Source organism: Vibrio sp. V38_P2S17PM301 (assembly GCF_009904845.1).
Taxonomy (GTDB): Bacteria; Pseudomonadota; Gammaproteobacteria; order Enterobacterales; family Vibrionaceae; genus Vibrio; species Vibrio proteolyticus.
The window spans coordinates 1-57671 of sequence record NZ_WXWO01000087.1; the positions used below are offsets into that span (position 1 = coordinate 1).

General features: G+C 52.1%; 47 protein-coding genes. 25 read left to right on the forward strand and 22 right to left on the reverse strand.

The window, feature by feature from the left end:
* Both CAG64_RS18460 and CAG64_RS18465 read left to right on the forward strand, forming a co-directional pair.
* Nucleotides 1–7991, forward strand: a 7991-nt coding sequence (locus tag CAG64_RS18460; protein ID WP_237668436.1) for a T1SS-143 repeat domain-containing protein, incomplete at its 5' end; no start/stop codon positions are given.
* Nucleotides 7992–8104: 113 nt separating this feature from the next.
* Nucleotides 8105–8938, forward strand: coding sequence for a DUF6279 family lipoprotein (locus CAG64_RS18465; protein WP_161488360.1), 834 nt, complete (start codon nt 8105–8107; stop codon nt 8936–8938).
* Nucleotides 8939–8968: 30 nt separating this feature from the next.
* Here the strand turns inward: CAG64_RS18465 and nfsA are convergent, their stop codons facing one another.
* Nucleotides 8969–9691, reverse strand: a complete 723-nt coding sequence (gene nfsA / locus CAG64_RS18470) for an oxygen-insensitive NADPH nitroreductase (RefSeq protein WP_161453449.1) — start codon at nt 9689–9691, stop codon at nt 8969–8971.
* Between the two features lie 134 nt (nt 9692–9825).
* Here nfsA and CAG64_RS18475 point away from each other — a divergent pair, with 134 nt between their 5' ends.
* The 3 genes from CAG64_RS18475 to CAG64_RS18485 all read left to right on the forward strand — a co-directional run bounded on the left by CAG64_RS18475 (nt 9826) and on the right by CAG64_RS18485 (nt 13293).
* Nucleotides 9826–10509, forward strand: a complete 684-nt coding sequence (locus CAG64_RS18475; protein ID WP_161453448.1) for an MOSC domain-containing protein — start codon at nt 9826–9828, stop codon at nt 10507–10509.
* 132 nt (nt 10510–10641) lie between these two features.
* Nucleotides 10642–11409: a sulfite exporter TauE/SafE family protein gene (locus CAG64_RS18480; protein ID WP_021706563.1), complete on the forward strand. Its 768-nt coding sequence runs from the start codon at nt 10642–10644 to the stop codon at nt 11407–11409.
* Between the two features lie 147 nt (nt 11410–11556).
* Complete coding sequence (locus CAG64_RS18485) at nt 11557–13293, forward strand: methyl-accepting chemotaxis protein (protein ID WP_161453447.1); 1737 nt, start codon at nt 11557–11559, stop codon at nt 13291–13293.
* Between the two features lie 53 nt (nt 13294–13346).
* Here CAG64_RS18485 and CAG64_RS18490 read toward each other — a convergent pair whose 3' ends face one another.
* From CAG64_RS18490 to CAG64_RS18505, 4 genes are all read right to left on the reverse strand, one after another.
* Nucleotides 13347–14321 carry a TAXI family TRAP transporter solute-binding subunit gene (locus tag CAG64_RS18490; protein ID WP_161488361.1) on the reverse strand — a complete coding sequence of 325 codons (975 nt, stop codon included), beginning with the start codon at nt 14319–14321 and terminating at the stop codon, nt 13347–13349.
* Nucleotides 14322–14362: 41 nt separating this feature from the next.
* Nucleotides 14363–15184: a 3-keto-5-aminohexanoate cleavage protein gene (locus tag CAG64_RS18495; protein WP_161488362.1), complete on the reverse strand. Its 822-nt coding sequence runs from the start codon at nt 15182–15184 to the stop codon at nt 14363–14365.
* Nucleotides 15181–16521, reverse strand: a complete 1341-nt coding sequence (locus CAG64_RS18500; RefSeq protein WP_161488363.1) for an aspartate aminotransferase family protein — start codon at nt 16519–16521, stop codon at nt 15181–15183. Before CAG64_RS18500 ends, CAG64_RS18495 begins: the two co-directional genes overlap by 4 nt.
* Nucleotides 16522–16646: 125 nt before the next feature.
* Entirely contained in the window at nt 16647–17831 is a 1185-nt protein-coding gene (locus CAG64_RS18505) for an MFS transporter (protein WP_161488364.1), read from the reverse strand.
* Nucleotides 17832–17982: 151 nt separating this feature from the next.
* Between CAG64_RS18505 and CAG64_RS18510 the strand changes: the two genes are divergently transcribed.
* Complete coding sequence (locus CAG64_RS18510; protein WP_161488365.1) at nt 17983–18864, forward strand: LysR family transcriptional regulator; 882 nt, start codon at nt 17983–17985, stop codon at nt 18862–18864.
* On the opposite strand, the gene CAG64_RS18515 is transcribed toward CAG64_RS18510, so the two are convergent.
* The gene (locus CAG64_RS18515; RefSeq protein ID WP_161488366.1) at nt 18839–19957 is read right to left on the reverse strand and encodes a GNAT family N-acetyltransferase/peptidase C39 family protein; all 1119 of its coding nucleotides are present in this window, start codon (nt 19955–19957) and stop codon (nt 18839–18841) included. The two genes, CAG64_RS18510 and CAG64_RS18515, sit on opposite strands and share 26 nt — an antisense overlap.
* 72 nt (nt 19958–20029) lie before the next feature.
* Between CAG64_RS18515 and CAG64_RS18520 the strand changes: the two genes are divergently transcribed.
* Together CAG64_RS18520 and CAG64_RS18525 are read left to right on the forward strand one after the other, a co-directional pair.
* The gene (locus tag CAG64_RS18520; RefSeq protein WP_161453440.1) at nt 20030–21481 is read left to right on the forward strand and encodes a RimK family protein; all 1452 of its coding nucleotides are present in this window, start codon (nt 20030–20032) and stop codon (nt 21479–21481) included.
* A 226-nt stretch (nt 21482–21707) separates the two neighbouring features.
* Nucleotides 21708–21899: a hypothetical protein gene (locus CAG64_RS18525; RefSeq protein ID WP_021706554.1), complete on the forward strand. Its 192-nt coding sequence runs from the start codon at nt 21708–21710 to the stop codon at nt 21897–21899.
* A 29-nt stretch (nt 21900–21928) separates the two neighbouring features.
* Here the strand turns inward: CAG64_RS18525 and exaC are convergent, their stop codons facing one another.
* The gene (gene exaC, locus CAG64_RS18530; protein ID WP_161488367.1) at nt 21929–23449 is read right to left on the reverse strand and encodes an acetaldehyde dehydrogenase ExaC; all 1521 of its coding nucleotides are present in this window, start codon (nt 23447–23449) and stop codon (nt 21929–21931) included.
* A 248-nt stretch (nt 23450–23697) separates the two neighbouring features.
* Here exaC and CAG64_RS18535 point away from each other — a divergent pair, with 248 nt between their 5' ends.
* Nucleotides 23698–25464, forward strand: coding sequence for a sigma-54-dependent Fis family transcriptional regulator (locus tag CAG64_RS18535; protein WP_161488368.1), 1767 nt, complete (start codon nt 23698–23700; stop codon nt 25462–25464).
* 142 nt (nt 25465–25606) lie between these two features.
* The gene (locus tag CAG64_RS18540; RefSeq protein ID WP_161488369.1) at nt 25607–26239 is read left to right on the forward strand and encodes an outer membrane beta-barrel protein; all 633 of its coding nucleotides are present in this window, start codon (nt 25607–25609) and stop codon (nt 26237–26239) included.
* Nucleotides 26240–26291: 52 nt separating this feature from the next.
* Here CAG64_RS18540 and CAG64_RS23705 read toward each other — a convergent pair whose 3' ends face one another.
* The 4 genes from CAG64_RS23705 to zwf all read right to left on the reverse strand — a co-directional run bounded on the left by CAG64_RS23705 (nt 26292) and on the right by zwf (nt 30299).
* Nucleotides 26292–26429, reverse strand: coding sequence for a hypothetical protein (locus tag CAG64_RS23705; RefSeq protein ID WP_021706550.1), 138 nt, complete (start codon nt 26427–26429; stop codon nt 26292–26294).
* 167 nt (nt 26430–26596) lie between these two features.
* The gene (gene gnd, locus CAG64_RS18545; protein WP_021706549.1) at nt 26597–28045 is read right to left on the reverse strand and encodes a decarboxylating NADP(+)-dependent phosphogluconate dehydrogenase; all 1449 of its coding nucleotides are present in this window, start codon (nt 28043–28045) and stop codon (nt 26597–26599) included.
* Between the two features lie 38 nt (nt 28046–28083).
* On the reverse strand, nt 28084–28800 hold the full coding sequence (gene pgl, locus CAG64_RS18550) for a 6-phosphogluconolactonase (protein ID WP_161488370.1): 717 nt from the start codon (nt 28798–28800) through the stop codon (nt 28084–28086).
* Complete coding sequence (gene zwf / locus CAG64_RS18555; protein WP_021706547.1) at nt 28797–30299, reverse strand: glucose-6-phosphate dehydrogenase; 1503 nt, start codon at nt 30297–30299, stop codon at nt 28797–28799. The genes pgl and zwf overlap by 4 nt, the downstream gene beginning before the upstream one ends.
* Nucleotides 30300–30598: 299 nt before the next feature.
* Between zwf and CAG64_RS18560 the strand changes: the two genes are divergently transcribed.
* The 3 genes from CAG64_RS18560 to CAG64_RS18570 all read left to right on the forward strand — a co-directional run bounded on the left by CAG64_RS18560 (nt 30599) and on the right by CAG64_RS18570 (nt 34400).
* Nucleotides 30599–31135, forward strand: coding sequence for a glutathione peroxidase (locus CAG64_RS18560; protein ID WP_161488371.1), 537 nt, complete (start codon nt 30599–30601; stop codon nt 31133–31135).
* An 87-nt stretch (nt 31136–31222) separates the two neighbouring features.
* The gene (locus tag CAG64_RS18565; RefSeq protein ID WP_161488372.1) at nt 31223–32143 is read left to right on the forward strand and encodes an AraC family transcriptional regulator; all 921 of its coding nucleotides are present in this window, start codon (nt 31223–31225) and stop codon (nt 32141–32143) included.
* 124 nt (nt 32144–32267) lie between these two features.
* Complete coding sequence (locus CAG64_RS18570) at nt 32268–34400, forward strand: TonB-dependent siderophore receptor (RefSeq protein WP_161488373.1); 2133 nt, start codon at nt 32268–32270, stop codon at nt 34398–34400.
* A gap of 49 nt (nt 34401–34449) precedes the next feature.
* On the opposite strand, the gene CAG64_RS18575 is transcribed toward CAG64_RS18570, so the two are convergent.
* The 3 genes from CAG64_RS18575 to ehuR all read right to left on the reverse strand — a co-directional run bounded on the left by CAG64_RS18575 (nt 34450) and on the right by ehuR (nt 37820).
* On the reverse strand, nt 34450–35727 hold the full coding sequence (locus tag CAG64_RS18575; protein WP_021706543.1) for a TRAP transporter large permease: 1278 nt from the start codon (nt 35725–35727) through the stop codon (nt 34450–34452).
* A complete protein-coding gene (locus tag CAG64_RS18580; RefSeq protein WP_161488374.1) occupies nt 35724–36278 on the reverse strand; it encodes a TRAP transporter small permease in 555 nt (184 codons plus the stop codon). Before CAG64_RS18580 ends, CAG64_RS18575 begins: the two co-directional genes overlap by 4 nt.
* 132 nt (nt 36279–36410) lie before the next feature.
* Nucleotides 36411–37820 carry a MocR-like ectoine utilization transcription factor EhuR gene (gene ehuR / locus CAG64_RS18585; RefSeq protein WP_202600962.1) on the reverse strand — a complete coding sequence of 470 codons (1410 nt, stop codon included), beginning with the start codon at nt 37818–37820 and terminating at the stop codon, nt 36411–36413.
* 304 nt (nt 37821–38124) lie between these two features.
* On the opposite strand from ehuR, the gene doeA reads away from it, so the two are divergent.
* The 10 genes from doeA to CAG64_RS18630 all read left to right on the forward strand — a co-directional run bounded on the left by doeA (nt 38125) and on the right by CAG64_RS18630 (nt 47698).
* Nucleotides 38125–39312, forward strand: a complete 1188-nt coding sequence (doeA, locus tag CAG64_RS18590; protein WP_021706540.1) for an ectoine hydrolase DoeA — start codon at nt 38125–38127, stop codon at nt 39310–39312.
* A gap of 9 nt (nt 39313–39321) precedes the next feature.
* Nucleotides 39322–40329, forward strand: coding sequence for a N(2)-acetyl-L-2,4-diaminobutanoate deacetylase DoeB (doeB, locus tag CAG64_RS18595; RefSeq protein ID WP_161488375.1), 1008 nt, complete (start codon nt 39322–39324; stop codon nt 40327–40329).
* A 97-nt stretch (nt 40330–40426) separates the two neighbouring features.
* Entirely contained in the window at nt 40427–40858 is a 432-nt protein-coding gene (gene dctP / locus CAG64_RS23995; protein ID WP_237668468.1) for a TRAP transporter substrate-binding protein DctP, read from the forward strand.
* Nucleotides 40776–41447 (forward strand): TRAP transporter substrate-binding protein DctP, encoded by a 672-nt coding sequence (dctP, locus tag CAG64_RS18600; RefSeq protein ID WP_237668467.1) that lies wholly within the window; start codon nt 40776–40778, stop codon nt 41445–41447. Before dctP (CAG64_RS23995) ends, dctP (CAG64_RS18600) begins: the two co-directional genes overlap by 83 nt.
* Nucleotides 41448–41506: 59 nt before the next feature.
* A complete protein-coding gene (locus CAG64_RS18605; RefSeq protein ID WP_161488376.1) occupies nt 41507–41986 on the forward strand; it encodes an Lrp/AsnC family transcriptional regulator in 480 nt (159 codons plus the stop codon).
* Nucleotides 41987–42141: 155 nt separating this feature from the next.
* Complete coding sequence (locus CAG64_RS18610; RefSeq protein WP_161453648.1) at nt 42142–43662, forward strand: NAD-dependent succinate-semialdehyde dehydrogenase; 1521 nt, start codon at nt 42142–42144, stop codon at nt 43660–43662.
* A gap of 41 nt (nt 43663–43703) precedes the next feature.
* Nucleotides 43704–45110: an aspartate aminotransferase family protein gene (locus tag CAG64_RS18615; RefSeq protein WP_161488377.1), complete on the forward strand. Its 1407-nt coding sequence runs from the start codon at nt 43704–43706 to the stop codon at nt 45108–45110.
* Between the two features lie 55 nt (nt 45111–45165).
* Entirely contained in the window at nt 45166–46137 is a 972-nt protein-coding gene (gene eutB, locus CAG64_RS18620) for a hydroxyectoine utilization dehydratase EutB (protein WP_161488378.1), read from the forward strand.
* Nucleotides 46138–46151: 14 nt separating this feature from the next.
* Entirely contained in the window at nt 46152–47108 is a 957-nt protein-coding gene (locus CAG64_RS18625) for a cyclodeaminase (protein ID WP_161488379.1), read from the forward strand.
* Nucleotides 47109–47257: 149 nt separating this feature from the next.
* Nucleotides 47258–47698 carry an SRPBCC family protein gene (locus tag CAG64_RS18630; RefSeq protein ID WP_161453644.1) on the forward strand — a complete coding sequence of 147 codons (441 nt, stop codon included), beginning with the start codon at nt 47258–47260 and terminating at the stop codon, nt 47696–47698.
* Between the two features lie 35 nt (nt 47699–47733).
* On the opposite strand, the gene CAG64_RS18635 is transcribed toward CAG64_RS18630, so the two are convergent.
* The 3 genes from CAG64_RS18635 to CAG64_RS18645 form a co-directional block, all read right to left on the reverse strand.
* The gene (locus tag CAG64_RS18635) at nt 47734–49065 is read right to left on the reverse strand and encodes an MATE family efflux transporter (protein WP_021706531.1); all 1332 of its coding nucleotides are present in this window, start codon (nt 49063–49065) and stop codon (nt 47734–47736) included.
* Nucleotides 49066–49135: 70 nt separating this feature from the next.
* Nucleotides 49136–51064, reverse strand: a complete 1929-nt coding sequence (locus tag CAG64_RS18640) for a monovalent cation:proton antiporter-2 (CPA2) family protein (protein ID WP_161488380.1) — start codon at nt 51062–51064, stop codon at nt 49136–49138.
* A complete protein-coding gene (locus CAG64_RS18645) occupies nt 51061–51675 on the reverse strand; it encodes an NAD(P)H-dependent oxidoreductase (protein WP_040902999.1) in 615 nt (204 codons plus the stop codon). Before CAG64_RS18645 ends, CAG64_RS18640 begins: the two co-directional genes overlap by 4 nt.
* A gap of 269 nt (nt 51676–51944) precedes the next feature.
* Here CAG64_RS18645 and CAG64_RS18650 point away from each other — a divergent pair, with 269 nt between their 5' ends.
* Nucleotides 51945–52169, forward strand: a complete 225-nt coding sequence (locus tag CAG64_RS18650; protein ID WP_161488381.1) for a redoxin domain-containing protein — start codon at nt 51945–51947, stop codon at nt 52167–52169.
* On the opposite strand, the gene CAG64_RS18655 is transcribed toward CAG64_RS18650, so the two are convergent.
* The 3 genes from CAG64_RS18655 to norR form a co-directional block, all read right to left on the reverse strand.
* Nucleotides 52163–52786, reverse strand: coding sequence for an HAD family hydrolase (locus CAG64_RS18655; protein WP_161453640.1), 624 nt, complete (start codon nt 52784–52786; stop codon nt 52163–52165). The genes CAG64_RS18650 and CAG64_RS18655 overlap by 7 nt on opposite strands.
* Nucleotides 52787–52920: 134 nt before the next feature.
* Nucleotides 52921–53280 carry a glutaredoxin family protein gene (locus CAG64_RS18660; RefSeq protein ID WP_161453639.1) on the reverse strand — a complete coding sequence of 120 codons (360 nt, stop codon included), beginning with the start codon at nt 53278–53280 and terminating at the stop codon, nt 52921–52923.
* Between the two features lie 77 nt (nt 53281–53357).
* On the reverse strand, nt 53358–54941 hold the full coding sequence (norR, locus tag CAG64_RS18665) for a nitric oxide reductase transcriptional regulator NorR (RefSeq protein WP_161453638.1): 1584 nt from the start codon (nt 54939–54941) through the stop codon (nt 53358–53360).
* 271 nt (nt 54942–55212) lie between these two features.
* Between norR and hmpA the strand changes: the two genes are divergently transcribed.
* On the forward strand, nt 55213–56388 hold the full coding sequence (gene hmpA, locus CAG64_RS18670) for an NO-inducible flavohemoprotein (RefSeq protein WP_161457913.1): 1176 nt from the start codon (nt 55213–55215) through the stop codon (nt 56386–56388).
* A gap of 55 nt (nt 56389–56443) precedes the next feature.
* On the opposite strand, the gene CAG64_RS18675 is transcribed toward hmpA, so the two are convergent.
* Both CAG64_RS18675 and CAG64_RS18680 read right to left on the reverse strand, forming a co-directional pair.
* A complete protein-coding gene (locus CAG64_RS18675; protein ID WP_161448639.1) occupies nt 56444–56989 on the reverse strand; it encodes a hypothetical protein in 546 nt (181 codons plus the stop codon).
* Nucleotides 56986–57522 carry a YaeQ family protein gene (locus tag CAG64_RS18680; RefSeq protein WP_161448637.1) on the reverse strand — a complete coding sequence of 179 codons (537 nt, stop codon included), beginning with the start codon at nt 57520–57522 and terminating at the stop codon, nt 56986–56988. The genes CAG64_RS18675 and CAG64_RS18680 overlap by 4 nt, the downstream gene beginning before the upstream one ends.
* Nucleotides 57523–57671: the final 149 nt, after the last annotated feature.

The following is a 57671-nucleotide window of genomic DNA, read 5'->3' on the forward strand; positions in this document are numbered from 1 at the left end:
CCGCGACCGCCAATGGCGAGGCGGTGTTCACTCTGGTGATGCGCCCGGACGGCACTTACACCTTTACCCTGGAAGGGCCGATTGACCATGCGCCGGGCAGTGACAGCCTGACGCTGGACTTCCCGATCGTCGTGACGGATTTCGATGGCGACAGCGATACCATGACGTTACCTGTGACTATTGCGGACGATAAACCGTCGATTAATGCAATTGAATCGGGATCTGTGGATGAAGACGATTTGGTGGGTGGTTCTGACGGTAGCGATCCGACCAAAATTGGTGGCGCGTTTGATGTGACGGCCGGTGCGGATGGTGTCGACAGCTATCAGGTGGCTGATCTGTCTGAAGCGGTCAAAGATTTGCAATCGAATGGCCAGGACGTTGAGCTGATTGAAGTGAGCAGCAGCAATGGCGTAACGGTCTACCATGCGGTGACAACGGGTAGCAATGAGGTTGTGTTTGAGCTGGTCTTCGATGCCAACACCAATCGTTATGAGTTTGAGTTGTTGCAACCGATTGATCACCCTGATGCCAATGGTGAAAACGAATGGGTACTGACCATTCCGGTTACAGCAACAGATAAAGACGGCGATGTCTCCGATCCGGCAGAGTTGAAGATCACCATTGTGGATGATGTGCCATCGAACATTACGTCGAAGCCACTGGAAGTAGACGAAGACGATTTGCCAGGCGGCTCTGAGCTCAACAAAGACTCATTGGTTGCCAGTGGTGAGTTTACGACCGAAGAAGGTGCCGATACGGTGGTTTCTTACCAGATTGATCTGACTCAGGACGTACTCAATGGCATGACGTCGGGCGGTGAGTTGCTGGAGTTGAAACAAGTCAGCTCGACGGGTAATAACTTTGTTTATGACGCGGTGAAACCCGATGGTACGGTGATCTTTACCCTCAAACTCAATGCGGACGGCAGCTACTCACTCGAACTGAAAGGTCCGGTGGACCACTCAGCACAAGGTGAAGACAAGTTGCTGGTGGAACTGCCGATCATTGCCACTGACCGGGATGGCGACACCACTACAGGTCAGTTGGATATGACCATCGTTGATGATGTACCAACGCTGTACGACAACTCGATTTCCCGAGTGGAAGGCCAGGGTGGGAAAACAGTTCAAATGTTTAAAGATCCGGTTGAAGGGGATCTGGACTACGGCTCAGACGGCAGTGAAATCACCTCCTTCACGGCCGCGGAAGCCGATGTGTACTTTGTTGATGGCAATGGCGTGAAGCACGATGTTGTTGAGCTAAACGGCAGCAACGTTACCGTCGACGTCTACAAAACCGTTAATGGTGTTGAAACACAGGTCGGCACCTTGGTGGTGCGTACGGACGGTCGTATTACCTTCAATCCGGTTGAGAATCTGGATCACTCGCAGACTGACTCGATCGATTTTACGGTACAGGTTACCGCAACCGATGGCGATCAGGACACCACCACCGCAGATCTGGATATCAGTATTAAAGATCAGAATGCGACCATTGAATCGTCTTCGGTGAGCACGTTCGAAGATTCAGGACGTGATGGCACGATTGGGGCTCTTGATTCGGCCAACATTCAGGACAACCTGGATACTCTGGATCAGTCGCCAGCGAAAGTGAACTTGTCTGTTGATTTGCATGACCTCGACCGAGATGAATCTATCGGTCAGATCACCATCAAGAATGCCGATCAGATCCATGGTACGTTCTACTACAAAGACGCCAGCGGCGTGCTGCACGAACTGACCAAAGTGGGCAACACCTATGTGCTCAATGCGGATGATGTTGAGCAGTCAATGAACGGCACGGTAGCCACACTCGATAATCTCTATTTTGTACCGGACCGCAACTACGCCTCGAACGAGGGTGGTTTTGATGTGAACTTGACGGTGCAGATTCTGAATGAAGGTCAGGCGGACCATAATGTCAACGGCAAGCTGCACATCGACGTACAGAGTGTGGCGGACATTGCGACCTGGACCAGCGACAGTGACTTCCACTATGAAGTGGACGAAGACGCAGACAATGTTGCGCTCAATATTCAGGCCGAAACTCAGGACACCAGTAATCCGGAAGCGATTGTCTACGAGCTGAAGTTTGTAGAAGGCGGCGACAACGCTACGCTGGTTTACTCGGATGGTTCACCGATCCCGCAGCAGGCCGACGGCACTTATTTGGTCGACGCCAGCCGTATCGGTCAGGTTCAGGTTGACCCGGCAGACAATTTCTCCGGTCAGATCAAGCTCGATGTTACGGCGATCACCACTGAAAGCGAAAATGCAGTCAGCGGTAAAGAGTTGGCACGGTCGGAGACGGAACAGATTGTGATTGATGTGGCGCCTGTTGCCGATAAAGGCAGCTTCAGTGTCAATCGCATCAGTATCTTTGAGGACAATGCATCGCATCAGGATGCGGTTGATCCAACCACGGAACACGATCCCTTGCTTCTTAGCGAAGTGATTACCATGACCGCGTCGCCGGATGGCGATGGCTCAGAAAGCATGTTTGTACGTATTTCGGATTTTACTCTTGATGGCGTTACCATGATTTGGCTGGGTGATCCGGCAGATAATCCGATTCAGGAAGTCTTTGATGATCAGGGCAACCTGCTGTACTACGAAGTACCGGAAGCGTACCTGGATCAGGTTGAAGTGCTGCCGCCGCTCAATAGTAACGAAGACTTTTCGTTCAAAGTGGAAGGTATTGTCAAAGACACGGCCGACCTCTCGACCGGTACGGTGGTGGATGAAACCTCGTTGGGCTCGAAAACCGTTAATGTTGCAGTCAAAGGTGTGGCGGACATGCCGGACGTCAACGTGTCTGATGACGGCCCGACGCAATGGGAATCCATTGATGTAGACGGCGTAAAAGGCGTTCAGACCACGATTGAAGAGAACTCCGAAGCGCACATCAATTTCACCTTCGTTTCTGGTGAAGCGGCCGATACACCGCAGGATCACTCCGAAACGCTGTCGGTTGTCCTGTCCAACATCCCGGCGGGGGTGGAGATTTACGACAGCAACGGTCAGAACGTCAACTTGACGTTTGTCGGGTACGATGCGAACGGCGAACCTATGTATGAAGCCAATATCACCGGAGCCAATTTTGATTCCGGCATTGTGGTGCGCCCGACGCATTCATCAACTGAGAACATCAACATCACCGCCACCGTGGTGGTTACCGAAAACGACGGTCACACGCGCGAAGTGGAGACTCAGGTGGTGATCAAAGTCAAGCCTGTGATTGATGCGCAGGACGGCTACGTGGTTGGCTCAGAAGGTGACGAAGACACGCGCATTAATATTGACTGGCAGCCGACGCAGACTCAGAGCCCGGACAGTGATGAGTTCTTCACGCATCTTGAGATCGATGGCTTCCCGGCAGGCAGTACCGTGTTTGTCGATGGGCAACCAGTGGCACTGACCGCCGACGGAAAATTGATCCTAGAACCAAATCCAGGGGAAAGTGAGCAGGATTTCTCTGCGCGCATTACTCAACATGGCTATATTCAGGTTCAGCTGGAAGAAGACTCCAGTAAGGACTTTACGCTCAACACCTCGGTTAACGTGAAAGAGATTGACCACGAATACGTGGACGCCGGAAATCCGGGTGAAGGCATTGTCGAAAAAACCATTAGTGGCAGCGTCAATGTGACCGTGAACCCGATTGTTGAGCCGGAAAATAACACGGGCAATGATGCGACTGATGAAAAACTGGTGTTGACCCAGCCAGACGGCACGGTGATTCACACTGTGCAATCTGACGACAAAGGCAGCATCAGCTTTACCATCAATGATTCTGATGGCGGTGAGGCCGGAGCCAATATCATCAAGTACCAGGAGTTTGATCTGTCTTCCGATGAAGTGGTCACACAACTGGTGGTGCAATTTGATATTACCGATCCTGATGTGCTCAGCCAGCTATTGATCACTGGTGCGGTAAACGAAGGCAATGGACGCTGGGTCATTACCGATGAAGCGAACTTCTCAATCAAGGCGCCAGCCGGACTGGATTTAACGCCAAATGATTCCAGTGACAATAACCCAACCAGCAAAATTGGTATCACGATCTCTGCCCAGGTAAAAGACAGGGGTGAAGACTCGGTGGAAAAAGATTCCACGGAGGTCCGTGAGATGCATGTTGAACTAGAGTTCCCGACTGAATTGACACCCGTGGACAGCATCGCGGCTGACATTGTCTATGACGGCAACGGTATCGTGTCCGGGAGTGAAGACAACGAAATCGATCTCGGGGCTCAGTTAGGGTCGATGATATCTGTCAGCAACCACGATGATGTGGTTGATGAGCTGACCATTGTGATTGATGCCGGCGATCTGCCAGCAGGTAGCTACATTAGTTCTACGGATGTCGACTTTATCAACGGTAAGTACGTGTTCAAAGCCGGGGTCGACGCTGATGGTAACATTACCGGCCTGGATGGCTTAGTACTGCATTTACCCGAAGATTACTCTGGTGACTTTAAACTGCCGGTTCAGTTTGTTACCACAGATCAAGAGTCCGGTGATGAGAAATACGTCGTCGAAGAGATTCCGGTGCAGGTTTATCCACTGGCGGATGTACCGGATGCTGGCGATCAGCCGCTGGATACTAGCCTGGTGCCTGATTTCAGCGTCAACATCAAAGGTACCCTGGGCCTGGATGGGAACAAACAACCGACAGACTTGGACAACGACACTCCGACCAATGATGGTGTGGGGTACGAAGATGGCATTATCCAACTGGACTTCTCGGCTGATTTTGCCGATCAATCGACCAGTCTGACGGATGGCGGTGTCGAGAAACTGACCGAGATCACACTGACCATTCCAGACAGTGCCATGGGTGAATTCGTTGATGCAGATGGTAATAGTCTGGGCACGACGTTGACCTTCAGCGAAGCCGAGATCGACGCTGGCGCTCTGGACAATGTATTGTTTAAACCCGGTCCGAACTATCCGACGGGCAATGGCCAGAATACCGTGACGATCGAGATCAGCGGTAAGATCACAGACAGTGTCACGTTCGACGACACCACAGGTGAGACGCACAGCGATACCAAAGAGTTTGACAGCAGTGTTTCATTTGAAGTCACGCCAGTGGTAGATGACATCATCATTTCTGGTATGGATCCTGATCAACCGTTCGAAGTAGTGGGCGACGAAGACAGCTGGATTTCGCTTAACGATGGGGCTTCTGGTCTGACGGTGACACTGACCGATACCGATGGTTCGGAAGAATTTGTGTCGATGAAGCTGACCGGTGTACCGACCGATTTTGTCATCCAGTCAAATTCTCCCGATTTTGTGGTGAAGAACAATGGCAATGGTGAGTGGAGCATCCAGCTTAAGAATCCGGATCAAACCTCGATTGACCTGAGTGCGATTGAGATCAAACCGCCGAAAAACTTCAGTGGTGAGGTTGAACTTGGCCTAACGGTGTTTACTCAGGAAGAGTTATTGGGTGTTCCGACTGAACATACGGGCAGCTTCAAAGTTACGGTGAATCCGATCGGTGACATTGTGGATGTGGAACCGGATACCAATGTGTCAGGCCGTGAAGGTGAGAATATCGAAATCGATATCAAAGCGTCGGTAACGGACAATCAGGACTCGATTGGCGACAGTGGTAATGTCACCGAAAACAATCCGGAAACGCTGCGTCTGGAGATTTCCGGAGTGCCGGATGGCGCCTCTATTTCGCTGCCGGATGGCACATTGGGTGTCAATATGGGCGGTGGCGTTTGGGTACTGGAAGTCGATGCGCAGAGCCTGGATAGCATTATTTTCAATTCCGGTGATGCGAACAGCAACAACTGGGCCGAGTCGCTGCATGTTAAAGTGCAGTCGGTTGATACCGGCCTGGATGGGTCACAGAACCTGGGGCCTGCACAGGAGTTCGATGTCAACGTGAAAGTCGATGCGGTCAACGATCAGCCAGTGTTTAACGACATTACGGATGTTGAGATGACGGAAGACTCGACCATCCTTCTCAAGGACTTCACGATTGCTGACGTGGATGCCGAGCTGGATGATCCGAATGCGGAGTACGTCTTAACACTGCATGTTGACAGCGGCATTCTCAATCTGGATCCGGCGTTCCTTGGGAATCTGACCGTTAACGGTGACGGCACAGCATCAATCGAAATTCGTGGTACGGTCGACGAGATCAACAGCGCGCTGACTGGCGGACTGGTGATCTTCCAGCCGGAGCCGGACTTCAATGGTGACGTGAATGTATCGATGACAGTGGATGACCAGGGCAATGAAGGTGTGGTTATTCCTGGTGATGATTCAACCTCAAGCACCAACAGCGGCGGTTTTGTGATTACGGTGACGGAAGTGAACGATGCGCCAGAAACGTCATTGGTGTCGTTACCGGATGCGCTGGAAGATGGTGGTCCGGTGGTGATTACTTCCGACCAGTTGCTGGCCAATGCTACGGATGTAGAGAATGACAACCTGACGGTCAGTAATGTTCAGGTGAGCGATCCGGCGATGGGCACCGTTGTGTTTGACGCGGCGAGTGGTCACTGGGTATTCACTCCAGCTCAGGACTTCTATGGGACGGTGAGCTTCACGTACGACATTACCGATGACGGCACCACCAACGGTGTTGCAGATCCGCAGACGGTAGCTGGCAGCGCACAGATTGACGTCCTGGCAACCAATGATGCGCCGGTGATCGATGGCAGCGCGGTAACCAGCTCGATCATGGAAGACAGCGCGCAGAAAATCAGCGGGATCAGTGTCAGCGATGTGGACTATGATGCGGCTCATGTCAACGACGTGATTACCGTGACGCTGAGTATCTCGGACGGCGATCTGGACGTAGTGTTGCCGGCCGGCAGTGGTGTGACTCAGGGCTCTGGTTTGCCTGGTCAGGTGATCCTGATGGGAACGCTGGATGACATCAATGCAGTGCTGTCTTCGAATGACCCGGACAGTGGTGTGTTTGTCGATGCCAGCGAAGTTGCTTCGGATCAGATTGCACTGACAGTCAGAGCGGACGACAACGGTGTTTATTCACAAGTCGGCGAAGGTGCGCTGAGCGATGAGCAGACCTTTGATATTGATGTGCAGCGCGTGGCCGATACGCCAATCCTGAACATTGATCCGAATTTCAACTACGTCAAGCAGATCACCGCCAGCCAGAGCGTTAGTGCTCAGGGACTGGCATTGGTCGGCATTATGGCGGCATTGACCGATTTGGATGAAGTGCTGACGTTACAACTGAGCAATGTCCCGGCAGATGCCACGATCTCGAGCGCGGCGATCAGTTCCGGTATCAGTTTCGACGGAACGCATTGGATCGTACCAGCTGACGAAATTGATTCGCTGACCATTACTGGTGCGGGTCAAGGGATACACGATATCAGCGTGACGGCAATTTCGACCGAGAGCAACAATGATACGGCGGAGTCGGCACCTATCCATATCCAGTTAGAGGTGACCGGGGATGGCACAGATATCGATAAATCCGCAGCAACCGAAGACAGTTGGTTGTCGGGGGATGACTCCGGTATTCATCTGACGGCGGGCGACGGCAACGATCTGATTGAAGGCGGAGCCGGTAACGATACTCTGGTGGGGGGGGACGGCGATGACGTTTTGATCGGTGGTTTGGGATCGGACATTCTGACTGGCGGTGCCGGCAGCGATATTTTCCGCTGGACCGAAGACAGTGTGGATGGCGGTGTGACCGATACCATCACGGATTTCAGCATTGCTGAAGGAGACAGTATCGACCTGCGCGATGTGATTTCCGATCTCAAGACGGTGCCGATGGATCAACTATTGTCTGCGCTGTCGGATCAGATCGATGCGAGCTGGGATCAGTCGACCAACAATGTGTCACTGGAGATCACAACGGATAATGATGTGACGCAGACGATTGTGGTTGAAGATCTGGGTTCTCAGCTGGACTTCTCCAACATGAGCTCGACACAGATAGTGGATACCTTGTTGCAGAACAACATCATCCAACACGATATGTAACCCCGCTAAACGCCGCTCTTCAGAGCGGCGTTTTTTTTGCCTGGCATGAGACTGCCGGCGGGCTGCTATAGTGTTAAGCAGCAGCTCAAGTACATTTCAGGTGAGGACTCAACATGAACCCCAGGCTTGGTGCGTTATTGGTATTGGTTCTGCTGGCCGGATGCGGAACGCAATTTGTGTACAACAACATGGATTGGTTTGTTATCGATTACGTGGAAGATTACGTTGACCTGACCGATGAGCAGGAGACAGTGATCATACAGCGCGTTGATTTGTGGAAGGACTGGCTCAAACAAGAAGAGCTGCCTACGTACAAGGTGCATTTGCAACGGCTGGAGACGATGGAGCCTAGTCAGTTCACTCTCGCACAGCTTGAACGAGAAGAGCAGAGCTTTCAGCAGCATACTCAACGTTTGATCTCCCGCGCAGCGCCGGATGTGTACGCGCTGACTCGTCAGCTCAGTGATGAACAAGTGAATGAATTTATAGACAATCTGACTGACAAACAGGAAGCCTTTCGTCGCAAGCGCGAATCGCGCAGCGACAAGCAGCACCGAGAGCACTATCAAGAGCGGATCACTGAGCGTCTAGAGCAGTGGCTTGGCAGATTAAATGATCAACAACATCAGTTGATCCGCCAGTGGGCAAATGAGGTGGAAATTACCAGCCCAGCGTGGATAGAGCATCAGCGTCAAATGCGCAGTGAACTGCACACTCTGCTTATCCGGCGTGATGATCTCACCTATTTTCAACCCAGATTTAATCGGCTGATGTTCAATTACGACAGTTATTATTCAGATGAGCTGACTCAGAAGATGGCGTTTAATCGCAATGTGGCGCGGAAAAAACTGGTAGCCATAGTGCGTTCGATGAACTCACGTCAGACTCGGTATTTTCGCGATGAACTGAGCGAGTGGCGAGCGGTGTTTGATAAACTGGATAAATGAGGCCGATAAAGACACCGACCTCGACCAAGACTAGCGTTTGGCCAGCCCTTTGCGATTAAGGTAAGGCAGAATGTGTGGCCGCGACTCTCCGGCCAGTTTACTGGTGACCTGTTCGGACCAGGTTTCTGATTTCTGATTGCTGGACCGTTTGCCGTAGTAGTCCAGCATGGTTTGGTCATACGCCTCAATATCGGCGTGATCAAGCGTCTGATACTGATTTTCATGCATGATGACTTTGGCTGGCAGGCGTGGTTTCAGTTCCGGGTTTTGATCCGGATGCCCAAGACACATACCAAACAGCACCGCGGTATGCGCTGGCATACCCAGCAGCTCGTCGACTTCGTTCACACAGTTTCTCAGACCACCGATGTAAACACCGCCAAGCCCCAGAGATTCGGCGGCCAGCAGGCAGTTCTGCGCCATAATCCCCGCATCAATCGCTCCGATCAGCATCAGCTCGGTAAAGTCCGGTTTGACGTCATTGTTCAGTTCAAAATGACGTTGGTAGTCGATACAGAACACCAAAAATTCGGCCGCATTCTCTACGTAGGCCTGATCGCCGGCGAGATGGGCTAATGCTTTACGCTTTTCACTGTCCGTTACCCGAATGACAGAAACGACCTGCAGCATACTCGAAGATGATGCCGCCAGTCCCGACTGAATAATGGTATCCAGATCTGCTTTGCTGATAGGCTCGCCTGTGTACTTGCGAATGGAACGGTGAGAAAGAATGGTATCGATTACAGAATTCATGAACTTGGTTCCGGCATGTGATTGAGTTGTTAGATGACTTTATCCGGAAAAAACCGTGCTGTCGAGATATGTGCTTGTTTTCATTTGCTTAGCGGATTGAGTTACACTATGTGTTCCAGCACAAGGAGGCGGGCATGACCACATTTTATCTGACAGGCGTTTATCGCGGACAAGTGAAACAGAGCTATGGGATGACAACGGCGATGGATAAACAGCCGGTGTCCGAAGAGGTATTTCTGACCACCACGGGAATTGAAGGGGATGAATGTGCCGAAACCCGTTTCCACGGCGGCAGTGAACGTGCACTGCATCAGTATCCTTCCGAGCATTATGCGTACTGGCAAAGCAAGTATAAGACAGACGACCAGTGGCGAGCACCAGGCATGGGTGAGAACCTCAGCTCTGAGGGAATGACGGAAAAAACGGTCTACATCGGTGATCGCTATCGTTGGGGAGGCGCCATTATTGAAGTCAGCCAGCCACGCTCGCCTTGCTACAAACTGAGTAAACGTTGGGGTGTGGAGCAGTTTTCTGTGGATATGCAGGCCGTCAGTCGGTGTGGCTGGCTGTATCGCGTTATTCAGCCTGGCCGGGTGAGTGTCAACGCACCACTTGAGCTGATCGAACGCCCGGAGAACGCGATGTCTATTCGGCAGGTGTGCGAACTCTACTTTGGTGATCCGCTCAATCCTCAGGGGCTCGAAAAGCTGCTGGCTCAGAGTGCGCTCTCTCACAGCTGGAAAGAGAAAATTCTCAGCCGGATAGAGACAGGTGAGGTTGAAAACTGGAACTTTCGTTTATTAGGACACGCCGGATAAACGGATTTGAACAGGCAGGGGAAACCCTGCTTTTTTATGCGGGTTGCCCAATGTGAGGCGTGCCCTTGTGTCGGTCATGACACTACGTGTATCTTGATGATTCACATCTATTTAACAAGGACGACAGTGAGCATGGAGTGGCTTTTACTGTTTGTGGCCGGTGTGATCGGCGGCATTCTGAATTCAGTCGCAGGAGGGGGCAGTTTCATTACCTTTCCGGCGTTGATGTTTGTTGGAGTACCGCCCATTGCGGCTAACGCAACCAATACTTTTGCTGCATGTGCGGGTTATTTGAGCGGGGCATACGGTTTTCGTCGTGATATCCGCGAAGATCCGCGCGGTTTGCGCCGCACCGTGGTCTTCAGCACGTTCGGGGGCGCGTTAGGGGCATATTTACTGCTTAATACCCCGGAGCAACTGTTTCTGGAAGCGATTCCGTGGTTACTGCTTTTTGCAACGATATTGTTTGTGTGTGGCCGTCAGATCCATCAGTGGGTGACATCGCTGGCGGTTGAGCACAAACACGCGGGCCGCCTGGGAGCGGTGCTGTTGGCATTGTTGTTGGTCGCCGTGTCAGCGTATGGCGGTTTCTTTAATGCTGGTCTCGGTATTATTGTACTGAGTTACTTGTCGCTGGCGGGTTACCAAAACATCAATGTGATGAATGGGCTCAAGTTGCTGGTCTCGTCTTGCGTTGCCCTGATCGCCATCGTGATCTTTGTGTTGGATGGTTCGATTGACTGGCCAAGAGGTATCGTGGTGATGGTCGGTACACTGGTTGGCGGTTACCTGGCTGCCAGAGTTTCACGCAAGATTCCTCAACAGTATGTCCGTGGGTTTGTAACGTTATCGAGTATTGTCATTACCGTGTATTTCTTTTGGGATATTTATTTCCGCTAGCGCCTGTTTCATTGTTGAAACAATTGATTGTCAATATACTCATCACAGGATAGGATTTGCCGTTAAAGAATTTTTAACAATTGCCGATTGTTAGTTAAGTTGCCGGAGTGCAACGATTTTTAGTCACTTTTAAGGATGTAAAGTGTGATGGCCAATCTCTCTTTCAAAAATAAGATTATTGCGCTGATTGTCGCAATAATCACAACCACAATTCTTATTTCTTATCTCAGCGTTAACCATTTTATCAGCGCGTATATTCACCAGTCTGACACCAAAAATATCACGCACAATGTGAATTTGATTGGAGAAAAGCTCAATGATGAACTGGCATCGCGTTTGTCGCTGGCAACCAGCCTTAACTTTAGCATGATGGATATTGCCGATACGGCGGCCAACTCTGGCTTTGCCAAAATTGTTAAGGTGTTCAATGGTTACGCATTTGATGAAACCGGTAATATGGATGAGGCGCAGGGGCAAAAATACGTCGATTTAGCCCAGGCTCAAACCGCTGAACAAGCGATCAGCCCGGTCACAATCGACAATGGGGTGCCCACATTAACTTTCTCGATCAAACGTCCGGATGATTCGGTGGATTTTTTCGTCATGAATCTGGCTGAGCTGGGAGCGATGATCACCACTTTTTCGACTCAGGGCAGTTATGTTGAGCTCACCGCCGGGGAGACAGTGATCTTTTCCAACAAACAAAATGGCCACCTGATCCCAGTGGAACGCACAGTTGAAGTTGGCGGACAGCAGTGGAATCTGACGGGGTACATCGATACCGACAGCATTCAGGCCAACACGGATCAACTGAACTGGAAAATCACGCTGGCTTTAATGCTCAGTGCATTGGTGATCATCGTGTTGAGTGTGGTTTTGCTGCATGTTTCCTTTAAGCCGTTGCTACGTTTGCAAAGTGTGGTGGGGGAACTGTCTCAGGGCCACGGCGATCTCACTCAGCGCTTAACCGTTGAGTCTAAAGACGAAATTGGTCAGATTTCGGATGCCATCAACCGCTTTATCGCAAAGCTGCAAAGCATGTTTGAAGATGTGTCGGCATCGGCTCAGCGTATTGACGTCGCGGTGCAGGATCTCACCTTGCAGTCATCGTCCAATCTGACGACGTTGAACCAACACAACATCGAAACCGAGCAAGCGATCACTGCGATTGAAGAGCTGAGTGCGTCGGCCGGTTCGGTCGAGCAGAGCGCTGATCACGCCGCTCGCCTGACCGATACAACCTCTCAGTATGCGGAAGAGTCTAAACAGACCGTGGGCAGTGCGGTAGACAGTGTCAACCTGTTGGTCAGTCAGGTCAGCTCGATGTCGCAAACCATAGGGACCATGAGTCAGGATACTCAGCAGATCAGCTCGGTGCTTCAGGTTATTGGTGACATCGCAGAACAGACCAATTTGCTGGCGCTCAATGCAGCGATTGAAGCGGCGCGCGCTGGTGAGCAGGGGCGTGGCTTTGCGGTAGTGGCGGATGAAGTTCGTGCGCTCGCGGCACGAACTCAGGACAGTACGTCGCAGATCAACGATATGTTGGCCAAACTGAGATCAACCACCGATACGGTCGTCAACGAGATGGAAACCACACGCAATCGCTGTGAAGAAACCGCGTCACGTACCAATCAGGTGATGGACTCACTCAATACGGTCACCGATTCAGTAACGGACATCAACCAATTGAACGCGCAGATGGCGACTTCAGCACTGGAACAGAAACAGGTGACGGACGAAGTGAGCCGCAACATGGCAGCGATTCAAGAGATCATCCGTCAGCTCAATCAGAATGCATCGGACAGCCGCCTGGTTGGCGAAGAGCTGAGCACTACTTCGGAGTCACTCAGCCGTATCGTCGGGCGTTTTAAAATCCGTTAAATAGAAAAACAGCGCCATCCCAGAGGATGGCGCTGTAGCATTCGTCGGGAGTGCTATTTCATCAACCCGGCTTCTTTGTAATATTTGATCGCACCCGGATGGAGTGGGGCAGACAAACCGTCTTTGATCATCTCTTCTTTTTTCAGATTGGCAAACGCCGGATGCAGTTTTTTGAAATCTTCAAAGTTATCAAACACCGCTTTGACAATCTGATACACCACAGCTTCAGGGACTTTACTTGAGGTGACAAAGGTCGCACCGACACCGAAGGTCATCACGTCATCTGGATTGCCGTTATACATACCGCCTGGGACGGACGCAACACGATAGAAGCTGTTGTCTGCCACCAGCTTGTCGACATTCGGTCCGGAAACTTCGACAATTTTGCTGTCACAAGAAGTGGTGGCCTCTTTAATCGCGCCACTCGGATGGCCGACGGTGTAAACCATCGCATCAATTTTGTTGTCACACAGCGCTTTAGACTGCTCTGCGGCTTTCAGCTCGGAGACCAGTTTAAAGTCATCGTTGGTCCAGCCATACTGCTTCATCAGGACTTCCATGGTGCCTCGCTGACCAGAACCTGGGTTACCGATGTTCACTCGTTTACCTTTGAGGTCATCAAACGTTTTGATACCGGCATCACTGCGCGCGACGACGGTAAAGGGTTCCGGGTGAATCGAGAAAACCGCGCGCAGATCTTTGAACGGACCCGCATCAGCAAATTCACTGGAGCCGTTGTAGGCATGATATTGCCAGTCAGACTGAACAATCCCCAGATCCAGCTCACCAGAGCGTATGGTATTCAGGTTGTAAATTGAGCCGCCGGTGCTCTCCACTGAACATCGTACCCCGTGCTCTTCGCGGGATTTATTCACCAGGCGACAGATGGCGCCACCGGTCGGGTAATACACCCCCGTCACCCCACCCGTCCCTATGGTGACAAATGTTTCTTCGGCCGAGGCACTGAAAGCGGTACTGACCATCAACGCTGTGGCAGCGGCCGTGATCACTGATTTGATTGATTTCATGATCCTTCCTTATTCCAATGTTCATCCATAATGATGCCAATTCAGCTTACCAACTGCTGGCGCAAACCTTCGGCATCCAGTGTTTGTATGTTAAGTGAGTGCAATATTTGCCGCATCGACGCTACCTGCTCCGCGTTACTGATGGCTGGCTGACCAGACAACGTCAGGTGATTGTTCTCGAACCCCACCCGAACATCGCCCCCCAAAAGGGCACCCGCGGTAAGGCACTGCGCTTCCTGACTGCCAAACGCACATACAGCCCAGCGGCACTTCAATTGTGAGAAGTAGGGGCTGAAAAATGGCAGCAGATCCTGCGGCTCGGATTGCTGATTTTGGTGATACCTACCTAAGACTAGCAAAAGGTGATGTTTTTGCTCAGGAAGTAACCCATTCTGAACCAAGCGCACATACTCGGCGAGCTCTGGCGGGGAGTAGAGGATGTATTGGGAGAGGATATTCTGGCTGGCGACCCAGTGAAAGAAGTCACTGGCTTGAGGAATGTGTTCCTGCGTGGGGATCAGCTCTTTGAGCGCAAATGAGGCGGCTTCTGGCCGTACGGCCCGGATCAGAGCCATTTGTTGCTCGGGCGTGTACTGACCGACCGCTTCCGTGGTGAGCTGGACGATCATGCTGTCACCCACCGCCTGTTTGACCTGCTGATAGACGGCCTGGTTGTCGTTGATGGTCAGCGAATGTGCACCTTGTGGATCGCGAGCGTGTAAGTGGATCATGGCGGCGCCGGCATCGCGGCAGGCGACAGCTTCTGCACGAATTTCACTGACCGAAACGGGGAGCGCTGCATGGTGCTGCTTAGTCTTACGTGCTCCGGTTGGCGCGACGATCATCGCGATGCTATGAGTCATTGCAGGCCCTCCAGCTCATGAAACACCTGACGCAAGGTTAGATAGAGTTTGTCGATCAGTTCATCGATTTCGCCGTCTTCGATGATGAAGGGGGGGGCGAGTAGAATATGGTCGCCACGTCGTCCGTCGATGGTTCCGCCCATCGGATAGATCATCAGGCCGTTGGCCATTGCTTGAGCTTTGATGCGTTTGTGTACCGCCAGCGGTGGAGGAAAAGGCGCTTTGCTGGCTTGATCTGACACCAGTTCAATGCCGATAAACAGCCCTCGACCACGAATATCCCCCACATTGGGCAATTTGCCTACCGTCCAGCGTAGCTTTTCTTTGAGCTGGTATCCTTTTGCCCGGACGTGCTGCAACAGATCATTATCGACAATGCATTTCACAGTAGCCAACGCCGCGGCGCAAGCCATGGGGTGACACATAAAGGTATGCCCGTGCTGGAAAAAACCGCTCCCTTCAGCAATTGCCTGATAAATCGGTTCGGCAACCAGCACGGCACCGATGGGCTGATACCCTGCGCCTAGTCCTTTTGCGATAGTCACCAAATCCGGGATGATGTCATCCTGCTCGAAGGCATAGAAAGTCCCGGTTCTTCCCATCCCGCACATTACTTCGTCCAGGATCAGCAACACGTCGTATTGGTCGCAGATTTCGCGGATACGTTGAAAGTAACCTTTGATCGCCGGCAGAGCGCCTGCCGTCGCACCAACAACCGGCTCAGCAACAAACGCCATGATTTTTTCAGCCCCGACCTCAAGAATGCGTGCTTCCAGCTCATTGGCGACCCGCAGTGCGTACGCCTGTTCGCTTTCATCTTCACGTTGATCCCGGTAGCTGTAACAAGGAGCAATGTGGTGAGCGGGCGTTAACAGCGGGCGAAACTGCTCGCGCCGCCATTCATTGCCTCCGACAGCCAGAGCTCCGAGTGTGTTGCCGTGGTAACTTTGCCGGCGCGCAATAAATTCGCATTTCTCCGGCTGACCTTTTTCCAGAAAATATTGCCGGGCCAGTTTCAATGCGCTTTCCACCGCTTCAGAGCCGCCGCTGACGAAGTAGACATGATTGAGCGGTTCAGGTGCCAGTTGACACAGGAGGGTCGCCAGCTCTTCGGCAGGCTGATTGGTGAAAAAGCCGGTATGGGCAAACGGAATGAGCTCCATTTGTTGGGCGATAGCGCGTTTGACGCTGTGATTGTCATGGCCGAGATTGGAAACCGCCGCACCGCCACAGGCATCCAGATAGCGCTTGCCTTCAGTATCGAACAGATAGACGCCCCGACCTGAAGCGATCATGGGCAGTGTGGAATGACAGTGACGATGGAATACGTGCGACATGGAAACTTCTCCTGCAAATCCCGCGGTGTTATTAGCAGAATAGTCGATAGTTTCACCTGCGTAGCCACAGAACGTAAAAAGCGGCAGCAAATCACTGTGCGGCCGCATTGAATACCTTAACCCGCTTAGCGTTGTGGGCTAGCCTGTGGAAGGCTCCGTTTGTCCAACGTACCGCTCAGACGGGTCATCAGCAGGGCGATAAGTACGATCAGCGCACCAATCCAGGGAGTATCCATCAAGTCGGCGTGTTCTACGATCAGGCCACCTCCCCAGGCGCCCAGCGCGATACCGACATTGAAGGCCGCGATATTCAGGCCAGACGCCACATCCACGGCATCCGGGGTATAACGCTCTGCCAGTTTGACCACGTAGACCTGCAAGCCTGGTACGTTACCAAAGGCGAATGCCCCCCAGATTAAGATGGTGAAGACCGCACCAAATGGAGAGTGCGCGCTGAATGTCAGTGCGATCAGTACCGCAGCCAGACCAGTAAAGATCAGGGTCAGGGCTTTAATTGGCCCGTGCTGGTCGGCCAGACGGCCTCCCCAGATATTCCCGATGGCGACGGAAACCCCGTAAACCAACATAATCAGGCCGACGGATCCCGCACTGAAACCGGCCACTTCTTGCAGAATCGGCGCCAAAAACGTAAACGCGGTAAAGGTACCCCCGTAGCCCAGTGCAGTGATGGCATAAATCAACAGCAGCCTTGGGTGAGTCAGGACTTTCATTTGGGCTGAGAGTTTGGTGACTGGCGGTTGTTTCAGATTCGCAGGTACCAGAAACGCACTGCCGGCCAATGCGATGATGCCGAGAATGGCTACAGTGAGAAAGGTGGCTTGCCAGCCCAGCGTTTGACCAATATAGGTGCCAAGCGGCACACCTGTCACCAGCGCTACGGTGAGCCCGGTGAACATGATCGCGATGGCGCTGGCGGCTTTGTCTTTGGCCACCAGTCCGGTTGCAATGGTTGAGCCGATGGAAAAGAACACCCCGTGCGCCAGACCTGTCAGTATACGAGCCAGAATCAGAGTGTTGTAACCTGGAGCTTGCCAGGCGAGCAGGTTCCCGGCAACAAACAGGCTCATGACACTCAGCAGAACGGCTTTGCGATTCCAGCGACTGGTCAGGGCAGTCAGGACGGGCGCGCCGACCGCAACCCCCAGCGCATAGAGACTGACCAATAAGCCAGCAGAGGGCAGGGAAACGTGCAAATCCGCGGCCATGGTCGGAATCAATCCGACGATGACAAACTCGGTTGTCCCGATGGCAAACGCACTCAGGGTTAAGGCAAAAAGAGCTAAAGGCATAAAAAGTGACCTCATTCAGTGAAACGCGGTGTGAAACACCTGCGGTTAAGTGAGAGGTATTATTGAGAAGTTTTTCTTTGTCAAAAACAGTGTTATTTACAAATAACTTTTGTTATTATTAGAAAAATTCAATATTGATCTGGAGAGAAGCATGTTAACCCGTTCTGACGATCTGGAAATTTTGCTGGCGGTAGTCGACAGCGGTGGATTCTCGGCGGCGGCAGACAACCTGGATGTACAGGTAGCCCGTGTCTCCCGAGCCGTCAGCAAACTGGAAAAGCAGCTTGGTGTGACGTTGCTTAACCGCACCACCAGAAGAGTAGAGCTGACCGATGAAGGGCGTCAGTTCGTCGATACCGTCCGGCGTGGTTTGCTTCTGATTCAGCAAGCGGAAGAAGAGGTCATTGCCCGGGGTGAACGGCCGAAAGGACGTTTGCGGGTGGACGCGGCGAGCCCGTTTGTGTTTCATCAGCTGATTCCTTTGATCAAACCTTTTAAACAGGCGTACCCGGACATTGAGCTGGAGCTGTCGTCAAATGAAGGCTTTGTCGACTTGCTGGAAAAGCGTACCGACATTGCCATTCGTATCGGCGACTTGAGTGACTCGACCTTGCATGCCCGTCCTCTGGGCACCAGCCAACTGTTTATCGTGGCATCGCCAGCGTATCTACGCCAACGTGGTGTGCCAGCCACAGCGACAGATCTTTCGCATCATGAACGCATCGGTTTTGTCGGGGCGCGTAATCTGAATCGCTGGCCACTGCAAGGCGCCGGTTACATTGAACCGACCATCAGTTCGAGTAATGGTGAAACCGTGCGTTTGCTGGCTCTGGAGGGCAATGGGATTGCTTGTTTGTCCGGGTTTATGGTTCAGGAAGATATTGCCGCGGGCCGTTTGATTGCGCTGCTGGAGCATGAATATCAGCCGATATCCGGCCGCGAGCAGGTCAACGCGGTATATTACAAATCTTCGTCGGTGGCGCGGCGAATATCGGCGTTCATTGATTTTATTCAACCGGCGCTGAAGCTGTAGCTTCGGTGGCTGGTTCAATCACAACACACGCGGTGTGTTTTTGCTTTCCAAACCCCAGGATCTGCGTCAGCAGGCGCTTGCCCACGGGCACGTACGCAGAGGCAACGGTGTCTTTTTCTGACGGTGCATGGGGATCATGGATGAAGAAAAACTGCTCGTTCATCCCGCTCAGTATCACCCAATGCGGCTCTTTTTTACCATCGAAACGGTAAGTGCTGATGAGCAGGAGCACGCAGGCACCCTGGCTTACCCAATGCTCCAGAATGGCTTGATTGGGTGGGGATGCAATCGTGGCCACGTCCTGAGAGAGCAACTGATGGCAAAAATCCTGATGAACGATCTCTATCACGTCTTTCTTGTTGGGATCGCGCACACTGTCAATAAACGGAGTGCTCTGAGACTGGCTCCACAGTTCGACATGGTAGCCGCGTTTTGCGGCCGCCAGTGCCAGGCCTTGCCCACTGCACCCGCCGTGCCCCGCCGCCATAAAAATGGTAGTGGCTTCACGCCACAGTTGCAGCTCGTGTGAACGACTCGGTTGATAGTGAGGATCCAGGCAGGCAAAGCTCATCAGCAGACAGGCTGCTCCACAGGTAAATGGTGTGGTTTGGATGTAGAGTGGCATTGGCAGCGTTACGCTCGGGCCTTGTGGCGACAGGCGTTTTTGCATTCGTAGACCATCACACAGATCATCGTAATAATGCACCAGAAAACGCAACGTTTTAAAGCCTAATTTTTCATACAATTTTATCGCCGACGTATTGTCTTCGCGCACTTCTAGTCGTAATGTAATGCAACCTTGATCAAGAGCAGCACGCTCGCATTGTTCAATCAAAGATTGCGCAATTCCCCGGCCTCTGAAATCAGGTTTAACGGCAATCGAATACAATCTTGACAGCTGTGTACCTTGATGAAATAGCAACAAAGCGTAACCCGCCAGAGAGCCCTTATCTTCAGCAACGAAAATCATGGCTTGACCTGACTGTAGGAAACGCTTCATTTGACGTGGAGAAATTTTATCTCCGTCAAACAGGGTGTTTTCCAGTTCGTTAAGAGCGGAGAGGTCTCGAGAGAGAGCTAGGCGGATGTCCATCCGTATTCCTTAAACAAGGCACGCACGATTGCCTCGCGATAATAAACCTATTGCAATAGGAAAAATACACCAATGGCAAATCTTTTAATCGTGACTGACAGCACCAGTGACTGGCAGGATTATTTCCCGTCTGAACAGGTGGTGAGTGTGGATCAGTACCTAGGTGGGCAGTGGCCTGCTGGGCACAAAAATGTGCAGGTAGTGAACTTGTGTCGTGATTATCATTACATGGGTAGCGGTTATTACTGCTCCTTGATGGCGGAGGCCCGGGGTCACCGGGTGATCCCGAGTGTAATGGCGCTAAATGACATCAACCAGCCGTTTCTACTCTCTTCTGGCAATTTCAAAGCCCATAAATTGCCGCAGGAGCTCAGCGAAATACGCTGTAAGATTTATTTCGGTCGCACCGAACAGGTGGGGCTGGAAAAACTGGCGAAGCGCCTGTTTGAACAGTTTATGGTTCCAGTGATAGAACTGGAAATGACCCAACTCAACGGCCAGTGGCAAATTGCCAGAATAGCGCCGTCCGCCTTTCAGGATCTGGCGGGGAATGAACAGGATATGTTCATCGCGGCGCTGGAGCAATTCTCGACCAAAATATGGCGCAAGCCTAAGTTGGAGAAAAAGGCACGTTACGACATTGCCATGCTGGTGGATGCGGACGAAAAAATGCCACCGTCTGATGCCTCGGCACTGAAGCATTTTCGCAAAGCGGCCAGCCGTTTAGGGATGAATCTGGAAACCATCTCTCCGGACGACATCAGCCGGTTGGGGGAGTTTGATGGGTTGTTTATCCGTGCGACCACCAACATCAGCAACTACACTTACCGATTTGCTAAGTCGGCTGAAAAGTTAGGGCTGGTGGTCATGGACGATTCCGAGTCTATCATGAAGTGCACCAACAAAGTCTTTCTGACGGAATTGCTGCACCGACACAAAGTACCAGCGCCTCAAAGTGTCATCATTCAGGGTATGGATCCGGAATGGAAACGGCATCTGCTGGCGCAGCTGGCGCTGCCGATGGTACTGAAGATTCCGGACGGGGCGTTCTCGCGCGGGGTGGTGAAAGTACGCACAGAAGCCGAACTGGAAAAAGAAGCGGCGGCGCTGTTTGAAAAAAGCGCTCTGATTCTGGCTCAGGCCTTTATGCCGACCGATTTCGACTGGCGCATTGGCGTGATGAACCGTCAGCCGATTTATGCCTGTAAGTACATGATGAGCCGTGGACATTGGCAAATATACCAGCATCACAGCAGCGGCCGGGTTTCTTCCGGCGGTTTTGAGACACTTGATTTGAAACAGGTGCCTAAAGCGGTAGTGGATGTGGCGGTAAAAGCGGCCAACCTGATTGGTGGCGGCTTATATGGTGTGGATCTGAAAGAAATTGACGGTCAGGTTTACGTGATAGAAGTGAATGATAACCCGAGCATTGACCGTCATGTTGAGGATGCGTTCCTCGGCGATTTGCTTTACGACCGGATCATGACTGAGTTTTTGCGTCGTATTCAGATGCGGGGTTTCTGATCATTGGTTCTATCTCAAGCCCGGTCTCAGACCGGGTTTTTTATGATTCGAACGTAATGATTTGTCTGGTTTATATATATGGAACGCCATTCTATTTTTTGTGACTCAAGCGGGAAATTAATAGTAAACAGGATGAATACTCGGCAAGGTTGTGCAAAATATCATCAGAACGTTCTTAGCCGAACGAGGTTAGAGTATTCTCAACGTCTGATTGACAGGAGGCACTATGAGCAGAAAACTCGGTCGAGTTATGTCCGGCAGCCGGATGATCACGTTTGTTGCCTTTGTGACGGCCGTATTAGCCTGGGTATTGGAAATGCCTGCGCTGTTTACCGTGTCGGTCGCTGCTTTGGTGGTCGGTGGCATACTTTTTATCAGAGACAAGCGTCGTCAGTCTAACGATGAAAAGAGCGCCTGATGGCGCTCTGTTTTGGCCGCTTCTATTCTTCAGAAGAAACCGAGTGGATTGACATCGTAGCTCACTAGCAAATTTTTAGTGTTCTGATAGTGGTCGAGCATCATCTTGTGGGTTTCCCGGCCAATTCCGGATTTTTTGTAACCGCCGAACGCGGCATGAGCCGGATAGGCGTGGTAACAGTTAACCCAGATTCGGCCCGCTTCAATCTTACGTCCCATGCGGTACGCTTTGTTGGCATCCCGTGTCCATACGCCGGCTCCTAGCCCGTATTCAGTGTCGTTCGCGATCGCCAGCGCTTCGGCTTCGTCTTTAAATGTAGTTATCGCAATCACCGGCCCAAAGATCTCTTCCTGAAAAACACGCATCTGATTATTGCCCTTGAGCATTGTTGGCTGAATGTAGAAGCCATCACTCAGATCGTCTTTCTGCGGCGCAACGTTACCGCCGATCAATACTTCGGCACCTTCCTGGCGGCCAATTTCAAGATAACTGAGGATTTTATCGAATTGTTCCTGAGAGGCTTGCGCGCCGACCTGAGTCTCCGTATCGAGCGGGTTACCCTGTTTGATGGTCTGAGCCCGCTCAATGACTTTGGCGATAAACTGGTCGTAGATGGATTCATGGATCAGCACCCGCGACGGACAGGTACAGACTTCCCCCTGATTGAAAAAGGCCAGCAAGATGCCCTCAATGCATTTGCTGAGGTACTCATCTTCGTGATCAAATATATCTTCAAAGTAAATGTTGGGTGATTTGCCGCCCAGCTCAACGGTGGAAGGAATCAAATTTTCCGCGGCGCATTTGAGGATGTGATGGCCGACGTCGGTCGAGCCTGTAAAGGCCAGCTTCGCGATACGGTTGCGGGTGGCCAGCGCCTGACCCGCTTCCGAACCGAAACCGTTGACCACATTAATGACGCCCGCCGGGATCAGATCGCCGATCTTTTCCATCAGAATCAAGATCGAGGTCGGAGTTTGTTCTGCCGGTTTCAGCACCACGCAGCAACCAGCAGCCAGCGCGGGTGCCAGCTTCCAGGCGGCCATCAACATTGGGAAGTTCCACGGAATGATCTGGCCGACTACGCCGACCGGTTCAGGAAAGTGATAGCTCGCTGTGGTCGCGTCCAGCTCAGCGGCACTGCCTTCCTGAGCCCGAATACACCCAGCGAAGTAACGAAAGTGATCCACCACCAAAGGTAAATCCGCAGCGAGTGTTTCTCGTACTGGCTTGCCGTTTTCCCATGTTTCAGCCACGGCCAGCTCTTCCATGTGTGTCTCAATCCGGTCCGCAATTTTCAGCAAAATATTGGCTCGCTCGGTGACGCTGGTTGCGGCCCATTGCGCCCGGATACCGTGCGCGGCATCCAAGGCCAGATTGATATCGTCTTCCGTAGATCGGGCGACCTTGCAGTATGGTTTCCCGTTCACCGGTGAACAGTTGTCAAAATACTCACCTGTGACTGGTTGGCGCCACTCACCTCCGATGTAGTTATCGTAATGACTTTTAAATTCAATCACTGAGCCGGCTTGGCCGGGTTGCGTGTAAATCATGGTTCGATCCTTCTCGTTTGTGTTTGCGTTTTTTGTTGTTTAGTGTGCGCATCGCACATGTTCCATCTCTGTTTAAAACGCAAATCACAGGCCAGACTGAGAATATTTGTTGTTAAAAAAATGTAACGCTATGATTAATGGATAATAACAATCCGAATCAGACACACCTTTGCCAGGCTGGGAAACCGATGCCAGTGTTCAGAGTGTGGCGAAATGACACAGCGAACATGTAACGAAATGGAACAGTTATGCAGTTATCTACCCCGACGCCGGATCACTGGTTATCCTCTTCCTGGCAGCGGAGCGAAAAAGCGGGCCTGAGAGCCCGGCGCCTGCCCGATGACGTACGTTTATCTCCTGCGATGCTCAAAGCTCGGCGGGAAGAGACCGCTAACCTGATCGATGCGGTGAGTGCACAGGCATTGCCGCTGTTTAATCAACTGTTTGCCCGCAGCGACAGTCGTTTGATCCTGACCGATACCGAAGGGGTGATTCTGGCCAGTTGGGGACAGCCTGAATTTCGTGAAAAACTCACCACCATTGCGTTGAGTTCCGGAGCGTGCTGGCAGGAAAACCTGAAAGGCACTAATGCCATTGGCACGGCTTTGATCGAGCAGCAACCGGTCAGTGTGATCGGTGATCAACACTACATTTTGCAGCATCGCTTCATCAGTTGTTCCGCTTGTCCTATTTTTGATCACCGTGGGAACATGATCGGGCTGCTGGATGTGACCAGTGAGCAGCAACAACACGACAGTTCGACTCAATTGCTGGTGCAGAACATGGTTCAGCGCATACAAAACCAACTGTTGAACTGGATTCCTAATGCCGCTCTCAGAGTTGACCTCGCCCTCGACCCTGCGTTGTTAACCAGCGGTTGGCAGGGTATTCTGATTGCCGATGAAACCGGGCTGGTGGTGGCGCACAATCAGGTGGCTTCTCAGCTGCTGGCACAGCATCCGGTGCTGGGCAACTCGGTGCAGGATGTGATTGAACTGACCCGAAGTCCGATGAATTTGGCTGTTGCCACTCAGGAGCTGGGTCAGCCCACGTCGACAACTGCCCGACGATCCTACTCGGCATCCACCTTGCTGCATTGTGGTGATGAGCAGATCGAACTGGCCTGGCAGCAGGCAACCCGGGTGATCGACCAAGACATCTGTCTGTTGATCGTCGGAGAAACTGGTGTGGGTAAGAATGAGTTTGTCAAAGCGCTGCATCAGCAGAGCGGCAGGCGCAAAGCGCCTTTGGTCTCGGTGAACTGTGGCGCACTGCCCGCAGATCTGGTGGAATCCGAATTGTTTGGCTATGCGCCGGGGGCGTTCACGGGCGCCAGTCCGAAGGGATATTTGGGTAAGATCCGCCAGGCGCATCAGGGGATTTTGTTTCTCGATGAAATTGGCGATCTGCCACCGCAGGCACAAAGCCGTTTATTACATGTCTTGCAGGATAAGCAGGTTGCGCCAGTTGGATCGAACCAAAGTGAAACGGTGGATATTCAGATCATTGCGGCTACGCATAAAGACTTGTCACAACTGGTCAGTGAGGGAGGTTTCCGTCAGGACTTGTTCTATCGGTTGAATGGCTTGCTGCTTGAACTGCCGCGGTTGGCCGAACGGCAAGACAAACAGGCGCTGATACATACGATGCATCAAAAATACGCTCAGCCTGCCGATCAAACCTTGTGTCCTGCGTTACTCGCTCGACTGCTTAGCTACCCCTGGCCAGGAAACCTCAGAGAGTTGGACAATCTGTTGAAAGTGGCGGCGTTGATGGCGCAGGGAGAACCGACCCTGACACTGAACCATATTCCACTTCATCTGCAAAAAACGCTGACCCAAGCTGTGTCTCAACCTGCCGCTGAGAAAGATCTGCGCACCACGGTCGATGAAACTTTGTTGGCGACCTATCGTGCCAATCAAGGCAATATCAGTAAAACGTCACGCATGCTGGGCGTTAGTCGTAACACCCTGTATCGCAAGTTAAAGGCGCTAGGGGTTCGGTGCAAGGCGTAACGTATTAACATATTAAGTTAGACTAATATTTGTTGATATTATTGCGTTTTAGTCTATTTTGGACGGCGTTCAAAATTTAATTGAACGATGTTTTATTTGGTGATAATTTCCTGCCAGTTATTTAATTCAGGAAATTGTTCAAATGAAACGAATCGTTACTGTCTCTTTAATGTTGGTGATGAGCTCTGGTGTAATGGCGGCACAAGGGTCACTGGGTAAGTACAGTTATGTTGGCGCGGGATTACAATATGGGGAACAAAAGAGCCATAGTCTGGGGTCATTTCTTGGGGATGATTACAAGAATAAAGGTGCCCGTGATCTGTTTGGTGTGAATGCGACTGCAAGTTTCTCTCCTCAGGCATTAGATGGATACGCAAAAATCGAATACGAAGGAACCACGGCCGGGAATACAGACATCAGTAATACGTTTTTGGCACTGGGTGTTTACCAAAATTACCAGCGTTCCTCTCTTTTCTACAGCCTGGGTGTCAATAATTATCAAGTTGAACGGGATCATCAGAACGGTGGCTCTGCCAAATTTGACGAGTATGGGGTGGCGGCGGATATCGGTTTTGCTTACGCTGTAACTCCGTTTCTGGCGCTCACGCCGCGCTATCGGATTTCGTATCTGGATGAGCACGTAATGAACGACTACAAGCTTACGTCGCAATTCATGTTGGGAGAGATGGTGTCTCTGGAACTGTCCGGTGGTTACAACACCTATCGGGATGCTGAGCAGTTCAATGCTCAGACCGCGCTTAAGTTTGCTTTCTGAGTGGGAAATAAAAAGAGCACCTTTTGGTGCTCTTTTTGTATCAAACCGACGCTTACAACCCGCCTTGTTGCTGCGCCTGTCTGACCATCGCCTGACGTTGAGTTTCCTTCTCGGACTGAACTTCATGTTCCTTATGTGTTTCACCGTCCGCTGCCTGCGGAACAAAGACATAGTACTTATTGATAGTCATCGTCGAAATCTCTCATTCAAGATTTATCCACTGAACACCCTGAGGTGATCACGGGCCCCGGAATTTCCGAGTAGACAAAAAATAGAGGATGTTAACCTTGTTAACATCCTCCTTGATGCTCAAATTTTAGGCGTAGGCTTGGGGCTGAATCCGCTCCAAGTTACGTCTTATACGTCGTACGTAGTCGACGCCGTGTCACCGCCTGTACCAGTCCAGTTGGTGTGGAAGAATTCACCACGTGCACGGTCAGTACGCTCATAAGTGTGCGCGCCGAAGTAGTCACGTTGTGCCTGTAGCAGGTTCGCTGGCAGACGAGCAGTGGTGTAACCGTCCAGGAAGGTCAGGGCAGACGTCGTACATGGCATAGGAATACCGGTTTCCAGCGATTTCGCTGCTACTTTACGCCATGCGGCCAGGCTACCGGTCAGGATGCCTTTGAAGTAATCATCAGAGCCCAGGAATGCCAGGTCCGGGTTCGCTTCGTATGCATCACGGATGTTGCCCAGGAATGCAGAACGGATGATACAACCACCGCGCCACATCAGAGCCACGTTACCGTAGTTCAGGTCCCAGCCGTTTTCGTTTGACGCTTCACGCATCAGCATAAAGCCTTGTGCGTAAGAGATGATTTTTGAAGCCAGCAGCGCTTGACGCAGTGCATCAACCCACTCTTGTTTGTCACCCTCAACCGGAGTGATGGTTTTGCCAAACAGTTTTTCTGCTTCAACACGCTGGTCTTTCAGTGCAGACAGGCAGCGCGCAAAGACAGATTCAGAGATCAGAGTCAGTGGAATACCCAGATCCAAAGCGTTGATACCTGTCCATTTACCGGTACCTTTCTGGCCTGCAGTGTCGAGGATCTTCTCAACCAGTGCTTCACCGTCTTCATCTTTGTAGCCAAGGATGTCAGCAGTGATTTCGACCAGGTAGCTGTTCAGCTCAGTTTCGTTCCAGTCAGCGAACACTGCCTGCATTTCGTCGGCTGTCATGCCCAGGCCATCTTTCATGAACTGGTAAGCTTCTGTGATCAGCTGCATGTCGCCGTATTCGATACCGTTGTGAACCATTTTCACGAAGTGGCCAGCGCCGTCGTTACCGACCCAGTCACAGCATGGCTCGCCCGCATCCGTTTTTGCAGAGATTGCTTGGAAGATAGGTTTCACTGCTGGCCAAGCTTCTGGTGCGCCACCTGGCATGATAGACGGTCCGAAACGAGCGCCTTCTTCACCGCCTGATACGCCAGTACCGATGAAGTGGATGCCTTTTTCGCGCAGTGCTGCAACGCGGCGGTTAGTGTCTGGGTAGTTTGTGTTACCACCGTCGATGATGATGTCGCCTTTGTCCAGCAGAGGAACCAGTTGATCGATGAACGCGTCAACCACCGCACCAGCACGAACCATCAGCATCACTTTGCGTGGTGCTTCCAGTTTATCAACCAGCTCTTGCAGCGTGTATGCGCCAACGATGTTAGTGTCTTTTGCCGGGCCTTCCAGGAATTCGTCAACTTTTGCCGCAGTACGGTTGTGCGCTACCACTTTGAAGCCGTGGTCGTTCATGTTCAGGATGAGGTTCTGGCCCATTACTGCCAGGCCAATTACACCGATATCACCTTTCATTTTATTTCTCTCCAATTACTCTTTCGACAAGCAAGCGCTTAAGCAATCTTTGCTGCTGCGTCTGAATCTAAATACCACTCCGTTTCACCAGTTGTAGACTGGATTTTGGCTGCCGGATAAGGCAGATCTTCAGCCGGAGTTGTGTGAATTTCGTAAACGATCTCGGCTTTACCTGCGCCAAGAACGAGATAACTGATGCGTTTTGCAGCTTCCAGTACTTTCGCGGTTTTCGATACGCGAAGCTGGCAGGATTCCGGATGGCTCGCAACCACAGACAAGTTCTCGTCGTCGTAGTTGGTCTTGCCCGGGAACAGGGAAGCGGTGTGGCCGTCGGCGCCAACACCCAGCAAAATCCAGTCAAATACGGGCGTGCCGCTCTCTGATGGGATGACGTCTGTCATCTCTTGTGCAAAGCGCTGCGCTTCAGCTTGTGGCTCATTTTCACCCAAGATGCGGTGAATGTTGCTTGCTGGAATATCGATTTGGCTGAACAGCAATGTGTTCGCTTCACCGTAGTTGCTTTCTGCATCATCCGGTGCCACACAACGCTCATCGCCCCACCAGAAGTGCAGGTTCTGCCACTGGATAGAGGTGGCGTAAGCGTCAGAAGCCAGCAGTTTAAACAGCATTTTAGGTGTGCTGCCGCCAGACAGTGAGATGTGCACAGGGCGACCCAACTCACTGTAGGCTTTCATGTCATTCGCTAGGGATTCGACCACGGCATCGGCCGTCGGGAATATCTTGTGATTGATCATAGTTCGCAGTAATCCGTGTCGGTTAGGTTCTTACAAGGGAAGCGCCATGCGCGGCCATCGCGCTCCAGCAACTGGTCAGACTCTTTCGGCCCCCAGGTACCACAAGCGTAGCCAAACAGTGACTGCGGATCCTGTTTGAAATCGAGGATCGGCTGAACGTATTTCCAGCAAGCTTCCACAGCATCGCTACGTGCAAACAGAGTGGCATCGCCATTCAGTGCGTCAAGCAGCAGACGTTCATACGCCGTCAGCATCTGAGTTTCCTGCAGCGACGCGTAGTGGAAGTTCATTTTCACTTCTTTAGCGTTGAATCCGGCGCCCGGCTCTTTGAGGCCGAAGCTCATCTGAATGCCTTCGTCTGGCTGGATACGGATGATGAGCTTGTTCTCTGGTGCGTTCTGGCCAAACACCGGGTGTGGCGTGGCTTTAAAGTGAATCACAACTTCCGTCACGCGTGTCGGCAGGCGTTTACCAGTACGCACATAGAAAGGCACACCGTTCCAGCGCCAGTTGTTGATGTAGGCTTTCAGGCCCACATAGGTTTCGGTGCGTGAGTCTTCTGCCACGCCAGGTTCTTCGCGGTAGCCTGGTAGGAACTGACCACGTACATCAGAGCCGGTGTACTGACCCATCACCAAGTTGTTACGCAGATCGTGTTCTTCGAGTGGTTTCAAACACTGAAGCACTTTCACTACTTCATCACGCATTGCGTCGGCGTTAATTTGCGCCGGTGGCTCCATACCGACCATGGCCAGCACTTGCAGCAGGTGGTTCTGGAACATGTCACGTACCGCGCCTGAGCCGTCGTAGTAGCCGCCACGTTCTTCTACACCGAGGAATTCTGCCCCGGTGATCTCAACGTACTCAATGTAGTTGCGATTCCACAGTGGTTCGAACATCGCGTTGGAGAAGCGAAAAACGAGCAGGTTCTGAACGGTTTCTTTGCCCAGATAGTGGTCGATACGGTACAGCTGATGCTCTTGGAAATGCTCGTGGATGTCTTTATCCAGTTTACGCGCCGATTCCAGATCGTAACCAAAAGGTTTTTCGATGATCAGACGTTTCCAACCGTTGCTCTCGTCATTCAGGCCATGAGCGGCCAGACTAGCAGGGATAACACTGTAAAGGCTTGGTGGGGTTGCGAGATAGAAGAGCGTATTACGCTGTTCGAAGTTATATTCATCAGCCAGTTGGTCGAGGCGGGTGACCAGTTTGGCGTAATCTTGGGTATCAGAAGTGCTGATGGCCTGGTAGTGAAGGTGGTTGATAAAAGCATCCAGCGTCTCTGGTTCAGTTTTTTCCATTTCCTGAAGCGAGCGCTTAAGCTTCTCTCTGTATGACTCATCACTGTATTCAGTTCGGCTGACGCCTAAAATCGCAAAGGATTCCGGAAGCTGTTTATTCGCGTAAAGGTGGTAAAGGGCAGGGATCAACTTACGGTAAGTCAGGTCCCCGGACGCACCAAATATCACGATGCTACTATTTTCAGGTATTACCATCATCTTTCCTATAAGGGCGAGGTACTTAAATCAGTATGCGCAACGTTAGCAGCGCCACTTACAAATAGATAATAGGTCGTGCCTATTAAAGCGATAGGCAAAACACAGGGTCTTGGGCGTATGAAACGGCAGGGTATTGTCTACGACTCTTTGACATACATCAACTATTGAGAAGGCAATCGATTAAATAATGACGCGTTTTTGTCATAAATTATTAATAAATAATGAAATTAAGTCTTGGTGATCTTTTCCTTACAGCGTAGGTAAAAAGCTCTAAAGTGGTCAAAAAGGAGACAAATATGAAATGGACAGCATTGAGCCTCATCCCTCTGCTCATGACTGGGGTGGTGCAGGCGGAGAGTTGCCCGGCGGTGTTACAGGGCAACCAGCAACTGTTGAACTCGACCCAGTCAATCAGCTTGTGCGACTCGTTTCGCGGCAAAACGCTGTTGGTGGTGAACACGGCCAGCCAGTGTGGTTTTACGCCTCAGTTCGAGGAGTTAGAAGCATTGTATCAAACGTACAAACAACGGGATTTTGTTGTGGTTGGTTTTCCTTCCAATGACTTCTATCAGGATCGCGGCAGCGAGGAGAACAGCGCCAAGGTGTGCTACCTCGATTATGGTGTAACGTTCCCAATGATGGCACGCAGTTCGGTCAAGGGCAGTCAGGCCAATCCGGTATTTGCCGAAATTGCTCGCCAGGCCGGTGTCACGCCACGCTGGAACTTTTATAAATACCTGATTGATAATCAGGGAAATGTGGTCGCCACGTTCCCAAGTTCTGTGTCTCCGACATCTCCACAGTTGATTTCGTTACTGGAACAGCAATTGTGAGCCTTATGAATGTAAAACGGATTGCTTATTTGCGCGAATGAGTGAATGTGAGAGACTGAATTCATTCAGGATCATTGTGAAACCGTCATGGCATCAGAGTCTCACGCAGGAAAGTCGTCAGCCGCACTAAACCGCATCGGCAAAGCGCTCGATTTTATTCATGATAATCTGGATAGCGCGCTTTCCCTCGATGAGATTGCCCAGCAAAGCTGTTGGTCGCGCTGGCAGCTGCAACGCGTCTTTCAGCATCAGACCGGTACGACGGTTGCTCAATATGTGCGTGAATTGAAACTGAGTGAAGCTGCTGAACGCTTGCTCGACGGTCAGCAGCGCATCATCGATATTGCGCTCAGTCTGGGTTTTAACTCAGAGATAAGCTTCAGCCGGGCATTTAAGCAGATGTTTAACCTGAGCCCGCGCGCTTATCGTCAAACCGGACAACGCACTGGTCTGCGTAAACCGATTCAACGTCCCACCTTACCCGAGCATGAGCGACACCAAGTGCCATTGGTTGATGTCCGTGTCGAAAGCCGTCCGTCGTTTCAATTGACGGGCGTTCATGACTCGATTCATGGTCTGTTTTCTACGACGCCGGATTTTGCGGAGAAAGTGCCGGCGTTATGGCAGCAGCTAGAACAAAAACTGCAGCCACTGTCTGCAGCGTCCTGCCCCAAGTTGGGCGTGATTGATGTAACACACGCGCCGTCGGAAGGTGGTCAATTGACGTATTGGGCTGGGTTGGCATCCAACACTCTGACCGCTGAAGGATTGAGCATATGTACGGTACCAGCGCAGACTTATGCGGTGCTCAGACATCGCGGTCCGATTGATCGCTTACCCGTCACGCTGCACTGGTTTATTGTTCATTGGTTGCCTGAGTCGGGTTACCGCGGCATCGATGGTTTTGAACTCGAATCCTATCCTTCCGGATACGCTGCCGATCAGCATGACGCGGTCATGGAGTATTGGCTCCCTATTATTCGGATGTGCGCCTCACCATTGCGCTGATTTGAGTGTTTTGTCAGTGAAAAGTCGCAGGATGCACCAAATTGTTAACTTTCGTCTCCTTAAATAAGTAGAATGCAAATGATATTTATTATTATTAAGAAAAGCATTGGTATTCGAGGAACACATGCAACTTCCAACACACATCCAACGTTCGACTCTGACGTTAGCGCTGCTTGGCGTCTTAACGACGCCGGTATTCGCTGCTGACACCACATCATCAGCTCAGCCAGATACAATGACGGTTTTGGGCAAAGCGTACCGCAACACCGCAACCAAGTCGGCGCTTGAACCTGAAGAGACGCCACAGGGCATCACCGTCATCGATGAGGAGCAATTAGAGCAGCGTGGCGTACAGTCACTGAATCAGGCACTGCGTTACGCGCCAGGGGTGGTGACGGAAACCAAAGGGGCGGCGGTGACCATGTACGATACCTTCACCATTCGAGGGTTTGCGGTCAATCAGAGTTATTACGATGGTTTGGTCTTGCAAACGCTCAAAGGTTGGAACCTTCAGCCGCAAATTGATCCAATCATGCTGCAGCAGGTCGAAGTGTTCAAAGGTCCGACGTCAGTGCTTTACGGAGCGATGCCTCCTGGTGGGATGGTCAATATGATTGCCAAAACACCTCAGCAGAGCTCTGAGACTAAAATCGGCGTCGCGACGGGGTCACGCAATCTGATGGAAGCGTCAGTAGACTCCACCGGCCAGCTGGGTGATAGCGATCTGTCCTACCGTTTGATTGCTCTGGCACGCAAGCAGGATGGGCAGGTCAACCATACCGAAGAAGAGCGCTATGTGATTGCTCCGTCGCTTGACTGGCAGGTCAGTGACCGCACGCTGATTAATGTCAATCTTTACTATCAGAACGATCCGTCGATGGGAATGAACTCGTCGTTGCCAGCTTCTGGCATGTTGGTGCGTAATCCAAATGGCTCCACGTCGCCGTCTACTTTTGCAGGCGATACTGCGTGGAGTAAATTTGAGCGTGAAGTTCTGATGCTGGGCTACAAAGTGAACCACGATTTTAACGCGAACTGGTCGTTCTTACAGAACTTCCGCTACAGCGATGCTTCGTTGACACAGCACAACACGTACCACACGGCCGCGAATTTTGATTCTGCCAGCGGCACACTGGTGCGCAACATCTACAGCACGGAAGAGGAATCGACAGGCTATGTGGTGGATAACCAGTTGTCCGGCCGGTTCACTATGGGCGCGGTTCAGCATAACTTGTTGTTAGGTGTAGATTATCAGAAGCTGGACGGTGAGTCAGATTACAAAGAGTACGCCACCAGCGACAGTGCGTTTTATGCGTTCAATGTATTCCAGCCCAACAACCACTTGCTCAGCTCTGGCAGCCTGAGTGAGGTTTATCGGATGCAGGATGATGTCAGTAGTGAACAAACCGGGTTCTACTTTCAGGATCAACTGCGTTGGAATCAATGGGTGTTGATTGCAGGTGGACGGTATGACCGCTTTGAGTCGGAGAGTTTTGGTCAGAAAGCAGACGATAACCAGTTCTCTTATCGGGTCGGTGCTTTGTATGCATTCAGTAACGGTGTAGCTCCGTATCTCAGCTACGCCACCAGTTTTGAGCCTGTGGCCGGTGTCAGTCAGTTTGGTCGGGCGTTTAGCCCCGAAACCGCCGAACAGATTGAGGCGGGAATCAAATATCAGTCACCGCAACGTGAGGTCGAAGCAACGGCGTCATTGTTCCACATTACTAAGAAAGACGTGGTGATCACCGATCCGTCGTCGGCTAACTACCAGAGTGATCTGCAAGTGGGTGAAGCCGTGTCACAAGGGGTTGAGTTACAGGGCCGCTGGTTTATCAATGCCAATGCGGATATCTCAGCCAGTTATACCTATACCGATATGGAAATTACCGAGGACAGCGATAACGGCCTGGAAGGGACGACACCGATTTACGTGCCGAAAAATATGGCCAATATCTGGGGTAATTACTACGTCTACAATGGGCTGCTGAACGGCAGTCGCTTGAGCCTCGGTGCCCGCTATGTTGGTGAAATGCAGATGGATGCCACCAATACTCAGGGTAAAGTGCCATCGTATACGGTGGTGGATGCGTCGCTTGGCTATGATCTGGGGGTCCTGAGTGATTCGCTTCACGGGGTAACCGCCAACCTGATCGCCAATAATGTATTTAATGAGGAATACTCGACTTGTTACGATCAGGCCAACTGCTGGTACGGTACGGAGCGAAGTGTCGAACTCAGCGTCAAATACGCCTTTTAACCAGACAAAGAAAGCAGCCTAAAGGCTGCTTTCTTTCGGTTTCCATGTGTTAGCGAAAGGCCAGATCGCGTAGTGCCAGTGAAATCCACGGGAAGAAGATCAGCATTATGGACACCAGGAGCAAGATAAACACAAATGGAGGAGTACCGCGAATGACCTCGACATAAGGACGTTTAAACACGGCAATGGCGGTGAAAATATCGCAGCCAAATGGTGGGGTGGCAGAGCCGATGGCTGCCTGCAGGGTGACTATCGTGCCGACCAATACCGGATCAAGACCGGAGGATTTGATCACCGGGGCAAAAATCGGGATCAGGATCAGCATCACCACTATCGGATCAACAAACATGCAACCGATGAAAAACGCCACTGAAATGACAATCAACAGTTCAGTCTGGCTCAAGTCATTAATTCCAATCATACCCAGCAGCTCCTGCGGGATCTGCGCAAAGGAAATCACCCACGAAAACGCACTGCCAGCGGCAACGAGTATGAACACCACTGCGGTGACCATGCCCGTCGAGAGGGCAATGTCGCCAAGCTCTTGCCATTTCACCTTACGAAAGACCACCATCTCAAGCAGCACGGCATACAACACAGAGACAGAAGCCGCTTCGGTTGGGCTGAAAATGCCTGCGTATATACCACCCACTGTAATAAGCGGGAAACCAAACGGCAGTAAGGCTTTGCGCACCACTTTGATGCGCGTTTTCCAACTGGCTTTGGGCGCGTTGGTGACATCATCGTTGCGCGCATACCAGTAACAGTAGAGCGAAAAGAGCAACATGATCACCAGCGCAGGGCCGATACCGGCAATGAACAGCTCGGCCACTGAGGTACCGGAAACCACACCGTAAATGATCATGCCGATACTGGGAGGGATCAGCAGCGCCAGATCGGATGCGTTGATAATGAGCGCCAGAGCAAAGCTGTCTTTGTAACCGTATTCGAGCATTTTGGGCCGCATGATGGAGCCGACGGATACCACGGTGGCCTGAGTGGATCCAGATACCGCACCAAACAAAGCGCAACTGAGTGAGGAGGTGATTGCCAGCCCACCGCGGATGTGCCCGACAAATGCCATCGCGACGTCAAGCAGTCGGGTGGCGGCAACGCCTCGGGTGATGATTTCGGCCGCCAGAATAAACATAGGGACCGCAACCAACGCGGCCGGCTTAATGCCTGCCAGCATTTGCTGGATCATAAAATCCGGCCCCAGCCCCAAATAGACAATAAAGCCGAGCATGGTGGCAGCCAGCAGAGGAACCAACATTGGGAAACCACACGCCAGCAGCGCAATCATAGTCACAACTAAAGCTGTGGTCATAGCATCTTCTCCTGTTTCGCCGATTGAGTCAGGCGGGCGGTTGAGGCATTTTGCCTGGTTGTCTGGCAGATAAAGCGCTTGAGTTTATTCAGGCCGACGCGCAGAAACTGAAGGGCACTGAAAAACAGCCCCAATGGCGCAATCAGGTAAACCCAGCTGAGCGGGATCTGCATCGCGGGGGACAGACGCCCCATCTGCGCCACTTTGCCTACGTACTGCCACGCGTACCAGGTGAGCATGGAGACCAGTAACCCGGTCAGCAAATAGATAGTGCCGTCGGCCAGCAGTTTGAGCCGGGTTGGCAGCATGTCCGTGAACGCAGTCATACGGATATGGCGTGACTGGCGAGCGGCGTAGCTGCATCCGATAAAAGTGACCGCAACGATCAGGAAATAATTGAGTTCTTCAGAGAAATAGAGACTTTGATTGAACAGGTACCGTCCAAGGACGTTGGCGATTGAGTTAGTGGCTATCAATAATATTGAGCCGATGAGCAGCGCCGCCTCCGCTTTCTGTATGTAGTTATCCAGCCACTGAAAAATCCTTTTCATCGCACTGCTCCCATGTTGTTAAATATGTTAATGAAACGTTATCTGTTTCATGACATTCAAGTCAATTGGTGAGCAGCGAAAGATTTTCTGAACTGAGCGTGTTTGCAGAAAAAATCGGCCTGAACCGACTGCTCAGACCAAAAAGTGAGAGGTGGGCGGCTTGGTGTCGAGGATCTCGGCGATCACCGACAGACCGTGTTTGATATAACCGCGGTTGGTTTCGGCACCGAGACTGATGCGTACGAATGGTTGCGGGGTATTCATGTCGAGAACAAAAGGTTTGTAGCTGGTGAGCTGCACGCCGGAGCGTTTGGCTGAAGCCACCAGATCATCGCTTTGCCAGTGGTCCGGTAGCTTGAGCCAGATATGCTGTCCATGCGGATGCGCGCTGTACGAGTGGGCTCGCAATATGCTGCTGGCCAGTTTCTGACGCTTGGCAAATTCGTTCATTTGGAAGCGGATTAGCCTGTCCAGAGTACCGTTCTCTATCCATAAATGAGCGACTTCAAATGGCAGGGGCGTTGCCGACCAGCTGGTGGCCGCCAGCCGGCCAATAGCATGTTGTAGAAAATGGCGGGGCACGGTCAGGTAGCCGGTGCGCATGCCTGGCGCCACGACTTTGGTAAAGCTGGTGACATAAAAGGCCTGTTGAGGAATCAACGTTGTCAGCGGGGCGACCCTATTTGGCTCAAGTGCACCGTAGACATCGTCTTCGATGACGTAAATGTCGTACTTTTCCGCCAGGCGGGCAATGGCTTCACGGCGTGCCTGATCCATATGAGCGCTGTTGGGGTTTGCCATGCTGGGAGTACAACACAGTGCTTTGACCGGACGATGCTGACACGCCCATTCAAAAGCCTCCGGTGTGATGCCGAATTCATCCATCTCCAGCGGCAGTAACTTAAAGCCCAACATGCGTGAACGCGAGATCAGGCCGTGATCGACCAACTGACCACACGCAACCAGATCGCCATGTTCCACGACGGTGCTGAGAGCCAGGGTCAGGCCATGGCAAGCACCGTTGGTCAGCAATAACTGGTCATGGCCAACGTCTAATCCCTGGGTTTGCAGATAGTGGCGACCGGAGTCAATGTGATGTGGCTGACCCATCACAGGTTTGGCTTTGCCGATCAGGCTGCGATTGTCCGGCTGAGCGGCAATCTGCACTAACGCCTGATTAAATAAGGTGATATGGCGATCCGTTACCACAGGATGTGCGATTGACATATCAATTTCATCCGGCGTGTCTTTCATCTCCTGAGTCAGCATGAACTCTGTGTCGGTATTGTCATCGACAAAGCCGGATTTCACAAAGGTGCCGTTGCCCACCCAGGACTCCAGAGCGCCTTTCTTCTCCGCAAAACTGTAGGCGTGGCTGACGGTTTGCACACTGACGCCAATCTGTTCCGCAAATTCACGGTGAGTGGGCAGACGGGTCCCGGGTTTGAGGTAACCACTGCGTACACAGTCCACCAGATAGTTGCCGATGGAGATGTATTTGGGGGTGCCTGGGCGAATGATCGGATTCAAAGAAATTGTCATGACACAATGTTTTTATTGATTCATTTTAAAGTCCCATTGTAACTTCGATTTAACAAATGGCGACTTTTTGTCCGTTAAATGCGGTCTGTTGCACAAAAAACATCCATAATTGTAGTGATTGATATGAATTGTCATGCTTTAAATGACGATATTGAACTGAAATGGTCATTCAATCCGCGGCCACCTTCCGGTGGCAATACCACAGCAGATTAATACCCGGCCCGTCAGGGGCTGATAAAAGGTAGAGATACCTCAACGTCTCCGAAGGCCGATAAGGCGTCGGAATTCTACAAGGAGAAAAGAAATGAGAGGCGTTGCTTTGCATTTTACTCTGGATGAATACCAAGAGCGGCTGATTAAAGTCCGCCAGTCCATGGAAGAGCGTGAACTGGATGTGTTGATCCTTCATGACCCGTCTAACATGGCATGGCTCACAGGTTACGATGGCTGGTCGTTTTATGTGCCTCAATGTGTCGTGGTGGGGTCGAGTGGTGAGCCTTTATGGTTTGGCCGCTGTCAGGATGCTAATGGCGCCTACCGTACTGCCTATATGTCGGTTGAAAACATCACCTACTACCCGGACCACTATGTGATGAACCCGCCACTGCACCCAATGGATTACCTGGTGGAAGCGGTGTTGGCTCCGCGTTTGTGGGACCGGGGCCGGATTGGTGTCGAGAAAGACAATTACTACTTTAGCGCTACCGCATACGAATCACTGCATACCCATTTGCCAAACGCTCAGTTGCTCGATGCCACTGGTTTAGTGAACTGGTGCCGGGCGGTGAAATCGGATCAGGAGCTGGCGTATATGTACCGGGCTGCCCGTATTGTGGAGAACATGCACCGTGTTGCGTTTGACATGATTGAACCTGGGCTTCCAAAGCACCATCTCGTAGCGGAAATCAACCGTCAGGCCGTGCTGGGTCATGAAGACCATTTTGGTGATTACACGGCAATTGTGCCGCTGTTGCCGTCTGGCTCTGATGCTTCTGCGCCCCATCTGACCTGGGACGACCGTCCGTTTAAAAAAGGTGAGGGGACGTTTTTCGAAATTGCCGGTGCTCACCGTCGTTACCATTGTCCTTTATCGCGTACCATTTTTCTGGGTGAGCCGGACGATAAGTTCAAACGCGCAGATGAAGCCCTAACCCGCGGTCTGGAAGCGGGGTTGGAAGTCGCCAGGCCCGGCAACACCTGCGCCGATATTGCCAATGCACTCAACCGGGTTTTGGATGAAGCAGGCTTCTCGCGTGAAGGCGCTCGCTGCGGTTATCCGATTGGTTTGAGCTATCCGCCGGATTGGGGCGAGCGCACCATGAGCCTGCGTGACAGCGATAAAACCGTGTTGAAAGAAGGCATGACCTTCCATTTTATGCCGGGGCTGTGGTTTGAAGACTGGGGATTGGAAACCACGGAAAGCATCGTGATCACTCAATATGGCGCGAAAACGCTGTGTGATTTTCCGCGCCATCTTTTCGTTAAACACTAAGGAGTGGCTATGCAAAACAGTTCGATTTCCGCCACAGTCGATTTTAACCAGGAAGGAATCCAGCACGGTTTTCTTACATTGCCATACTCGCACGATGAATCGGCTTGGGGCAGCGTGATGATCCCGGTGACGGTAATCAAAAATGGTGACGGGCCGACCTCGCTGCTGACCGGCGGTAATCACGGTGATGAATACGAAGGGATCACCAGTTTATTGAAGTTGGCCAACACCCTTCAATCAGAGCAGGTGAGTGGACGGGTGATCATCGTTCCCATGATGAACTTGCCGGCAGTACACAATGCGTCTCGCACCTCGCCGATAGACAAAGGTAACCTGAACCGCAGTTTTCCCGGTAACCCAGCGGGTTCGGTGACTGAAAAAATTGCTGATTACTTCACCCGTTATTTGGTGCCACTGTGCGATTTCGCGCTGGATATACACTCAGGAGGCAAGACTCTCGACATTGTGCCGTTTGCGGCCGCGCACCGGCTGGACAACCCGGATCAGGAAGAGGCCTGTATTCTCGGGGCGAAACTGTTTGGTGCGCCATATACCATGATTTTGCTGGAAATGGACGCCACCAGCTTGTACGACACTGCAGTGGAAGGTCAGGGCAAAGTGTTTGTCACCACGGAGCTGCGCGGTGGAGGGACCAGTACACCACAGACGATCGCTTACGCCGATCGTGGTATTCGCAACTTTCTGCGTTTTGCCGGCAACCTGACTGGAGCGTATGAGAAGCCTGCTCAGCCGAGCCGGTTACTCGATATGCCGGATGCCCGTTGCTATCTGCAAAGTCGCCATAGCGGGATCGCGGAATACCTGTGCGAGTTGGGGGACCGGGTGGAAACTGGCCAGTTAATGGTGCAGATACATTCAACGCAACGCACGGGAGAACCCCCTGTTGAATATCGGGCAGAGCGCGGCGGAATTTTTGCTGCACGCCGCTTTCCGGCCATGGTTAATCTGGGAGACACCTTAGCCGTGATCGCCGAAGACTGTGGTGAATTTACTTAGCCAGTGTCTGTTTTGCAGCCACTGGGACACCCCTTAGGGTCTGGCGTATCACCAGCCGTTGGTGAGATGGCCCCAACAGAACGAAAGGAAGAAATGGATGAATCCGATGAAAAAACGCTATCGCCATCTGGCAACGACGTTATTACTGGCCAGCAGTGCACTGGCCGGTACCGTGCAGGCTGAAACCTGGAAGTTTGCGCTGGAAGAGGTGAAAGGCTCCGTACAGGACGCCTACGCCCAGGAGTTCAAACAACGCATCGAAACCAAAACCGGCGGAGACGTGACCGTTGAAGTGTACCCATACGGTACGCTGGGCCAGTCTGAGGACCTGACCGAACTGGCCGCCAATGGCATCATTCAGTTCACTAATGCCTCGCCGGGAATCTTCGGTTCTTTTGTGCCTGAAATGCAGGTGTTCTCCATTCCGTATTTGTTGTCTTCCGACAATGAGGTCAACAAAAAAAGTCCTCAGCGCCAGCCCAACCATTTATGGCACCCTGGGTGGAAAACTGGAAGCCAAAAACCTTAAATTGCTGACCATGTTCCCAGAAGGAGAGATGGTTTGGACCACCAATCGCGCTATTCGCAGCCCGCAAGATTTTAACAATTTCAAAATGCGGGTGATGGCCTCGCCCATGCTGGTGGAAGCCTATAAATCGTTTGGCGCCGATCCAACCCCTTTGCCGTACTCTGAGGTGTACGGCGCGCTGCAACTGAAGATGATCGACGGTCAGGTGAATCCGGTGTTTGCGATTCAGGAAATGAAATTCTACGAGGTGAGCGATTACATGATCTGGGCGGGGCAGCAGCAATTTACCACTACGGTGATCACCAACAATGCCTGGTTTAATGGTTTGCCGGAAGCGCGTCGTAAACTGGTTCAGGAGACGATCTCTCAAATGAATGATTTCATTTTTACCAAACAGGCTGAGTTTAACCAGATGCGCCTTGAGCAAATTAAGCAGGCGAAACCCGAGATGAAAATGGTGCATTTGAATGAGCAGGAACGTGCGGAGTTCAAGCGGGCATCCATGCCGATGCGCGACAAGTATGTTGAGCTGACCGGGAAAAGTGGTCAGGCGGTGCTGGACGCTCTGGAGCAAGAGTTCAGCCAGTAATGGCTCAGATGAGTGGCCTGCCTTGCGGGCCACACTGGCGTTAAAAGGGAGAGTGATTTATGCGCCTGGATCGCTACGACGTAAAGATTCTACAAATTCTTCATGACAATGGCCGTATCACCAAATCGCATCTGGCGGAGGCGATCAATTTGTCCGTCAGCCCCTGCTGGGAGCGGGTCAAAAAACTTGAAGAAGCTGGCATCATCCAAGGTTACGGAGCCCGGGTGAACACCGACGTGCTGTTTAAACGTACATCCGTCATGGTGGAAGTCAGCCTTAAAGAACACAATGCTCAGGCTTTTCGCCGTTTTGAACAACTGGTACTCCATACCCCGGAAGTCACCGACTGTTATGCCACCGGCGGCGGCGTGGATTACATCCTCAAAATCCAGTCCGAAGACATTGATCAGTATCAACGGTTGATCGACAACTGGCTCGACTCAGAGGTCGGCATTGAACGCTACTTTACTTATATCGTTACCAAAACCATCAAACGGGATGCCGGTACATTAGATATCAATCAAAACGCGTTGTTCTAAAAGAAAAAAACGCGCAAATCCATCACCAGAAAAATCGCCATTTTAGTGGCGAACGAAAAGAAAATTCTGCCGGTTCTCCCGCTGGCTTCAGAAATTATTCACCACGCTTCTCTCTTACAGTGTAGGTATGGACAACGACGCTGGGAGAAGGATGTATGACAGCACTACACAGTTTACATGGCGGTGAATTGAAAGCTTCACACGACATGATGGCAATAATGGATGATGTTCGTCTGGTGCGCGGCCTGGCTTACGTTAATGGCAAGTGGGTCAGCGGCGACGAGTTTCATCCGGTAGACAATCCGGCTGATGGCAATGTGCTTGGGTACATTACCAAGCTGAATCAACAACAGTTGTATCAAGCGATTGATCAGGCTGATCAGGCGTTTCGTCACTGGCGAAAATTGCGGGCAGATGAGCGGGCAGCGCTATTGATGCGCTGGCATGATCTGATTCTTGAAGCCAAACCGGATCTGGCACGTTTGATGGTGATGGAACAGGGCAAGCCTCTTGCGGATGCGCTGGGAGAAATTGATTACGGTGCGTCGTTTATTCGCTGGTTTGCTGAAGAGGCGCGCCGCTGTTATGGCGAGACCATTCCCAGCCATATTCCGGACGCGCAACTCTCTACGGTTCGTGAACCGATTGGAGTTGCAGCGTTGATCACGCCGTGGAACTTTCCCAATGCGATGGTGACGCGTAAAGCGGCCGCAGCGCTGGCGATTGGTTGTCCGGTACTGATTAAGCCGGCCAGCGAAACACCATTCTCAGCGCTGGCATTGGCGGAGCTGGCTGATCGGGCTGGATTTCCTGCCGGCGTGTTCAACGTGGTGACTGGCGACGCCGTGATGATCTCGCAGACCTTATGCCATTCCGACAAAGTGAAAGCCTTGTCCTTTACTGGCTCAACCCGGGTTGGGAAGTTGCTGCTACGTGACGCCGCTCAGACGGTGAAAAAATGCAGTATGGAATTGGGGGGCAACGCGCCGTTCATTGTGCTGCCGGACATGGAGATTGCTCAGGCTGCTCAAGCGGCGGTGGCCGCCAAGTTCCAGACTGCGGGGCAGGATTGTTTGGCCGCCAATCGCATTTTTGTACCACAGGAAAAATATGAGCCATTTCTGGAAGCTTTTACGCATGAGATGGAACAATTCGTACTCGGCAACGGGATGGAGCCACACACCACCATGGGGCCGTTGATCAATCAGGCCGCCGTCGATAAAGCCCATGACTTGGTACGCGATGCGCTGGATAACGGGGCCCGGTTGGTGGCGGGGTATCACACCTCTGTGCCGGGAGGCAACTTTTTTGCGCCGACGCTGTTGGCAGACGTCACGCCAGAAATGGCGGTATACCGTGAAGAGAATTTCTGCCCGGTGGCCGGGGTTCTACCCTACAAGGATTTGGCATCAGTGATTGAGATGAGCAATGACACCGAATACGGCTTAGCCGCGTATGTGTATGGCCACGACATCCATCAGATTTGGCAATGCATGCGTGGCCTGGAATTTGGCATGGTGAGTGTCAACTCGGTCAAGATGACGGGGCATCCGATCCCGTTTGGCGGTGTCAAGCAATCCGGGCTGGGCCGGGAAGGGAGCCGCCATGGCTTTGATGAATATAGCGAAATCAAATATTGCTGCCTGGGCGCACTGCCGACCGTGACTGGCAGTTGAGACATGAAATATGGAAAGCCAACTATTCGAGGAGAAGGAACATGAGCACCAAAACCGAACAACTACTGAATATCGACCGCCAGCGCGTATTTCATGCCTCAACCCACCTGAAGCAATATGCGGCTGGGGAGCTTTCGGGAAGAATTATCTCGAGCGGAAGCGGAATACGCATCACCGATTCCGAAGGCATCGAGCTGATCGACGGCTTTGCCGGGTTGTATTGTGTGAACATTGGTTATGGCAGGACTGAAATGGCCGAAGCCATTTACGAACAGGCCAAACAGTTAGCTTATTACCATACCTATGTCGGACACACTAACGAAGCGCTAGTAACCCTGTCAGATCGCATCATCAAGATGGCGCCGGCCGGGATGAGTAAAGTGTATTACGGTATGTCGGGCAGTGACGCGAACGAAACGCAACTTAAGCTGGTGTGGTACTACAACAATGCGCGTGGCTTGCCGGAGAAGAAAAAGATCATCTCGCGTGATCGCGGCTATCACGGTTCAAGTATTGCGTCTGGATCCATGACCGGATTGCCCCTGTTCCATGCGCATTTTGATCTGCCGCTGGAGCGGGTTAAGCATACTATGGCGCCGTATTACTATCGCCGTGATGATGACAGTATGTCTGAGCTGGAGTTCTCCCGGTACTGTGCGGATCAACTGGAGCGGATGATTCTGGCTGAAGGGCCGGACACGGTCGCTGCGATGATCGCTGAGCCAGTGCTGGGCACCGGTGGGATCGTGCCGCCGCCAGAAGGGTACTGGCAAGCCATTCGTCAGGTGCTGGATAAATACGATGTTCTGCTGATCGCTGATGAAGTGGTGTGTGGCTTTGGGCGTCTTGGTTCCGATTTTGGCTCCATCCATTATGATATGAAACCGGATCTGATCACCGTAGCGAAAGGCCTGACCTCGGCGTATCAACCTTTGTCAGGCGTGATTGTGGGTGAGCGTGTGTGGAGCGTTCTGGAAGAGGGCACCGATCAATGGGGCGCCATCGGTCATGGCTACACCTACTCGGGACACCCGATGGGTGCGGCAGCCGCCAATTGTAACCTTGATATCATTGAGCGCGAGGGTTTAGTTCAAAATGCCGCAGAGGTGGGGGCGTATCTACAGCAACGGATGGCGCAGACTTTTCGCGATCATCCGCTGGTAGGGGACACGCGTGGTGTCGGTTTATTGCATGCGCTGGAGTTTTCATCCGACAAACTGCGCCGAGCGCACTTTGACGCTAATCTCAAAGTGGGTCCTCAGATCGCCGCTGCCTGTCTGGAGCAGGGGCTGATTGCCCGTGCGATGCCGCACGGCGACATTCTGGGTTTTGCTCCGCCGTTGATCGCCAACCACCACGACATTGACACCATCGTTGATAAAGCTCATCAGGCGGTTAATCAGGTGATGGACCGCTTAGTGACCTCGAAACAGTGGCAACCGAAATAGTCCTATTCCGTTCACTTGCCGCCCTATTTGTGGGGCGGCGTTAGGATCCAAACCTATGGAAATACAAGATGTTTACGCGGCCAGACGAGCCATTCATGGACTGGTCTGCCGTACCCCTTTGCTTCATTCCCCGCAATTGTCCCGGCAATATCAGTGTGAGGTGTGGCTTAAACTGGAAACGCTCCAGCCGATTGGTGCTTTTAAACTGCGTGGTGCGACATACGCGATGAACCGTCTCAGCGAAGAGCAGAAACGCCATGGCGTGGTGACTTGTTCAACCGGAAATCACGGCCGCGCGGTGGCTTATGCCGGTCAGCGACTTGGGGTTCATACGGTGATCTGCATGTCGAGCCTGGTGCCGAACAATAAAGTCGAGGCGATCAAAGCACTCGGGGCAGACGTGCGTATTGTCGGTCAGTCTCAGGACGACGCCGAGCGCGAAGCGCTGAGGCTGACTGAGGAAGCGTCGATGACTTATCTCTCGCCCTTTGAGCACCCGGATATTATTGCCGGGCAAGGCACCATTGGATTGGAAATTATCGAGGATCTGCCTGATGTCGATGTGATTTTTGCTGGATTGTCCGGCGGTGGTTTGTTGGGCGGTGTTGGGCTGGCGGCGAAATCGGCAAGCCGTAAAGTTAAAATCTTTGGGGCTTCAATGGAAAAAGGCGCCGCAATGGTGGAAAGCCTCAAGGCAGGAAAACCGGTTCAGGTACCAGAGTATGAGTCGTTTGCCGACAGTCTGGGAGGCGGAATCGGGCTGGATAACCGTCACACTTTTCAACTCGTGCAACAGGTAATGGATCGTGCGTTTCTCGTGAGTGAGGACAATATTGCCAAAGGCATGACGGATATTTTTGATGCAGAGAAGTTTGCTGTTGAAGGTGCGGCTGCGGTTGGTTTTGCGGCAATGCGTCAGCATCCGCTTGATCTGCGCGGTAAAAAAGTCGTGTTTGTTCTGAGCGGTAAAAATGTGTCGTCGGACACGTTTGACACGGCACTCAGTATTGGCCGACACATGCAGTAAACAAGGAAGTCGGAATGGAAATCTACAACAAGGCACAAATTCAATCGGTAACCGGGCTGAATGAGGACGCGCTGCTGGCCGTCGAAGATGGTTTTCGTGCCCTGGGAGAAGGTCGGGTAACCTTGCCACCGATCTTGAGTATGACGATTGCGGAGAGCCATGGAGAAGTCGACGTTAAAACGGCGCATATTGAGGGCATTGCCCGTTTTGCCATCAAAATTAGCCCGGGCTTTTTTGATAACCCTAAACTGGGGTTACCCAGTCTGAATGGTTTGATGGTGCTGCTGAGCGCTAAAACCGGCTTGGTGGATTGTGTACTGTTCGATGAAGGGTATTTGACGGATGTTCGCACCGCGCTCGCCGGAGCCATTTCTACCAAGTATTTGTCTAACCCGGACGCTAAACGTGTTGCGGTGATTGGTGCTGGTTTACAAGCCGAATTGCAGGTGGCTGCGATGACATTAGTTCGCGACATCAAACACGTCGACGTTTGGGCCCGGGATGCCGACAAGGCATATGAGTATCAGCGCCGGATGGCGCAGACATACGACCTACCTGTGACGGTCCACAACACGATTGCCGAGGCGTGCTGCGAAGCGGATATCATTGTCACCACTACGCCATCGCGTGAGGCGCTGCTGTATTGGCGGGATATTCCCGCTGGCGCGCACGTGATTGCGATGGGCTCGGATAGCCCGCATAAACGTGAGCTGGCTGACGACGTGCTCCTCAATGCCGATCATCTGGTGGTCGACCGCCTCAGCCAGTCAGAGTCAGTGGGAGAACTGCGCTGCATGGCAAAGCCTCTGCCTCGAAAGGTGTGTGAATTAGGCGAGATCATCTGTGGTGTCAGCCCGTATATTCGGCATGTGGCAGAGATTTCGGTGTGCGACCTGACCGGAACGGGTGTTCAGGATACGGCGATCGCCAACTACACCGCACAGCGATTGGCGGGAGATGTCGCCACCTGAAGTTGAGTGAGTTTTGGCGGCCGTTTCACTGTCTGAAAACACCGGATTACGTGCTCGGTGAGATTCGGTCTATGCTTTAAGTCTGAGGTTTGCTGGCATCATTCGAGTGCCGCCGAGCCGGGGTTATCCGCACTATCTGAGGCTTATGTATGCTGACGCTGACTTACCAAATCGACATCGATGCTGAGCCTGCCCGTATCTGGCAGGTTTTGACCGAGCTGGAGCTGTATCGCAAGTGGGCGACAGCCTTCTCTCCACAGTCCCAGTTTCACGGTGAATGGCGTGAAGGGGAACACATTGCGTTTTTTGATCCCGGTTTAGGAGGCACACGGGCGGTGATCGATAAGATTGACGTCGACCGGGCTATCCAAATCCATCACATTGCGGTGTTTAATCCCGAACATATCATCGACATCGACAGCGATTCAGCACGCAAATGGATTGGCTCAAGTGAGAGCTACGAAATCATCCGTCAGGGCGATAGAGTGGTACTGGAAGTCACCATCGTGACACATCCGGACTTTACCACCATGTTTAATGATGGCTGGGAAAAGGCACTGCCTAAGATCAAAGCGCTCAGTGAAGAGTGAGACAAAAAGCCTTGCATCATAGCAAGGCTTTTCCATCAGGCAGTGGTCAACCGCCGCTCCAGTTGGCGCAGTCCGCGCTGGTACATGACCCAGGCACAAAGCCCGGCGAGTACGTTGCCAATTAATGCCCCGACCAATAGGCCATAGATATCCGCGATCTGAGCACCTACCCATAAACACGGCAGGAAGAACGCAAACAGGCGCAGAGCCGAGATAGTCAGTGCGGTATACGATTTGCCCAGAGCATTGGAAATCGACACCATTAACATACAGATACCGAGCGGTCCAAGGCTCAGAGGGACTAAGGTAAGGTGCCAGTTGAGGATCGACGCGACGCTGGCTTCACTGGTCATCAAAGCGGAGAGGAAACCCGCTCCCAGGTAGGTCGCCAGCGCGATCACAAGCTGCAAAACCAGCACGAAACGACAGGCCAGATTGACCAGTTGCTTGATCTGCTCGATTTTACCCGCGCCGAGTAACCGGCCGATCATCGGTGGCATCGACATCGTCAGTGCCAACACCGTCACTATCGCAAAAAACTCATAACGTGATCCCAGAGCCCAAGAAGCGACGGCTGCCGTACCATAAGTAGCCAGTAGTTTGGTGGCCAGCATAGAAGACAGTGGGGGCAGGAGCTGGCTGATCATGGCTGGCCCCATGATGTTGGCGATGGAGCGAACGCTTTTCACTACGTTGAGGTCCGCCCAGTCGAACGACATCCAGTGTTTGGCAGACACTTTGGGGGCGACAAACACAATACCCAGACCAAAGGCGATGATGGTCGCCACCGCGGCACCGTTGATGCCCATGTCAAAGGTAAAGATAAACAGCGGATCCAGAGCCAGATTGAGCAGGCTGGTGATCATCATCATGGTGCCCGGCAACATGGTATTGCCATTGGCACGACAGATACTGTAAAGGAAATAAAGCACAGCGCCGGTCCAGGCGCTCACCAGCCAGTAAATCCAGTAGCTATCGATGATGACAAAAATGCTGTCCGGTGCGCTCAGCAGGGCCAGAATCGGGTGACGTAACAGATAAAGCAACAACGAAAATACCGCGACCCCGATGCTGCCCATCGCCAGGACCAGACCGCCGAGTTGTTTAGCGTAGCGCTCCTGCTGGGCGCCCAGCGCCCGTGAAATAACTGCGGTGGTGGCAATGCCAAGACCGACCTGGATGCCGATGATGATCATCTGGATCGGCAACGTGAACCCTTGGGCGGCGAGCGGTAATACCCCCAGTTGGCCGATGAAAGCACTGTCGACCAGTTGGAAGCTCATAAGTGATAACACGCCGAACAACATTGGCCAGGTCATGTTGAACAGCTGACGGCCGAGCGTGTCAGAAGATTTGGCTTGAGACATATGGTTACTTTCTGATTTTGGAGTAGTGGAAATAGATGAAAGCCGAGAGGTGCTCTCGGCTTTTGTCTGGCTATTGTAGCTCATCTCCGAGCTTGTCTGCATACCCTTTTGGCGGTGGCGTCCACCCTCGCTCTGTGCGGGAGTGATTGTCTGACCGGTCAAAGGCCATTTCTGACTTGATACGCTCCTCCAATTCCATAAACAGTTTTACATAGTTGTTGTCGAAGCGTTCTCCACTTTCAGATTCTTTATTCCATGCGTCATACAGCCCTTCAGACAATGCACTTTCCAACCGTTTAAACGTGGTTTTTTGCTGCTCAACAAAGAATGGATGATGGCCGAGCCCACGCAGCGCAGCGGAGCCGATTTCTAGAGCAGAATGATACGTTTCCGACTCAATAATGTCGGCACCTGCCTGACGTAATCGGTAGCCGTGACCGCGGTCAAAGGCGCGGGCCAGAATTTTCAGGTGTGGATACGCGTGTCGCACGTGTTTAACCAGTTCGACGCTGCTCTCTTTGTTGTCGATTGCTACGATCAGCATTGACGCTTCCTCGATGCCCGCGGTGTGCAGCAGTTCCGGGCGAGTGGCATCACCAAAATAGGCTTTGACGTTGATCCGGCGTAGGTTGTCCACTTGCGCAGCCTGATGATCGAGCACAACGGTTTGAATGCCATTGGCGGTCAGCAAGCGGTTGGTGATCTGACCGAAGCGCCCGACACCGGCGATAATGACCGGGCCGTGCTCTTCAATCACGTCGGCATCACGGTCATTGGAGGCCGTTTGGAAACGCGGCAGGATCACTTTGTCAAACAGGATGAACAAGCCCGGGGTGAGGAACATTGACAGTGCCACCACCAGCGAGAGCTTTTGTGACAACTCAGGAGGCAGCACATGGTTCTGAGTGGAGAAACTCAGCAGCACAAAGCCGAACTCACCAGCTTGTGCCAGGCTGAGGGCGAACAACCAGCGATTGCTGCCTTTAATTCGAAAGATGAAGGCCAGTAAGAACAACACTGCGGCTTTGAGCAACATGACTCCCAGCGTAATGCCGAGGATCAAAAAGAAATCGCCGAACAGCACTTCAAAGTTGATGCCGGCACCCACGGTAATAAAGAACAGCCCCAGCAGTAGCCCTTTGAATGGATCAATATTGGACTCCAGCTCATGGCGGAACTCACTGTTGGCCAGCACCACGCCAGCCAGAAATGTACCCAGTGCCGGAGAGAGCCCCACCAGGCTCATCAGCGCGGCGATACCCACGACCAGCATCAGCGCCGTCGCGGTGAAAATTTCACGCAGACCTGAGCTGGCCACAAAGCGGAACAAGGGACGGCTAAGGTAATGACCACCCACCACCACCAGTGCGATGGAGGCGGTGATCACCATGCCATATGCCCATCCGGGCAAGCCGGCGACTAAGCTGATTTCTTCATGATGTTCGGCGGCGGCATTGGCGGCTTGCTGCGCCTGTTCAATCAACTCAGGCAACGCCAGCAGCGGAATAAACGCCAGCATCGGAATCACGGCAATGTCCTGGAAAAGCAGGACCGAAAAAGCGTTCTGTCCGCCTTCCGTTTTATTGAGACGCTTTTCACTGAAGGTTTGTAACACGATTGCCGTCGACGACAGGGCGAAAATCAGGCCGATGGTCAGAGCCAGTGTCCACTCAACGCCAAACTGCATTGAGATAGCCATTACCGCAGCCGTGGTCAGGCCAACCTGTAAACCGCCCAGGCCAAGCAGGCGATTGCGCATCGCCCAGAGCATGCGGGGTTCCAGCTCAAGGCCGACCAGAAACAGCATCATCACCACGCCGAATTCGGCGAAGTGCTGAATAGTGGTGGTTTCTTCGCCAACTAATCCGATGATCGGGCCGATTACCACCCCGGCGATCAAATACCCAAGTACAGAGCCAAGGCCAAAGCGTTTCGCCAGTGGCACGGCGATCACTGCGGCAATCAGGTAGATAAAAGCTTTGATGAAATACAGCGTCATGCCTGTTTCCTTACGATCAGTTCATCCAGTGAATGCGTCAGTTTCGGCAACTGGCGCGCACGCTCGGTGTCCAGATGTCCGTTGACCAGAGCATTCAGGAGTCGACGGTATTTATTGACATGCTCTTCGATTCGGTTGTCATCCAGAGCGGTACGCGCGCCAAATAGGGCAAAAGGCGCCAGATATTGCATTCCGGTCAGATTGGCCATCTGTTCCAGAGGTTGCAGTAATTCGCGAATCGTAAAGTGGTTGTAGCCATCGGTTTGATACGCTTCGGCTTTGCCTCCCGCAGACAGCACACACAAAAACTGCTTACCGTGCAGTGCCGCACCGTCATGACCGTAAGCGAACCCGTATTCCAGTACCAGATCCTGCCACTCTTTGAGGATGGAGGGGGTTGAATACCAGTAGAGCGGAAATTGGAAAATAATCACATCGTGCTCGACAAGGCGCTGTTGTTCTTTGTCGATATCAATGTCAAAGGTTGGGTATTCGGCGTACAAATCGACGGTGGTCACCCCTTCAACTTGTTTGGCGACATCGAACAGCGGTGTGTTGACTTCACTACGACGTTGAGACGGATGTGCGTACAAAACCAGTATTTTTTTCATTCTTTGAGTGCCCTGATGAATCGGTTTTAGAATCAAATCATTACACACTGATGGCGCCATCACCATCGGTTACTGCGTGGTAACCTGACTACAATCTCATAACTGAGGGGCGCGCAGGGTTAGAAATGAGAAAGTGCAACGTTTCAGAGTGTCACTCTAACAGTGTAGAGAGGCAACCAAGTGACTAAAAGTTAACTGATTGCCGGATAGAGAGACCGCTCTAACATGATTTGATAACGCTTCAAGCTTCGCCATGCGGTTTCTATTGCTTGTGCGTTGACAGTACCCGATGCCTGAATGAGCTGGAAACCTACAAAGCGGCGTTTGCAGCAGTGGGCGTTGAAATTGTGGCCATCTCTGCTGATTCAAAGGCTCAACTGGAGGAGCATCAGTCTCGCCTGGAAGTCAGCTTTCCGTTAGCGGATGGCCTGAGTGACGCGCTCAGAGCAGGAAGCTACCATCAGTATCCGATGCGAGGTACGTTGGATTATTGAGCCAGTTGTTGGTGGCTTTGCGCCAGTAATTGTTGCAAGTCATGCAGATGAGTAACGACCAGAGACGCTTGATCGACAAAGTCTGGCCGACGCCCGTGTGTTACCAGGCAGGAAGGCATGCCTGCGTTTCTCGCCGCTTGCAAATCATACACGAAATCGCCGACGTACAGCACTTGCTGGCGTGGCAGAAACCACTCCTCGGCCAATGCGATCAGCGAATCGGGCGCGGGTTTGGGTGGGAAATGCTCACGGCTGATCACTCGCTCAATCTTGATGTGATTGTGTGTCATTTTTAGCGCAGTTGCCTTGGCACAGTTGCGAGTCACAATGGCGGTATGGATGCGGTGGGCGCGCAAGTGTTCGAGCAATTCAAGGCAGCCTGGCATTGGCGAAGAGATCCGCGCATCTTCCATCTCATGTTCGATAATCAGTTGGTGGGCGCGCTGGCTTTTCAGGTCACAATTGAGGCCATTCGCGTAGTGAAGCAAATCGTCTTGTTGCGGACAGCCGATTTGCTCACGCAGGGCACGAAAGTTCATTGATGATGTGACCAGCGTGTTGTCGAGGTCAAACACAACGGCCTGAATCACGCTGAGGTCAAGCGGAATTGCGCGCATGGAGTCTCCTTGTGCTTTCTCATTGTAAACGGGGTGAGCAAAAAAACAGCGATGTTAAAACACTATGGCAGGGAGCGGGCAGCGATACAAATAAAAAAGCCGGGCGTGATTGCAACGTCCGGCTTGAGTGCCCATCAGGTAAATTCTTTTTCCAGATAGGCAACGATATCGGAGGATTCATACATCCATTCAACCTGACCATTGTTTTCAATGCGCAGGCACGGCACTTTGATGCGGCCGCCTCCGGCTTCCAAATCGGCGCGGTGAACCGGATCATTTTTGGCATCACGTAATTCGATTTTGACCGACTGACGCTTCATCGCGCGGCGCACTTTGACACAGAACGGACAAGCCTCAAACTGGTACAGCGCCATGTGACGTGCTTTGTCGTCGACGATCTGTTGCGCATCGGCTGAGCGTTTAACCCCTCGGGGTGTAAAAATGAAATCCAGGGTCAGAATGATTTTGCCCAGAAACCAGCGGATAAACTTCATAAAGGGTCCATTTTCTCTGTTACAACGTTGCGCGCCATTGTAACAGTGAAGTAACAGCGGGCCTAGAAATGAACCCTTTAACGTTCGATTTTATGCACTCTAGTAACATTGATGCCCAGTCGTTTGGCTAGTCTCACCAGATTGGCACGATCGGTTTTGAGTTTTCGAGCGGCTTGTGCCCAGTTAAAGTCGGCCTCGGTCAGCGCTGCGGTGACCAGCTCACGCTGAAAGTGGTCGGTTGCTTCTCTTAACCCACCGGACAGATCCAAAGACGCGGTAGGTGTGGCGCCTGGGAGGCTTTCACTTTTAGGAGCAGCGCCGTTTTCCAGTGCACCGATGTCGTCTAAGTTTACTGTGATCACCGCTCGTTGTCCGCTGCGCGCCCGGGCTTTCAATGCCGCGCGGTTAATCACGTGCTCTAGCTCGCGTACATTGCCCGGCCAGTCGTAATGGCTGATGTAAGCCATGGCGTCCCGCCCGAGTTTGAGTTGTGTGATCCCCAGTTTACGCCTGGCCTGTTCGAGAAAGTAACCAGCCAGCAATGCGATGTCACCATTGCGTTCGCGCAGGGGAGGAACCTGGATTGGATAGACACTCAGGCGATGATAAAGATCGGCGCGAAAACGACCGGCGTTGACTTCCTGTTTGAGATCACGATTGGTGGCGGCCAGTACTCGTACATCGATAGTCTCGACTTTATCCTGGCCCACCGGTTGAATTTCGTTGTTTTGCAGAGCACGCAGAATTTTGCTCTGAGCGGCCAGCGGCAATTCACCGATTTCATCCAGAAACAGTGTGCCGCCATCGGCCAGCGCAAATTTCCCCGAGCGGTGCTTGTCTGCGCCGGTAAAGGCCCCTTTCACATGCCCAAACAACTCGCTCTCAACCAGGTTTTCAGGAATGGCCGCGCAGTTGACGTAGACCAGCGGCTGCTTGCGTCTCGCAGAGCGGTAGTGCAGAGTGCGGGCGACCAGTTCTTTACCGACACCAGTTTCGCCGTGGATCAGAATGTTAAAGTTCGAGGGCGCGACCACTTCAATGTCGGCTTTCAGGGCAGTCATTGCCGTGCTACTGCCAATCAACTCACCACCGTCACGTTCCCAGACTTCTTCGTTAAGTTCCTCTAGCCGTTGCTGAACCTGTTTGGCTTGCTGCTCCAGTTGATTAAAGGTCAACGCCATCTTCAATGTTGATGCTGCAATGGCAGACAACACTTCCAGGCTACGATCCGGAATATGGTGAAACACGTTGGGTATCAGGCTGTCGAGTGTCAGCACCCCCAGTAAGGTGTCACCAAACCGAAGGGGCAGGCCCATACAGGCATGCATCGGTAAATCCCCATCGTGATCCAGTAACAGGCCATCAAACGGATCAGGCAGTGGGCTGTCGGCATCAAAGATCACAGGTTTATCTGATTGGCAGATCAGCTCAAATCTCGGATGCTCGCTGATATGAAAACGCCGGCCCAGGGTGTCTCGGGTTAGCCCCTGCATGGCGAGTGGAACCAGAGTGTCGCCCTGCAGTGACAACAGAGCCACACAGTCGCACTGGATTGTTTTGCGAATGGCATCTAACAATTTATGGAAGCGGTCCTCGCTACTGAGGCCGCTGGCAAGTCCGATGGTCATTTCGACCAGAGTAGAAACAGAGAGTTCTTGCATGGCAAAGGCACTGAAATGAAATTTTTTATCATTATAGAGTCATTATGACTTGTTTTAAAGAAGTCTTTTTGACTGCTTTTATTATCAATAAGTGAATGAAAATAAGGGATATAGGCACTTTTTAGACTTGGCATTATTCCTGCTCTTAAACCACACGGGCGAGAAGCCAGAACATAAAGCGAGGCATGGAATTCTCGTGCACATCGCAATAACTAACTCAATGAAAGTGACTCAGTGTTTCTGAAATTTAATCTAGTGGGAGTGTCCATTTATGCTAAGTAATCATCATATTGACGTTGTGAAAAGTACCATCCCTCTTCTGGAGAGTGCGGGTCCCGCGTTGACCGCGCATTTCTATCAGCGCATGTTCAGCCATAATCCTGAATTGAAAGACATCTTCAATATGACCCATCAGCGCACCGGCCGTCAGGGCGTGGCGTTATTTGAAGCCATTGCGGCGTATGCCAAACACATCGAAAACCTGGCAGCGTTGACCGCAGCCGTCGAGCGCATCGCCCACAAGCACACCAGTTTTAACATTCAGGCCGAGCATTACCAGATTGTCGGCCATCACCTGATCGAAACCTTACGCGAGCTGGCAGGGGACGCGTTCAGCCCGGAGGTGGAAGAAGCCTGGACCGCTGCGTATCTGTTTCTGGCCCAGGTCTTTATTGACCGCGAAGGTGAGTTGTACCAGCAACGCCACCAAGCCTTAGGGGGCTGGGCTGGCGCACGCGAATTTATTGTCAGCGAGAAAACGGCTGAATCCGAGCTGGTGACCAGCTTTGTACTGACACCTGCCGATGGCAAAGCGGTACTGGATTATCAACCGGGCCAGTATATCGGACTGGAAGTGACACCAGAAAAAGGCGAGCATGTCGAGATCCGTCAGTACTCACTTTCACAAAAACCGAATGGGATGAACTACCGCATCTCTGTAAAGCGTGAAAGCCAGGATGCTCATTGTGGCTTGGTGTCTCATCATCTGCATGATCAGGTTCAGGTGGGGGACAGTGTTAAGCTCTATCCACCGGCTGGTGATTTCTTCTACGTGGAGCGTGAGCGTCCGGTGACGTTGATTTCGGCTGGGGTGGGCGTGACGCCAATGCAGGCGATGCTGCAATCGCTTGCTGAAACCAGAAAGGCGGATGTGACCTACCTGCACGCGTGTAACAATCGTGACCAGCATACTTTTGTTGATGAAGTGGCCACGTTGGTCGCTGTGAATCAGTGGCAGCAGCATGTCTGGTACCTGGAAGGGCAAGGGCAACACAGCGGTCAGATGGATCTCAGTGCCATCCGCGACTGTTTGGCGCTCGACAATGGCGATTTCTACCTGTGTGGTCCGGTGGCGTTCATGGCGTTTGTGGTCGAACAGCTTCACGCTCTGGGTGTGTCCAGAGATCGTATCCACTACGAAATTTTTGGTCCGCACGAGTCACTGTAAGCATCGCGTGAGTTGTCAAAAGGGAGCCATCTTGGCTCCCTTTTTGGCTCGTCAGTCATTCCCTATCTGGATTAAACCAGGCCTTCAGCCTATCAAACAGGTTGGGCTTAGACGGTTGTGGTGAACACTCTTTCCCCGCGTAATAGCTTTGCATAAACTCAACCCGTGCCGCCTGGGCATCCAGCGTGATGCGGGCGGCAATACGCTCGGCGGTTTGCTGGGCGTGATCATTGGCTAAGCTGAAATCCATATTGAGATAGCCCTGCAAATAAAGCCACAGATGCGTTACCAGTAATAGCTCAGACAGGGTTTGAGATTGAAATTTCCCGGCCTGCTCGTGACCCAGAGTTTGTTCAAACACACTTTTTACCGCAGTTTCTGATTGCGCAGATTGCTCGAAGTGCGAGCTGCATTCGATGTGACGTTTGGTGAGTAACCCGAGCAGATGTTGCTGTGGCGAAGTGTCTGGTTTTGCATGACACGCTTTGCCGAAAAGCTCTTGCTGATCTGCACACAAATCCCGCCACAGCTCTGGGTGTAGAGTGACGACTGGCAGTAGATCGGCGCCGCAGTCCGTGAGGATTTGCTCGAGAGAATTCATCGGCTTTGCAACTCTTCAAATGTCACTTCACACGATCCTTTGTTGCTATCAACAAACAGAGAATTGCCGCTGATCATCACCGACATATCGACACTGCGCTCCAGCAAAGTTTCTAATGCTTCTACTTGCTCTGAGTTGAAGCGCATGACGGTCGCGTCATACATGCCCAGTTTGCCGCGGTTTTGCTCCCACCACACATTGGATTTGGAGTTGTAACTGTAAACCACAACCTGTTTAGCCTGTCGAGTGGCTTTTTTCACCCGGTCAGCATCCGGCTCACCTAGCTCAATCCACAATTCGATTTGTTCGTCGAGTGACTTACGCCAGATGTCGGGTTCATCAGTGGTCGAGAGCCCTTTAGTAAACTGTAGGTTTTCACCAGCGTGAAGGCAATACGCCATCAAGCGAGCCATCATCCGCAGCGTATTTTCAGATGGATGCTGTGCGACGGTCAGGTTGAGTGTGTCGTAATAGTCGCGGTTCATATCGGTCAGCGCGATACGAAATTTGTAAATAGTGGGTTTTAGCGCCATGTATGTATAAGGGTCCGAGTCTTTGAGAAGGACTATAGCGGTACCCTCTCGATTTGTTGAGAAAAATCATAGAGAAACTTTTCTTAGGTGAGAGCATAGTAACAAGTCTTCGCACAACTGGCACATGTTAAAATAAGGGCGCACCTGCG

What these genes read in the sequence shown, in the direction of transcription:
- CAG64_RS18630 (WP_161453644.1), top strand. Translation starts at nt 47,258, where the DNA reads ATGCTGACGCTGACTTACCAAATCGACATCGATGCTGAGCCTGCCCGT.
- CAG64_RS18490 (WP_161488361.1), bottom strand. Translation starts at nt 14,321, where the DNA reads ATGAAATCAATCAAATCAGTGATCACGGCCGCTGCCACAGCGTTGATG.
- CAG64_RS18465 (WP_161488360.1), top strand. Translation starts at nt 8,105, where the DNA reads ATGAACCCCAGGCTTGGTGCGTTATTGGTATTGGTTCTGCTGGCCGGA.
- hmpA (WP_161457913.1), top strand. Translation starts at nt 55,213, where the DNA reads ATGCTAAGTAATCATCATATTGACGTTGTGAAAAGTACCATCCCTCTT.
- exaC (WP_161488367.1), bottom strand. Translation starts at nt 23,449, where the DNA reads ATGATTTACACGCAACCCGGCCAAGCCGGCTCAGTGATTGAATTTAAA.
- CAG64_RS18615 (WP_161488377.1), top strand. Translation starts at nt 43,704, where the DNA reads ATGAGCACCAAAACCGAACAACTACTGAATATCGACCGCCAGCGCGTA.
- CAG64_RS18580 (WP_161488374.1), bottom strand. Translation starts at nt 36,278, where the DNA reads ATGAAAAGGATTTTTCAGTGGCTGGATAACTACATACAGAAAGCGGAG.
- CAG64_RS18640 (WP_161488380.1), bottom strand. Translation starts at nt 51,064, where the DNA reads ATGACGCTGTATTTCATCAAAGCTTTTATCTACCTGATTGCCGCAGTG.
- CAG64_RS18635 (WP_021706531.1), bottom strand. Translation starts at nt 49,065, where the DNA reads ATGTCTCAAGCCAAATCTTCTGACACGCTCGGCCGTCAGCTGTTCAAC.
- CAG64_RS18565 (WP_161488372.1), top strand. Translation starts at nt 31,223, where the DNA reads ATGGCATCAGAGTCTCACGCAGGAAAGTCGTCAGCCGCACTAAACCGC.
- ehuR (WP_202600962.1), bottom strand. Translation starts at nt 37,820, where the DNA reads ATGACAATTTCTTTGAATCCGATCATTCGCCCAGGCACCCCCAAATAC.
- CAG64_RS18570 (WP_161488373.1), top strand. Translation starts at nt 32,268, where the DNA reads ATGCAACTTCCAACACACATCCAACGTTCGACTCTGACGTTAGCGCTG.
- CAG64_RS18515 (WP_161488366.1), bottom strand. Translation starts at nt 19,957, where the DNA reads ATGGACATCCGCCTAGCTCTCTCTCGAGACCTCTCCGCTCTTAACGAA.
- CAG64_RS18675 (WP_161448639.1), bottom strand. Translation starts at nt 56,989, where the DNA reads ATGAATTCTCTCGAGCAAATCCTCACGGACTGCGGCGCCGATCTACTG.
- eutB (WP_161488378.1), top strand. Translation starts at nt 45,166, where the DNA reads ATGGAAATACAAGATGTTTACGCGGCCAGACGAGCCATTCATGGACTG.
- CAG64_RS18540 (WP_161488369.1), top strand. Translation starts at nt 25,607, where the DNA reads ATGAAACGAATCGTTACTGTCTCTTTAATGTTGGTGATGAGCTCTGGT.
- CAG64_RS18480 (WP_021706563.1), top strand. Translation starts at nt 10,642, where the DNA reads ATGGAGTGGCTTTTACTGTTTGTGGCCGGTGTGATCGGCGGCATTCTG.
- CAG64_RS23705 (WP_021706550.1), bottom strand. Translation starts at nt 26,429, where the DNA reads ATGACTATCAATAAGTACTATGTCTTTGTTCCGCAGGCAGCGGACGGT.
- nfsA (WP_161453449.1), bottom strand. Translation starts at nt 9,691, where the DNA reads ATGAATTCTGTAATCGATACCATTCTTTCTCACCGTTCCATTCGCAAG.
- CAG64_RS18625 (WP_161488379.1), top strand. Translation starts at nt 46,152, where the DNA reads ATGGAAATCTACAACAAGGCACAAATTCAATCGGTAACCGGGCTGAAT.
- CAG64_RS18510 (WP_161488365.1), top strand. Translation starts at nt 17,983, where the DNA reads ATGTTAACCCGTTCTGACGATCTGGAAATTTTGCTGGCGGTAGTCGAC.
- CAG64_RS18500 (WP_161488363.1), bottom strand. Translation starts at nt 16,521, where the DNA reads ATGTCGCACGTATTCCATCGTCACTGTCATTCCACACTGCCCATGATC.
- zwf (WP_021706547.1), bottom strand. Translation starts at nt 30,299, where the DNA reads ATGGTAATACCTGAAAATAGTAGCATCGTGATATTTGGTGCGTCCGGG.
- CAG64_RS18610 (WP_161453648.1), top strand. Translation starts at nt 42,142, where the DNA reads ATGACAGCACTACACAGTTTACATGGCGGTGAATTGAAAGCTTCACAC.
- CAG64_RS18520 (WP_161453440.1), top strand. Translation starts at nt 20,030, where the DNA reads ATGGCAAATCTTTTAATCGTGACTGACAGCACCAGTGACTGGCAGGAT.
- pgl (WP_161488370.1), bottom strand. Translation starts at nt 28,800, where the DNA reads ATGATCAATCACAAGATATTCCCGACGGCCGATGCCGTGGTCGAATCC.
- gnd (WP_021706549.1), bottom strand. Translation starts at nt 28,045, where the DNA reads ATGAAAGGTGATATCGGTGTAATTGGCCTGGCAGTAATGGGCCAGAAC.
- CAG64_RS18560 (WP_161488371.1), top strand. Translation starts at nt 30,599, where the DNA reads ATGAAATGGACAGCATTGAGCCTCATCCCTCTGCTCATGACTGGGGTG.
- CAG64_RS18475 (WP_161453448.1), top strand. Translation starts at nt 9,826, where the DNA reads ATGACCACATTTTATCTGACAGGCGTTTATCGCGGACAAGTGAAACAG.
- CAG64_RS18660 (WP_161453639.1), bottom strand. Translation starts at nt 53,280, where the DNA reads ATGAAGTTTATCCGCTGGTTTCTGGGCAAAATCATTCTGACCCTGGAT.
- norR (WP_161453638.1), bottom strand. Translation starts at nt 54,941, where the DNA reads ATGCAAGAACTCTCTGTTTCTACTCTGGTCGAAATGACCATCGGACTT.
- CAG64_RS18655 (WP_161453640.1), bottom strand. Translation starts at nt 52,786, where the DNA reads ATGCGCGCAATTCCGCTTGACCTCAGCGTGATTCAGGCCGTTGTGTTT.
- dctP (WP_237668468.1), top strand. Translation starts at nt 40,427, where the DNA reads ATGAATCCGATGAAAAAACGCTATCGCCATCTGGCAACGACGTTATTA.
- CAG64_RS18485 (WP_161453447.1), top strand. Translation starts at nt 11,557, where the DNA reads ATGGCCAATCTCTCTTTCAAAAATAAGATTATTGCGCTGATTGTCGCA.
- CAG64_RS18605 (WP_161488376.1), top strand. Translation starts at nt 41,507, where the DNA reads ATGCGCCTGGATCGCTACGACGTAAAGATTCTACAAATTCTTCATGAC.
- CAG64_RS18525 (WP_021706554.1), top strand. Translation starts at nt 21,708, where the DNA reads ATGAGCAGAAAACTCGGTCGAGTTATGTCCGGCAGCCGGATGATCACG.
- CAG64_RS18575 (WP_021706543.1), bottom strand. Translation starts at nt 35,727, where the DNA reads ATGACCACAGCTTTAGTTGTGACTATGATTGCGCTGCTGGCGTGTGGT.
- dctP (WP_237668467.1), top strand. Translation starts at nt 40,776, where the DNA reads ATGAGGTCAACAAAAAAAGTCCTCAGCGCCAGCCCAACCATTTATGGC.
- CAG64_RS18680 (WP_161448637.1), bottom strand. Translation starts at nt 57,522, where the DNA reads ATGGCGCTAAAACCCACTATTTACAAATTTCGTATCGCGCTGACCGAT.
- CAG64_RS18535 (WP_161488368.1), top strand. Translation starts at nt 23,698, where the DNA reads ATGCAGTTATCTACCCCGACGCCGGATCACTGGTTATCCTCTTCCTGG.
- CAG64_RS18495 (WP_161488362.1), bottom strand. Translation starts at nt 15,184, where the DNA reads ATGACTCATAGCATCGCGATGATCGTCGCGCCAACCGGAGCACGTAAG.
- doeB (WP_161488375.1), top strand. Translation starts at nt 39,322, where the DNA reads ATGCAAAACAGTTCGATTTCCGCCACAGTCGATTTTAACCAGGAAGGA.
- doeA (WP_021706540.1), top strand. Translation starts at nt 38,125, where the DNA reads ATGAGAGGCGTTGCTTTGCATTTTACTCTGGATGAATACCAAGAGCGG.
- CAG64_RS18645 (WP_040902999.1), bottom strand. Translation starts at nt 51,675, where the DNA reads ATGAAAAAAATACTGGTTTTGTACGCACATCCGTCTCAACGTCGTAGT.
- CAG64_RS18505 (WP_161488364.1), bottom strand. Translation starts at nt 17,831, where the DNA reads ATGCCTTTAGCTCTTTTTGCCTTAACCCTGAGTGCGTTTGCCATCGGG.